59 protein-coding genes (2 of these 59 running past the window's edge) are annotated in these 57,671 nt (G+C 35.8%); 28 read left to right on the top strand and 31 right to left on the bottom strand.

Annotated elements, in window-relative coordinates:
- Positions 1–1,346, bottom strand: partial view of an aconitate hydratase gene (locus GHD00_RS03045; RefSeq protein ID WP_163536635.1) — the 5' portion only. 598 nt of this gene lie to the left of the window's left edge; 1,346 of the gene's 1,944 nt are visible here — the first part of the coding sequence; the start codon lies at positions 1,344–1,346; its stop codon lies beyond the left edge, outside the window.
- Between the two features lie 247 nt (positions 1,347–1,593).
- Positions 1,594–3,474 (bottom strand): molecular chaperone HtpG, encoded by a 1,881-nt coding sequence (gene htpG, locus GHD00_RS03050; RefSeq protein ID WP_163536636.1) that lies wholly within the window; start codon positions 3,472–3,474, stop codon positions 1,594–1,596.
- Positions 3,475–3,669: 195 nt separating this feature from the next.
- Between htpG and GHD00_RS03055 the strand changes: the two genes are divergently transcribed.
- Positions 3,670–5,223 carry an FMN-binding glutamate synthase family protein gene (locus GHD00_RS03055; protein ID WP_163536637.1) on the top strand — a complete coding sequence of 518 codons (1,554 nt, stop codon included), beginning with the start codon at positions 3,670–3,672 and terminating at the stop codon, positions 5,221–5,223.
- A 47-nt stretch (positions 5,224–5,270) separates the two neighbouring features.
- Here the strand turns inward: GHD00_RS03055 and GHD00_RS03060 are convergent, their stop codons facing one another.
- Entirely contained in the window at positions 5,271–5,978 is a 708-nt protein-coding gene (locus GHD00_RS03060; protein WP_163536638.1) for a TraR/DksA C4-type zinc finger protein, read from the bottom strand.
- A gap of 191 nt (positions 5,979–6,169) precedes the next feature.
- Between GHD00_RS03060 and GHD00_RS03065 the strand changes: the two genes are divergently transcribed.
- The gene (locus GHD00_RS03065; protein WP_240468580.1) at positions 6,170–6,928 is read left to right on the top strand and encodes a CPBP family intramembrane glutamic endopeptidase; all 759 of its coding nucleotides are present in this window, start codon (positions 6,170–6,172) and stop codon (positions 6,926–6,928) included.
- A gap of 511 nt (positions 6,929–7,439) precedes the next feature.
- Here the strand turns inward: GHD00_RS03065 and leuD are convergent.
- The 7 genes from leuD to ilvB all read right to left on the bottom strand — a co-directional run bounded on the left by leuD (position 7,440) and on the right by ilvB (position 15,495).
- Entirely contained in the window at positions 7,440–8,024 is a 585-nt protein-coding gene (gene leuD / locus GHD00_RS03070; RefSeq protein ID WP_163536639.1) for a 3-isopropylmalate dehydratase small subunit, read from the bottom strand.
- 26 nt (positions 8,025–8,050) lie between these two features.
- Complete coding sequence (gene leuC, locus GHD00_RS03075; protein WP_163536640.1) at positions 8,051–9,469, bottom strand: 3-isopropylmalate dehydratase large subunit; 1,419 nt, start codon at positions 9,467–9,469, stop codon at positions 8,051–8,053.
- A gap of 77 nt (positions 9,470–9,546) precedes the next feature.
- On the bottom strand, positions 9,547–10,617 hold the full coding sequence (gene leuB, locus GHD00_RS03080; RefSeq protein ID WP_163536641.1) for a 3-isopropylmalate dehydrogenase: 1,071 nt from the start codon (positions 10,615–10,617) through the stop codon (positions 9,547–9,549).
- A gap of 32 nt (positions 10,618–10,649) precedes the next feature.
- Positions 10,650–12,173: a 2-isopropylmalate synthase gene (locus GHD00_RS03085; RefSeq protein ID WP_163536642.1), complete on the bottom strand. Its 1,524-nt coding sequence runs from the start codon at positions 12,171–12,173 to the stop codon at positions 10,650–10,652.
- Positions 12,160–13,191, bottom strand: coding sequence for a ketol-acid reductoisomerase (gene ilvC, locus GHD00_RS03090; RefSeq protein WP_163536643.1), 1,032 nt, complete (start codon positions 13,189–13,191; stop codon positions 12,160–12,162). Before ilvC ends, GHD00_RS03085 begins: the two co-directional genes overlap by 14 nt.
- A gap of 52 nt (positions 13,192–13,243) precedes the next feature.
- The gene (ilvN, locus tag GHD00_RS03095) at positions 13,244–13,765 is read right to left on the bottom strand and encodes an acetolactate synthase small subunit (protein WP_163536644.1); all 522 of its coding nucleotides are present in this window, start codon (positions 13,763–13,765) and stop codon (positions 13,244–13,246) included.
- Entirely contained in the window at positions 13,762–15,495 is a 1,734-nt protein-coding gene (gene ilvB / locus GHD00_RS03100; RefSeq protein WP_163536645.1) for a biosynthetic-type acetolactate synthase large subunit, read from the bottom strand. Before ilvB ends, ilvN begins: the two co-directional genes overlap by 4 nt.
- A 798-nt stretch (positions 15,496–16,293) precedes the next feature.
- On the opposite strand from ilvB, the gene GHD00_RS03105 reads away from it, so the two are divergent.
- Both GHD00_RS03105 and GHD00_RS03110 read left to right on the top strand, forming a co-directional pair.
- Entirely contained in the window at positions 16,294–16,764 is a 471-nt protein-coding gene (locus GHD00_RS03105) for a DUF6884 domain-containing protein (RefSeq protein ID WP_163536646.1), read from the top strand.
- Positions 16,765–16,781: 17 nt separating this feature from the next.
- Entirely contained in the window at positions 16,782–17,762 is a 981-nt protein-coding gene (locus GHD00_RS03110; RefSeq protein ID WP_163536918.1) for a zinc-binding dehydrogenase, read from the top strand.
- A gap of 136 nt (positions 17,763–17,898) precedes the next feature.
- Here the strand turns inward: GHD00_RS03110 and spoVAE are convergent, their stop codons facing one another.
- The 4 genes from spoVAE to GHD00_RS03130 are packed head-to-tail and all read right to left on the bottom strand — an operon-like array spanning position 17,899 to position 20,215.
- The gene (gene spoVAE / locus GHD00_RS03115; RefSeq protein ID WP_163536647.1) at positions 17,899–18,249 is read right to left on the bottom strand and encodes a stage V sporulation protein AE; all 351 of its coding nucleotides are present in this window, start codon (positions 18,247–18,249) and stop codon (positions 17,899–17,901) included.
- 35 nt (positions 18,250–18,284) lie between these two features.
- Positions 18,285–19,289: a stage V sporulation protein AD gene (gene spoVAD / locus GHD00_RS03120; RefSeq protein WP_163536648.1), complete on the bottom strand. Its 1,005-nt coding sequence runs from the start codon at positions 19,287–19,289 to the stop codon at positions 18,285–18,287.
- Positions 19,289–19,744: a stage V sporulation protein AC gene (spoVAC, locus tag GHD00_RS03125; protein ID WP_163536649.1), complete on the bottom strand. Its 456-nt coding sequence runs from the start codon at positions 19,742–19,744 to the stop codon at positions 19,289–19,291. Before spoVAC ends, spoVAD begins: the two co-directional genes overlap by 1 nt.
- 15 nt (positions 19,745–19,759) lie before the next feature.
- Positions 19,760–20,215, bottom strand: coding sequence for a YhcN/YlaJ family sporulation lipoprotein (locus GHD00_RS03130; protein WP_163536650.1), 456 nt, complete (start codon positions 20,213–20,215; stop codon positions 19,760–19,762).
- 241 nt (positions 20,216–20,456) lie between these two features.
- Between GHD00_RS03130 and GHD00_RS03135 the strand changes: the two genes are divergently transcribed.
- Positions 20,457–20,903: a hypothetical protein gene (locus GHD00_RS03135; RefSeq protein WP_163536651.1), complete on the top strand. Its 447-nt coding sequence runs from the start codon at positions 20,457–20,459 to the stop codon at positions 20,901–20,903.
- Between the two features lie 2 nt (positions 20,904–20,905).
- On the opposite strand, the gene GHD00_RS03140 is transcribed toward GHD00_RS03135, so the two are convergent.
- Genes GHD00_RS03140 through GHD00_RS03150 form a run of 3 tightly spaced genes read right to left on the bottom strand, consistent with a single transcriptional unit; the run spans position 20,906 to position 24,016 of the window.
- Positions 20,906–21,583, bottom strand: a complete 678-nt coding sequence (locus GHD00_RS03140; protein ID WP_163536652.1) for a hypothetical protein — start codon at positions 21,581–21,583, stop codon at positions 20,906–20,908.
- Positions 21,584–21,599: 16 nt separating this feature from the next.
- Entirely contained in the window at positions 21,600–22,730 is a 1,131-nt protein-coding gene (locus GHD00_RS03145; RefSeq protein ID WP_163536653.1) for a S1C family serine protease, read from the bottom strand.
- A gap of 14 nt (positions 22,731–22,744) precedes the next feature.
- The gene (locus GHD00_RS03150) at positions 22,745–24,016 is read right to left on the bottom strand and encodes a zinc-ribbon domain-containing protein (RefSeq protein ID WP_481810373.1); all 1,272 of its coding nucleotides are present in this window, start codon (positions 24,014–24,016) and stop codon (positions 22,745–22,747) included.
- Positions 24,017–24,429: 413 nt separating this feature from the next.
- Here GHD00_RS03150 and GHD00_RS03155 point away from each other — a divergent pair, with 413 nt between their 5' ends.
- Positions 24,430–24,615 carry an aspartyl-phosphate phosphatase Spo0E family protein gene (locus tag GHD00_RS03155; RefSeq protein WP_163536655.1) on the top strand — a complete coding sequence of 62 codons (186 nt, stop codon included), beginning with the start codon at positions 24,430–24,432 and terminating at the stop codon, positions 24,613–24,615.
- A gap of 280 nt (positions 24,616–24,895) precedes the next feature.
- Here GHD00_RS03155 and GHD00_RS03160 read toward each other — a convergent pair whose 3' ends face one another.
- On the bottom strand, positions 24,896–26,047 hold the full coding sequence (locus tag GHD00_RS03160; protein WP_163536656.1) for an aminotransferase A: 1,152 nt from the start codon (positions 26,045–26,047) through the stop codon (positions 24,896–24,898).
- A gap of 120 nt (positions 26,048–26,167) precedes the next feature.
- On the opposite strand from GHD00_RS03160, the gene GHD00_RS03165 reads away from it, so the two are divergent.
- Complete coding sequence (locus tag GHD00_RS03165; RefSeq protein WP_163536657.1) at positions 26,168–26,497, top strand: hypothetical protein; 330 nt, start codon at positions 26,168–26,170, stop codon at positions 26,495–26,497.
- A 44-nt stretch (positions 26,498–26,541) separates the two neighbouring features.
- Here GHD00_RS03165 and GHD00_RS03170 read toward each other — a convergent pair whose 3' ends face one another.
- Both GHD00_RS03170 and GHD00_RS03175 read right to left on the bottom strand, forming a co-directional pair.
- Positions 26,542–27,108, bottom strand: a complete 567-nt coding sequence (locus GHD00_RS03170) for an SCO family protein (protein ID WP_163536658.1) — start codon at positions 27,106–27,108, stop codon at positions 26,542–26,544.
- Between the two features lie 9 nt (positions 27,109–27,117).
- On the bottom strand, positions 27,118–27,975 hold the full coding sequence (locus GHD00_RS03175) for a metallophosphoesterase (protein ID WP_163536659.1): 858 nt from the start codon (positions 27,973–27,975) through the stop codon (positions 27,118–27,120).
- A gap of 162 nt (positions 27,976–28,137) precedes the next feature.
- Between GHD00_RS03175 and cbpB the strand changes: the two genes are divergently transcribed.
- From cbpB to GHD00_RS03205, 6 genes are all read left to right on the top strand, one after another.
- Positions 28,138–28,575, top strand: coding sequence for a cyclic-di-AMP-binding protein CbpB (gene cbpB, locus GHD00_RS03180; protein WP_163536660.1), 438 nt, complete (start codon positions 28,138–28,140; stop codon positions 28,573–28,575).
- Positions 28,576–28,650: 75 nt separating this feature from the next.
- Positions 28,651–29,370, top strand: a complete 720-nt coding sequence (gene dapD, locus GHD00_RS03185) for a 2,3,4,5-tetrahydropyridine-2,6-dicarboxylate N-acetyltransferase (RefSeq protein ID WP_163536661.1) — start codon at positions 28,651–28,653, stop codon at positions 29,368–29,370.
- A gap of 256 nt (positions 29,371–29,626) precedes the next feature.
- Positions 29,627–30,745, top strand: a complete 1,119-nt coding sequence (locus tag GHD00_RS03190) for an N-acetyldiaminopimelate deacetylase (protein ID WP_163536662.1) — start codon at positions 29,627–29,629, stop codon at positions 30,743–30,745.
- Between the two features lie 185 nt (positions 30,746–30,930).
- On the top strand, positions 30,931–32,682 hold the full coding sequence (locus tag GHD00_RS03195) for an ABC transporter ATP-binding protein (RefSeq protein WP_163536663.1): 1,752 nt from the start codon (positions 30,931–30,933) through the stop codon (positions 32,680–32,682).
- A gap of 15 nt (positions 32,683–32,697) precedes the next feature.
- Positions 32,698–34,536 (top strand): ABC transporter ATP-binding protein, encoded by a 1,839-nt coding sequence (locus tag GHD00_RS03200; protein WP_163536664.1) that lies wholly within the window; start codon positions 32,698–32,700, stop codon positions 34,534–34,536.
- Positions 34,537–34,638: 102 nt separating this feature from the next.
- Complete coding sequence (locus tag GHD00_RS03205) at positions 34,639–35,310, top strand: potassium channel family protein (RefSeq protein ID WP_163536665.1); 672 nt, start codon at positions 34,639–34,641, stop codon at positions 35,308–35,310.
- Positions 35,311–35,350: 40 nt separating this feature from the next.
- Here the strand turns inward: GHD00_RS03205 and rnjA are convergent, their stop codons facing one another.
- From rnjA to def, 3 genes are all read right to left on the bottom strand, one after another.
- Positions 35,351–37,018, bottom strand: coding sequence for a ribonuclease J1 (gene rnjA / locus GHD00_RS03210; RefSeq protein ID WP_163536666.1), 1,668 nt, complete (start codon positions 37,016–37,018; stop codon positions 35,351–35,353).
- Positions 37,019–37,020: 2 nt separating this feature from the next.
- Positions 37,021–37,230, bottom strand: a complete 210-nt coding sequence (locus GHD00_RS03215) for a DNA-dependent RNA polymerase subunit epsilon (RefSeq protein WP_163536667.1) — start codon at positions 37,228–37,230, stop codon at positions 37,021–37,023.
- A gap of 602 nt (positions 37,231–37,832) precedes the next feature.
- Complete coding sequence (gene def / locus GHD00_RS03220) at positions 37,833–38,387, bottom strand: peptide deformylase (RefSeq protein WP_163536668.1); 555 nt, start codon at positions 38,385–38,387, stop codon at positions 37,833–37,835.
- A 255-nt stretch (positions 38,388–38,642) separates the two neighbouring features.
- Here def and GHD00_RS03225 point away from each other — a divergent pair, with 255 nt between their 5' ends.
- The 7 genes from GHD00_RS03225 (at position 38,643) to GHD00_RS03255 (ending at position 45,824) form a co-directional block, all read left to right on the top strand.
- Positions 38,643–39,287, top strand: a complete 645-nt coding sequence (locus GHD00_RS03225; protein ID WP_163536669.1) for a YkyA family protein — start codon at positions 38,643–38,645, stop codon at positions 39,285–39,287.
- 393 nt (positions 39,288–39,680) lie between these two features.
- Positions 39,681–40,763, top strand: coding sequence for a pyruvate dehydrogenase (acetyl-transferring) E1 component subunit alpha (pdhA, locus tag GHD00_RS03230; protein WP_163536670.1), 1,083 nt, complete (start codon positions 39,681–39,683; stop codon positions 40,761–40,763).
- A 3-nt stretch (positions 40,764–40,766) separates the two neighbouring features.
- Positions 40,767–41,744 (top strand): alpha-ketoacid dehydrogenase subunit beta, encoded by a 978-nt coding sequence (locus GHD00_RS03235; protein ID WP_163536671.1) that lies wholly within the window; start codon positions 40,767–40,769, stop codon positions 41,742–41,744.
- 30 nt (positions 41,745–41,774) lie between these two features.
- Positions 41,775–43,073 (top strand): dihydrolipoamide acetyltransferase family protein, encoded by a 1,299-nt coding sequence (locus GHD00_RS03240; protein WP_163536672.1) that lies wholly within the window; start codon positions 41,775–41,777, stop codon positions 43,071–43,073.
- A 3-nt stretch (positions 43,074–43,076) separates the two neighbouring features.
- Positions 43,077–44,486, top strand: coding sequence for a dihydrolipoyl dehydrogenase (gene lpdA / locus GHD00_RS03245; RefSeq protein WP_163536673.1), 1,410 nt, complete (start codon positions 43,077–43,079; stop codon positions 44,484–44,486).
- A gap of 75 nt (positions 44,487–44,561) precedes the next feature.
- Positions 44,562–45,476, top strand: a complete 915-nt coding sequence (locus GHD00_RS03250) for a polysaccharide deacetylase family protein (RefSeq protein ID WP_346427601.1) — start codon at positions 44,562–44,564, stop codon at positions 45,474–45,476.
- A 78-nt stretch (positions 45,477–45,554) separates the two neighbouring features.
- Positions 45,555–45,824, top strand: a complete 270-nt coding sequence (locus GHD00_RS03255) for a UPF0223 family protein (RefSeq protein ID WP_163536674.1) — start codon at positions 45,555–45,557, stop codon at positions 45,822–45,824.
- 37 nt (positions 45,825–45,861) lie between these two features.
- On the opposite strand, the gene GHD00_RS03260 is transcribed toward GHD00_RS03255, so the two are convergent.
- The 3 genes from GHD00_RS03260 to GHD00_RS03270 all read right to left on the bottom strand — a co-directional run bounded on the left by GHD00_RS03260 (position 45,862) and on the right by GHD00_RS03270 (position 48,073).
- Positions 45,862–46,704, bottom strand: a complete 843-nt coding sequence (locus GHD00_RS03260) for a hypothetical protein (RefSeq protein WP_163536675.1) — start codon at positions 46,702–46,704, stop codon at positions 45,862–45,864.
- Complete coding sequence (locus GHD00_RS03265) at positions 46,697–47,209, bottom strand: RNA polymerase sigma factor (RefSeq protein WP_163536676.1); 513 nt, start codon at positions 47,207–47,209, stop codon at positions 46,697–46,699. The genes GHD00_RS03260 and GHD00_RS03265 overlap by 8 nt, the downstream gene beginning before the upstream one ends.
- 246 nt (positions 47,210–47,455) lie before the next feature.
- Positions 47,456–48,073, bottom strand: a complete 618-nt coding sequence (locus GHD00_RS03270) for a YktB family protein (protein WP_163536677.1) — start codon at positions 48,071–48,073, stop codon at positions 47,456–47,458.
- A 145-nt stretch (positions 48,074–48,218) separates the two neighbouring features.
- Between GHD00_RS03270 and GHD00_RS03275 the strand changes: the two genes are divergently transcribed.
- The gene (locus tag GHD00_RS03275) at positions 48,219–49,025 is read left to right on the top strand and encodes an inositol monophosphatase family protein (RefSeq protein ID WP_163536678.1); all 807 of its coding nucleotides are present in this window, start codon (positions 48,219–48,221) and stop codon (positions 49,023–49,025) included.
- A 50-nt stretch (positions 49,026–49,075) separates the two neighbouring features.
- Here the strand turns inward: GHD00_RS03275 and GHD00_RS03280 are convergent, their stop codons facing one another.
- The gene (locus GHD00_RS03280; RefSeq protein WP_163536679.1) at positions 49,076–49,246 is read right to left on the bottom strand and encodes a DUF5325 family protein; all 171 of its coding nucleotides are present in this window, start codon (positions 49,244–49,246) and stop codon (positions 49,076–49,078) included.
- Between the two features lie 131 nt (positions 49,247–49,377).
- Here GHD00_RS03280 and GHD00_RS03285 point away from each other — a divergent pair, with 131 nt between their 5' ends.
- Positions 49,378–49,758 (top strand): YlaH-like family protein, encoded by a 381-nt coding sequence (locus GHD00_RS03285; protein WP_163536680.1) that lies wholly within the window; start codon positions 49,378–49,380, stop codon positions 49,756–49,758.
- Positions 49,759–49,792: 34 nt separating this feature from the next.
- Here the strand turns inward: GHD00_RS03285 and GHD00_RS03290 are convergent, their stop codons facing one another.
- Entirely contained in the window at positions 49,793–49,996 is a 204-nt protein-coding gene (locus tag GHD00_RS03290; RefSeq protein WP_163536681.1) for a YlaI family protein, read from the bottom strand.
- A gap of 161 nt (positions 49,997–50,157) precedes the next feature.
- Here GHD00_RS03290 and GHD00_RS03295 point away from each other — a divergent pair, with 161 nt between their 5' ends.
- Positions 50,158–50,412, top strand: coding sequence for a hypothetical protein (locus tag GHD00_RS03295; RefSeq protein WP_163536682.1), 255 nt, complete (start codon positions 50,158–50,160; stop codon positions 50,410–50,412).
- 35 nt (positions 50,413–50,447) lie between these two features.
- Here GHD00_RS03295 and GHD00_RS03300 read toward each other — a convergent pair whose 3' ends face one another.
- Both GHD00_RS03300 and GHD00_RS03305 read right to left on the bottom strand, forming a co-directional pair.
- Positions 50,448–51,047 carry a YhcN/YlaJ family sporulation lipoprotein gene (locus GHD00_RS03300; protein WP_163536683.1) on the bottom strand — a complete coding sequence of 200 codons (600 nt, stop codon included), beginning with the start codon at positions 51,045–51,047 and terminating at the stop codon, positions 50,448–50,450.
- Positions 51,048–51,235: 188 nt separating this feature from the next.
- Positions 51,236–51,697 carry a hypothetical protein gene (locus GHD00_RS03305; RefSeq protein ID WP_163536684.1) on the bottom strand — a complete coding sequence of 154 codons (462 nt, stop codon included), beginning with the start codon at positions 51,695–51,697 and terminating at the stop codon, positions 51,236–51,238.
- A 175-nt stretch (positions 51,698–51,872) separates the two neighbouring features.
- On the opposite strand from GHD00_RS03305, the gene GHD00_RS03310 reads away from it, so the two are divergent.
- Together GHD00_RS03310 and GHD00_RS03315 are read left to right on the top strand one after the other, a co-directional pair.
- Positions 51,873–52,154, top strand: a complete 282-nt coding sequence (locus GHD00_RS03310; protein WP_163536685.1) for an Fpa/YlaN family protein — start codon at positions 51,873–51,875, stop codon at positions 52,152–52,154.
- A gap of 100 nt (positions 52,155–52,254) precedes the next feature.
- Positions 52,255–53,436 carry an FtsW/RodA/SpoVE family cell cycle protein gene (locus GHD00_RS03315; RefSeq protein ID WP_163536686.1) on the top strand — a complete coding sequence of 394 codons (1,182 nt, stop codon included), beginning with the start codon at positions 52,255–52,257 and terminating at the stop codon, positions 53,434–53,436.
- Between the two features lie 168 nt (positions 53,437–53,604).
- On the opposite strand, the gene GHD00_RS03320 is transcribed toward GHD00_RS03315, so the two are convergent.
- On the bottom strand, positions 53,605–54,492 hold the full coding sequence (locus tag GHD00_RS03320; RefSeq protein ID WP_163536687.1) for a COX15/CtaA family protein: 888 nt from the start codon (positions 54,490–54,492) through the stop codon (positions 53,605–53,607).
- Between the two features lie 364 nt (positions 54,493–54,856).
- Between GHD00_RS03320 and cyoE the strand changes: the two genes are divergently transcribed.
- The 3 genes from cyoE to ctaD all read left to right on the top strand — a co-directional run.
- Positions 54,857–55,792 carry a heme o synthase gene (gene cyoE / locus GHD00_RS03325; protein WP_163536688.1) on the top strand — a complete coding sequence of 312 codons (936 nt, stop codon included), beginning with the start codon at positions 54,857–54,859 and terminating at the stop codon, positions 55,790–55,792.
- A 107-nt stretch (positions 55,793–55,899) separates the two neighbouring features.
- Positions 55,900–56,955 carry a cytochrome c oxidase subunit II gene (coxB, locus tag GHD00_RS03330; protein WP_163536689.1) on the top strand — a complete coding sequence of 352 codons (1,056 nt, stop codon included), beginning with the start codon at positions 55,900–55,902 and terminating at the stop codon, positions 56,953–56,955.
- Positions 56,956–56,994: 39 nt separating this feature from the next.
- Positions 56,995–57,671, top strand: partial view of a cytochrome c oxidase subunit I gene (gene ctaD, locus GHD00_RS03335; RefSeq protein ID WP_163536690.1) — the 5' end (the start) only. Its footprint extends 1,180 nt past the window's final position; 677 of the gene's 1,857 nt are visible here — the first part of the coding sequence; its start codon is at positions 56,995–56,997; its stop codon lies off the right edge, out of view.

Consider the following 57,671-nt stretch of genomic DNA (forward strand, 5'->3'; position numbering starts at 1 on the left):
TTTTCTAATGTTAACTCCTTGGCTGATTTTTCAGGAGGTGCTTCTAGCATCCCGTTATCACTAAAGTTTGTTGGCTCTTTCATTTTCGGATATCTAATATCTAATGTTCTAGGGTCTGTGATAACTCCATGTAGAGCTGAAGCAGCTGCTGTTTCGGGACTACATAAGAAAACACTATCTTCCTTCGTCCCGGACCTCCCTGGGAAGTTACGGGGTGTAGTACGCAAACTGTTTTTACCTGTGGCAGGTGCTTGACCCATTCCAATACAACCATTACAGCCTGCTTGATGCATTCTAGCACCAGATGATAGAAGATTAGCGATATGACCATTTTCCACTAACTGCTCTAGCAGCTGTCTAGAAGTTGGATTAATATCAAACGAAGTACCTGGTGCTACTTGTTTCCCTTTCACTATTTCACTGGCAATAGCAAAATCTCGGTATCCCGGGTTAGCTGAAGATCCGATATAAGATTGGTAAATAGGATCACCTGCTAGTTCTTTCACTGGAACAACGTTATCTGGACTGGAAGGCTTAGCAATGAGCGGTTCTATCTCAGAAAGATCCAATTCTTCATGAAGATCATAATCAGCCCCTCTGTCCGCTTTTAAGTCCATCCAATCATTTGCTCTTCCTTGTTGTTTTAGAAACGATTTAATCACTCTATCTGATGGAAATACAGTAGCAGTTGCTCCTAATTCTGCCCCCATATTGGCAATGACATGACGATCCATAGCTGATAAAGAATCGAGTCCAGGTCCATAATATTCAATAATCTTGCCAACTCCACCTTTCACACTATGTCGTCTCAGCATTTCAAGAATAACGTCTTTTGCACTAACCCAATCGGGTATTTTACCAGTAAGCTTTACTCCCATTACCTGTGGCATTTTAATATAATAGGGTTCACCAGCAATTGCCATGGCGACATCAATACCGCCAGCCCCCATGGCTAACATGCCCATACACCCATTTGCACATGTGTGACTATCTGATCCTAGTAGTGTTTGACCAGGTTTAGCTAATCGCTGCATGTGGACAGGGTGACTAACACCATTACCTGGTCTGCTGTAATAGATGCCGAACTTCTGTGCAGCACTTCTTAAAAATAAATGGTCATCTGCATTGCGGAAATCCTCTTGAATTAAGTTATGATCCACATATTGAGCGGAAGCTTCTGTTTTTGCTTTGTCTAACTCCATTGCTTCTAGTTCGAGCATTACCATTGTACCTGTTGCATCCTGTGTCAGTGTCTGATCGATCTTTAATCCAATTTCTTCACCTGGAGTCATTTCTCCTGATACTAAATGTTTTTCGATCAGTTTTTGTGAAACATTTTTTTTCATTTACACGGTACCCTCCTATATTTTCAACAAGTGAAGTACGACTATTAGACAACGTATAGCATATGCTTTTTTATTAATATTACACATTTTTGGGTTATTCAAACTAAAAAAGGGTTAAATTCAAATGTTGAATTAAGGTAAAAGAAGAACTTGTTTCATACTTATGTAACATGCCAATAAATATTATAAAGGCAAATAAAAAACAGCTCTTCATAAATGAAGAACTGTTCTTTTATCATATATTATTTTATACCATTACTTTACACATATCGTTGGTAAGGGCGACAGGGTCTTCTACAGGGAGCCCTTCGATTAGTAAAGCTTGGTTATATAGAATGTTGGTATATAGCGTTACTTTTTCTTTATCATTTCCATGAGCTTCTACTAAAGCTTTAAAGATATCATGCTTATTGTTGATTTCCAATACTTTATTCGCCTCAATGTTTTGATTATCAGGCATTTGTTTTAATATTTTTTCCATTTCAATGGAAACATCTCCCTCAGCCGATAGGCAAACAGGGTGTGATTTTAAACGTGTGGAAAGCTTCACGTCTTTCACTTTGTTACCTAGTATTTCTTTCATTTCCGCTAGTAAATCTTTATGTTCTTCTTTTTGCTTTTCTGCTTCTTGTTTAGTTTCTTCATCTTCTAAATCAAGATCTCCACTAGAAACAGATTTAAATTCTTTGCCATCATAGTTCATCAACATTTTAATCGCAAATTCGTCAACTTCATCAGTGAAGTATAAGATTTCATACCCTTTATCCTTTACAAGTTCAGTCTGAGGCAGTTTCTCAATACGATCATGTGACTCTCCAGTTGCGTAATAGATGTGTTCTTGATCTTCTGGCATACGATCTACGTATTCTTTCAAGCTTACTAACTTTTCCTCACTGGAAGAATAGAACAGAAGTAAGTCTTTTAATTTATCTTTATTTGCTCCAAAGTCACTGTAAACACCGTATTTAATTTGACGACCAAATGCATCATAAAATTTCTCATATTTTTCACGATCATTTTTAAGTAAGCTTTGTAAATGGTTTTTGACTTTTTTCTCGATATTTTTCGCAATAAGCTTTACTTGACGATCTTGTTGTAATATTTCTCGTGAAATATTAAGAGATAAATCTTCTGAATCCACGATACCGCGAATAAAGCTAAAGTGATCTGGTAATAGATCTGCACATTTCTCCATGATTAAGACACCATTCGAGTATAGCTCTAACCCTTTTTCAAAATCTTGAGAGTAGTAATTAAACGGTAATTGTTCTGGTATATAAAGAATGGATTGAAAGCGTACCATACCATCTACACTAATATGCAAGTGGCTCAATGGTTGATCAAATCCAAAATGCTTTTCTTGATAAAAAGATTGATAATCTTCATCTGTAAGCTCTTGTTTATTTTTGCGCCAAATAGGCACCATGCTGTTAATCGTTTTTTCTTCTGTAACTTCCTCTAATGTATCGTCATCATCACTTTTTGGACGTTGTTCTGTTACATCCATTTTAATTGGATAACGTATAAAGTCAGAGTATTTCTTAATGATGGATTGAAGTTTATGCTCTTCTAAAAATTCATCGTAGTTTTCTTCTTCTGCATTTTCTTTTAATTGAATGACAATTTCTGTACCTACATCTTGTTTATTGAAAGATTCAATGGTATAACCTTCTTCCCCATCTGATTCCCATTTAAATCCTTCATCATTATATAAAGATCGTGTGTAGACTGTTACTTTATCTGCAACCATAAAAGAAGAATAAAAACCAACACCAAATTGACCAATAATCTCTTGTCCATCTTTCATTTCCACTTCATTTTTAAAGTCTAATGATCCACTTTTCGCAATCGTTCCAAGATTCTTTTCTAATTCTTCTTGAGTCATCCCAATTCCAGTATCTTTTACAGTTAAGGTACGCTGGTCCTTGTCTGCTTCAATTCGAATATAGTAATCATCTTGGTTGAAAGAAATATTGTCATCAGTGAGAGCTTTGTAATAAATTTTATCAATGGCATCACTAGCATTTGAAATTAATTCACGTAAGAATATTTCTTTTTGAGAATAGATAGAATGAACCATCATTTCTAATAAACGCTTTGATTCCGCTTGAAATTGCTTCTTCTCCATTGTCTTTTTCCTCCTTGAAAGTATGGTATGTATATTAGCACTCCCTTTGTATGAGTGCTAACATACAATAATTATCATAATCAATATAGCCTGTCAAGTAATAGGAATACTCTCTAATGGGAATCAAACGAATGACGAGCGTTTCCTCATCATACATATAATCAAGTAGACAAAAAAGAGGGGGGAGGCGCCATAATGAAGCTATATATATTGTTAAGTACTGGTTCTATCCTCATTGGCTGTTTTTTATTGGTCATTTTGGCATTAATGTTCGTCTATGTGATGGATCGTTCACAGAAACAACACCCTGTTTTAAGGAATTATCCGATTATTGGTCATTTTCGTTATTTATTAGAAAAAATAGGACCAGAATTAAGACAATACTTCTTTGATAGTGATAATGAAGGTAAACCATTTTCTAGACGTGATTTTCAATACATTGTTCGTAAAGCAAAATATAAAAAGGATGTCATTGGATTCGGTTCTCAAAGGGACTTTGAAGCACCTGGATTTTACATAAGAAATTCGATGTTTCCAACATTATTTGAAGACTTACGCATAGACCGAGAAACGAAAGTGCCAACCAATCGGTATGTATTAATTAAAGACCCTGTACTAACCGGACGAAAAGAAAGATTAAAACAAGAAATATCTTACGCTTATTTATTACCAGAAGAAGATGCCATTGTTATAGGGGAAAAAACGAAGCAGCCTTTTGTGGTAAGGGGACAAATCGGAATGTCAGGAATGAGTTATGGGTCATTGGGTGACCGAGCCATTACAGCATTATCAGAGGGATTAGGTATTGCAAAAGGAAGTTGGATGAATACTGGTGAAGGGGGATTATCTGATTACCATTTAAAAGGAAATGTCGATATCATTATGCAAATTTCGCCTGGTTTATTTGGTGTAAGAGATAAGGATGGAAACTTTGACTGGGATGAATTATTAAGAAAAAGCAAAATTCCTCAAGTAAAAGCATTTGAAATAAAGCTAGGGCAAGGTGCTAAAACTCGAGGAGGACATATGAACGCCGAAAAAGTCACGGAAGAAATTGCACGTATTAGGCAAGTACCTGCTTATGAAGCGATAGATAGTCCAAATCGTTTTTTAGATATCGAAGATTACTCATCATTATTACATTTTATAAAAAAAATAAGAAAGCACACTGGCTTACCAGTTGGAATAAAAATTGTTTTAGGTAGTCCATTCGAAGCCGATGAAATCGCCAAAAACATCCGTGAACTTGATATTTCCCCAGACTTTATAACCATTGACGGTGGGGAAGGAGGGACCGGAGCAACTTATCAAGAACTTGCCGATATGGTGGGATTGCCAATTCGTTCATCATTACCATTATTAGATGATGCTTTAAAAAGATATGAAGTAAGGGATAAATTGAAAATTATAGCGTCTGGAAAGTTATATTCACCTGATCGAGTTGCTATTGCGTTAGCATTGGGAGCGGACCTAGTTAATATTGCCCGTGGATTTATGATAACGGTCGGTTGTATTCAAACATTAAGATGTGCTTCGAATACTTGTCCGGTGGGAGTTGCTACTACAGACCCTGATTTACAAAAAGCACTTGTAGTAGAGGAAAAGAAATGGAGGACTGCGAATTACTTAATCACTATGAGAATGGGGCTTTACCGAGTTGCCTCTGCAGCGGGTTTAGAATCTCCGCTTCAGTTTGAACGAAAACATGTTGTGTATAAAGATGACAAAGGAAAAATTCAAGCATTATAGTGTGAATCGGGCCTTCCATTACAAAGAAGGAAGGCCCGAAGGTTAGATTATTTATCTGTGTAAAGAATGGAGCCAATGTCATTCTCATCTAAATAATCTTCATAATCTTCATGCTTTTCATTTACACCAATAAATTTTCCATTTTCATCTGCTAATAAAAATTCCTCTATATCTTCTGACGCTCCAACTAATTCATCTGAATTAAAAAACATGTCCTCATAATCTTTTTCTGTATCATAAAAATCGGAAGGGCCATCTGACGAACCATATTTTTCTACTCGCTGCCAAGAGTCTTCACCGTCGAAAATGATGGATTCTTCCTCATCGATCTCTGACTCCATTTCATTGACACTTGAATGGATGACGTCCTCTTCAACAGGACGTGTTGTATCGATTTTATGTTCAGCATGTTCGATACACCTTTGAGTTGTAGGCATGGCTAACATTCGTTCAGCTGGTATTTCAACGCCACAAGCTTCACATTTTCCGTAATGACCGTTTTCCATGGCTTCTAAAGCTTGATTGATATCTTTAAGTTCCTGCTCTTCGTGTTCATTTAATGCTATATCCTTTTCACGCTCAAATAATTCAGAGCCTGTGTCTGCTGGGTGGTTATCATAATTAGAAAGCTCTGAGACTGATTCGTGGATTTGTTCTGCTTCTAATCCAAAATGATCCTTTAAATGTTCTGTTATTTCTTGTTTTCGTTCCATTAGAGTTCTTTCACATTGATGCATTTGTTGTTGATTTAACATAAAATCACCTCCTATATGTCAGTCGATCATATAGCAGTATTAGTTTAACCATTATTGAAAACGACACTAGAGTAATGATTGGAAGGGGAGACAGAATTATGGTTAATTAAGAAAATCTTATACAAAAAATGAAACTTTTTCATCGATCGAATCGTATGAAAAGAAAAGGAAAAATTATGAGGTGAATGTAATTGGACACTAATCATCGAATACTTGAATCAACAGAGGAGAATGTGAACAAAATAAAAGAAAACAAACTTCCCATTGGTTGGGGAGGAGTCATTTTATTTTTTATCACATTTTTCGGGTTGGTTTTTGTAACAGGGACATTATTAGGAATTGTTAGTATTGTATTAGATGGGGGAGTAGAGGGTTTTTATAATGACTTGTTCATGCAAAGTCATTATTTATTATTATTAGATGCTTCCGCTTTTTTTATTGCTATTTTACTTTTTAAAAAGGTTCGTGCATTTTTGAAAAATGCGTTTTCTTTGGCACCATTAAGAAAAGGAAAGACGTATGTATTGATATTGGTTGCTTTTGTTTTTACTTATGTTATCCAATTTTTTATCATGCATGTATTTCAATGGGAGGACGGAACAAGCCAAGTAGATACTTTTGGATTAGAGGGATTGTCTGATCACTGGCTGTCACTTACAATTTTTTATATAGCTTTTACCTTTTTGACGCCTATTAAAGAAGAAGTGATTTACCGTGGGATTATTCATCGATTTTTAGGGATTAAATGGAACTTTTGGATCGGATTGTGTATTTCTTCTTTGATTTTTGGAAGTTTACATACTGGACATGTGTTATCGGCCACTATTATGGGTGCTGTCTTTGTTGTATTGTATCGACTAACAAACTCTTTAGTCGTTCCAATTTTACTCCATATTTTATGGAATATTTATGCGATCACTGGATTGCTTTATTATATTGATATACTTTAGCCTTATTTCGAACCTATTAAAGTTTTTACTGCATAGTTGAACCAAACTGCGACATAAGTCTTGAAAAAGCTCTGAAGACCGCTCCAGAAATATACTTCGCTTTCCGGGGGCACGGCTTCAGCTTCCTCGGCAGCAAGCTGCCTGCGGGATCTTCAGCTCGCGCTGTTCCCCCAGGAGTCTACGTATATTTCTTCCGCTTGTTGGTAGTAAGAATATGTTTTTTTCCCACTTAGAACGAGCACTGATCCAAGCTGCGGAAAAATACGAGACTCCTGTGGGTAAGGAACAGTCTGAAGACCCCGCAGGAAGCGAGTAGTTTTCCGCAGCGACGATTAAGCACTCATCTTTAAAGGAGTGGGAGGTAAATATTTATTAGTTAATGCGCAGTTTATGGATATTGTGTTGCTATAAGGTTTATGTGAATAAAAATAATCAAAAAGAAAAAGCTGTCTTCAAGATCAGTTGCTGAGATTGCAAACTGGACTCTTGAGACAGCCTCATTCCAATATTATTATTTACGTGCTTCTTCAAACTGAGATATTTTGTCAGCATGTGTTAGTGTGACAGCAATTTCGTCCCAGCCATTTAATAGCATTTCACGTTTATAATCGTCTATTTCAAAAGATGTTTCAAATCCTTGGTTATCATATACCTTTTTCTCTTCAAGATCTACGGTTAAATAATAGCTTTCTGTTTCTGCATTTTGAATAAGAGTCTGTACTTCTTCTTCCGTTAGTTGAACTGGTAAAATACCGTTTTTAGTACAGTTGTTATAAAAGATATCAGCATAACTTGGAGCAATAACAACACGGAATCCGTAATCTTGGATGGCCCAAGGAGCATGTTCACGAGAAGAGCCACAACCAAAGTTTTCACCAGCTACAAGGATCGATGTGCCTTTGTATTTTGGTTGATTTAAAGAAAAGTCTTCGCGTAATTCTCCTTTAGAATCAAATCGCCAGTTGTAAAATACAAATTGACCAAAGCCTTGGCGAGAAATACGTTTTAAAAATTGTTTTGGAATAATTTGATCTGTATCAATATTGGCACGATTTAGTGGATATACTAAACCTTGATGTTTTCTAATTGGTTCCATCGCTATGTTACCCCCTTTAATCTAAATTAGCTTGGTGTTGGAACACCTAAATGACGAACATCAACAAAGTGACCTTTAATAGCAGCAGCAGCAGCCATTTCTGGACTTACTAAATGTGTACGAGCCCCAGTCCCTTGACGGCCTTCGAAGTTACGATTTGAAGTAGAAGCACAACGTTCGCCTTCAGGCACGACATCATCATTCATAGCTAAGCACATACTACAACCAGCCTCACGCCATTCAAAGCCAGCGTCCTTAAATATCTGATCAATGCCTTCTTCCTCAGCCTGTGCTTTTACACTGAATGAACCAGGTACAACAATGGCTTTAACATTAGGATTTACTTTATTGCCTTTTACTATAGAAGCAGCTTTTCTTAAGTCAGATAAACGAGAGTTGGTACAAGATCCGATAAAGACATGTTCTATATTTACAGATGAGATTGGTTCGCCGCCATCTAGTCCCATATATTCTAAAGCACGACCTATTTCATCATGTTCAATAGCATTTTCACTTTCCTCAGGAATAGGGACATTGGCACTAACAGGGATACACATACCAGGATTTGTTCCCCATGTTACTTGCGGTTCGATTTCGTCTGCATTAATTTCTACTACTTCATCATATACAGCACCTTCGTCTGTTGCTAGTGCTTTCCATTCTTCCGCAGCTTTATCAAATGCTTCACCTTGTGGTACATGGCGTTTTCCTCTTAAAAACTCAATCGTTGTATCATCAGGGCTAATTAAACCAGCTCGAGCTCCTGCTTCAATAGACATGTTACAAACTGTCATACGTCCTTCCATGGATAGGTCACGAACAGCTTCACCAGTATATTCGATGACATACCCGGTGCCAAATTTCACCCCGAATTTACCAATTATCGCTAAAATTAAGTCTTTTGCTGTAACGCCTGTTCCTAATTTTCCGTTTACCTTCACATTTAATGTTTTTGGTTTTGCTTGCCAAATGGTTTGTGTAGCCAAAACATGTTCTACTTCACTTGTTCCAATACCAAATGCTAAAGCTCCGAATGCACCATGTGTAGAAGTATGACTATCACCACAAACAATTGTTTTACCAGGTTGTGTTAACCCTAATTCTGGTCCAATAACATGGACAATCCCTTGGTCAGGATGATGGATATCAGCTAAAGGCACACCAAATTCATCACAATTTGTTTTTAATGTTTCCATTTGTGTTTTCGACACTTCATCTTTAATTACATTTCGATGAATGGTTGGAACATTATGATCCATTGTTGCGTAAGTTAATTCAGGACGACGAACTTTACGATTGTTCATTCTCAACCCTTCAAAAGCTTGAGGAGATGTAACCTCATGGATTAAATGCAAATCAATATATAGTAAGTCTGGCTTATTAGCTTCTTCATGAACAACATGCTTTTCCCAGATTTTCTCAATAATCGTCTTTGGTTTTCTCATTTTTTCACTCCTTACTTTAGAAAAACATCGGCGTATCACTATATCTATAATAGGTTACGCCGAGTCCTCTAGTCTCTTTATGATTCAATGGCCTTTACAATAAGTTCTGTCATTTCCTTTGTGTTAACTAAAGTACCATTTTCATTTTGTAAATCTGCTGTATGATATCCTTGGTTTAACACGTCTTCTACCGCTTTGTCGATTGCCGATGCCTCTTCATTTTTATCAAAAGAATATCGCAGCATCATCGCAGCAGAAAGAATCATTGCAATTGGATTGGCAATGCCTTTTCCAGCAATATCAGGTGCAGAACCATGTGCTGGTTCATATAAGCCAATGCCATTTTCTGCTAAACTAGCAGAAGGCAACATGCCTAATGAGCCTGTTAGAACAGATGCTTCATCACTTAGTATATCACCAAACATGTTTTCTGTCACAATCACATCAAATTGAGTTGGGTTTGTGATTAATTTCATTGCCGCAGCATCCACTAAAACGTGTTCGACTGTGACGTCAGGATATTCATTTTTCTTTTCCTCAACAATCTCTCGCCATAGTTTACTAGACTCTAATACATTAGCCTTGTCAACAGAAGTTAAATGCTTATGACGTAGTTGAGCACTTTGAAAAGCTTTGTCAACAATACGTTCCATTTCTTTTTTGGTGTATGCTAATGTATCTACAACGGCATTTCCGTTATCTCGACGTTCACTCGGCTGCCCAAAATATAACCCGCCTGTTAACTCACGAACGATGAGAAGGTCACTGCCGTTTATAATGTCTTCTTTTAATGGAGAAGCTGCTAAAAGCTTTTTGAATCCTTTTACAGGTCGTAAATTGGCGTATAAGTCAAGCGCTTTGCGAATACCCAATAACCCTCGTTCAGGTCTTAAATCAGAAGGGTTGTTATCCCATTTTGGACCACCAACAGCGCCTAATAATACAGCATCTGATTTTTTACAGGCATCGATTGTTTCAACGGGGAGGGGAGAGTTATGCTTATCGATCGCAATTCCTCCGATATCATAGGATGAAAACTCGAATTCTAAATCAAATTTTTTACTAATTGCTTCAAGTACATCCTTAGCTGCATAGATTACTTCTGCTCCGATTCCATCACCTGGAAGCAGTACGATTTTATTGCTCACTTCATTGACCTCCTAGACAAAAGATACGAAAGTTAGACTGCTTTTTTTTGATAGATAGCACGGTTAACTCCATTCAAATAAGCTTGCACCGCTGCTTCTAGTACATCTTGAGCAGATCCACGTCCGCTTACTGTTTCACCGTCAACCGTTAAACTGACATGAACCTCAGCCAATGCATCACGTCCTTGACCGATTGAATTTAGTTGAAAATCAGTAAGATGTGTTTCTTCTTTAATGAGTTCATCAAGCGTATTATAAAGCGCCTCAACACTACCTTGGCCCGTTTTTGTGTCTTTTACTTTTTCATCATCTGGTGTTGTTAAAGTCACAGTAGCGCTCGGCTTTTCAGAAGATCCGTATTGTACTTTAAAATCTTCCAGCATATAACGTTTCACATTGGAAGTATCTGTTTGAATATCTGTTAAGATAGCAAATAAATCATCATCTGTTACTTCTTTTTTTCGATCGGTAAGTAATTTAAATGCTTTAAAAGCTTCTTTTAGTTTGTCTTCTGATAATTGGTAACCTAGCTGTTTAATTTTATCTGTAAATGCATGTCGGCCAGAGTGTTTACCCAACACTAAGTTATTAGAATGAACACCAACAAGTTCCGGTGTAATAATCTCATAAGTTTCGGCATTCTTTAAAACCCCATCTTGATGTATGCCAGATTCATGAGCAAAAGCATTTCGACCAACAACTGCTTTGTTACCAGGTATAGTCATTCCAGTGAATTTACTTACCATATCACTAGTACGCTTAATTTCATTTAATACAAGGTTAGTATGATAAGGATAATAATCATTGCGAATTTTTAAAGCTACAGCTAATTCTTCCAGTGAAGCATTACCGGCCCGTTCTCCAATGCCGTTAATGGTTCCTTCTACTTGTGTTGCCCCATTTTCTACTGCTGCCAAAGAATTAGCTAATGCCATACCTAAGTCATCATGGCAGTGACAAGAAAGATCGGCTTTGTCGATGTTTGGAACGTTTTCTTTCATATAGCGAAACATTGCACCATATTCTCGAGGCATAGTATAGCCAACTGTATCTGGTAAATTAATTACAGTTGCTCCTGCATCGATGACTTTTTCCACAATTTTAGCTAAAAAGTCTAAATCAGTTCTTGATGCATCTTCAGCAGACCATTCGACATGATCAAAGAATTGCTTGCCGTATTTAACCATTTCTACTGCTGTTTCAATAACTTCCTCCGGTGTCTTCTGCAATTTGTATTCCATGTGAATAGGGGAGGTTGCAATAAAAACATGCAGTCTAGGATCTTGAGCATTTTTAAGTGCTTTCCAGCAAGCGTCAATATCAGACTTTACGGCACGAGCTAAGCCGGTTACAGAAACGTTCTTCACTGTTTCAGCGATTTTTTTTACGGCGTCAAAATCACCTTGGGAGGAAGCAGGAAATCCTGCTTCCATCACATCTATCCCAAAGCGTTCTAATTGTTTCGCCAATTCCAACTTTTCTAGTTGGTTAAGGTTCACACCAGGAGATTGTTCGCCATCTCTTAGTGTTGTATCAAAAATCTTAATTTGAGTCATTAGAGACCACTTCCTTCTTATTAATCGCCTTTTGCTTAACAAATGGCATTAATTCACGTAGCTCTCTACCTACCTTTTCGATTTGATGTTTGTTTTCCGCATTTTTAATGGCATGATAACGTGGACGGTTTGCTTGGTTTTCTAGAATCCATCCTTGTGCAAATTTACCTGTTTGAATGTCAGTTAATACTTCTTTCATGCGTGCTTTTGTATTTTCGTCAACAATGCGAGGTCCTGACATAAAATCGCCCCATTCAGCTGTATCAGAGATGGAATGACGCATGTTTTCAAGTCCACCTTCATATAATAAATCAACAATTAATTTCAATTCGTGAAGACATTCGAAATAAGCAACTTCTGGCTGATAACCAGCTTCTACTAATGTTTCAAAACCAGCTTTTACTAGTGCAGAAGTTCCACCGCATAGCACTGCTTGCTCACCAAATAGGTCTGTTTCTGTTTCTTCCTGGAAAGTTGTTTCAAGAATTCCAGCACGACCAGCACCAATTCCTTTTGCATAAGCAAGCGCAACATCTACGGCATTACCTGTTGCATCTTGGAAAATACCATAAAGTGCAGGTACACCAGCACCTTCTTCGAATGTTCTGCGTACAAGGTGGCCAGGACCTTTAGGAGCTACTAAGAATACATCTACATCTGCTGGTGGTACGATTTGGTTAAAGTGAATGTTGAAACCATGAGCAAATACTAATGCGTTACCAGCCTCTAAATTTGGTTCAATTGCTTCTTTATAGATAGATGGTTGATACTCATCTGGAAGAAGAATCATGATTACGTCAGCTTCTTTAGATGCATCTGCTACTGTTTTTACTTCTACTCCATCTTCTACCGCTTTATCCCAAGATTTCCCTTGGCGAAGACCTACTACTACGTCAAAACCACTTTCTTTTAAGTTAAGGGCATGGGCATGGCCTTGAGATCCATATCCAATTATAGCGATTTTTTTAGATTGTAATACCTCTTCATTAATATTGTGGTTATAAAGTACTTTTGTCATAAATAACTACATCCTCTCTCAAATTTTTTCTAATATATTTTAAATAATATTATTAGTTAAGTAAGGAATGGAAACTACTATCATAACTTGAAGGTTGTTGCCCCCGAACGAAAGCAGTTAAACCAGTTCTTGCTAATTCTTTTATTCCATATGGCTTTAGTAATTCAATAAGTGCTTCAATTTTATCTGGCTTACCTGTAACTTGAATAGATAAGCTATCTTTACTTACATCTACAATAGAGGCACGGAAGGGTTCAATAATACCTTGAACCTCTCCGCGTAATTGGCTATTGCTAACAATTTTAATGAGAGCTAACTCTCTAGCAACAATGGCCTTATCTGTAATATCAGAAACTTTAATCACGTCAATTTGTTTATTTAATTGTTTTGTCATTTGTTCTAGTTTTTGAAAATCTTCTACTTCAACAACAAAAGTCATCTTAGATACTTCTTCAGACTCTGTTCTTCCGACAGAAATACTTTCAATGTTAAACTGTCGGCGCTGAAGTAAACTTGTTACGCGATTTAATACACCACTTCGATTCCTAACAGTTGCGGTTATGATTCGTTTCATGGTTTCACCCCAATCATCTCGTTTATACCCTTTCCTGGAGCAATCATTGGAAATACATTTTCTTGCTGAATAACACGTGCATCTACCACTACAGGTCCATCATAATCAAAGATCTCTGGTAATGCGTTTAGAAATTCTTTTTGTGTTTTTACCTGCAACCCTCTAACATTGTAAGACTCTGCTAACTTGACAAAGTCTGGCTGAATATTAAAGATGGATTGCGAGTAACGTTCAGAGTAAAATGCTTCTTGCCATTGTCTAACCATTCCTAATGCTTGATTATTTACAATGATTACTTTCACAGGAAGTCCTTTTTCTTGTAAGATGGACAGTTCTTGTAAAGTCATTTGGAAACCGCCATCTCCAACAACTGCAACGACGGTGTCATCTGGTTTAGCTAGCTGAGCACCAATGGCAGAAGGGAAGCCAAAGCCCATTGTTCCTAAACCACCAGAAGATACCCATCGACCTGGTTTCGTAAACTGATAGTATTGAGCTGCCCACATTTGGTGCTGCCCAACATCTGTCGTAACAATAGCATCTCCGTTAGTTTTCTCATAAATTTGCTTAATTACCCATTGGCCTACCATGTCTGTTTCTGGGTTGTTATACCATAATGGGTAATTTTCGTAATTTTCATGAATCGTTACAAGCCATTCATCATGATCAGGTTGTTCTATCGATTGATCTAAAAGCTTTGTTAAAGCTGCTTTAGCATCCCCAACAATAGGGATTTGTGTTGGTACATTTTTACCAATTTCAGCTGGGTCTATATCAATGTGAGCGATGGTTGCATTAGGAGCAAATGAGTTTAAATTTCCAGTCAAACGGTCATCAAAACGAGCTCCAATGTTAATAAGTAAGTCACATTCATACAGTGCTGTATTTGCCGCATAGGTACCATGCATACCTGCCATTCCTAAGAATAATGGGTGGTTACCAGGAAAAGCGCCCAATCCAAGTAAAGTGGAGGTAACAGGTAGTGAATATTTTTCAGCAAAGGATTTAATTTCTTCTGATGCATTTGCAAAGATAACCCCTGCACCTGTTAAAATAATTGGCTTTTTTGCTTTGCCGATCGCTTCTGATAGCTTTTTAATTTGTAACGGGTTAGGCTTCGTTGTAGGTTGATAACCTGGTAAATCTGTATCGACATTTGCTTTGAAACTCTCTTCTACAACCTGTGCTGAAATATCTTTCGGGATATCAATTAATACAGGTCCAGGTCTACCCGTTGTCGCAATATGAAAAGCTTCTTTCACAATTCGTGGTAAATCTTTTAGATCACGTACTTGATAATTGTGTTTTGTAATTGGAGTTGTAATCCCCATTACATCAACTTCTTGAAAAGCATCGGACCCAATCACACCGCGAGCTACTTGACCAGTCACTACAATTAGTGGAAGGGAATCAATCATTGCATCTGCTATCCCTGTTACAAGATTCGTTGCACCAGGACCTGAAGTTGCGATTACAACACCAGGTTTTCCAGAAACACGAGCATATCCTTCTGCTGCATGGATCGACCCTTGTTCATGTCGAGCAAGGATTTGATCAAAAGATTCCTGTGCCTTGTATAGTGCATCAAAAATTGGTAAAGCAGCACCGCCTGGATAGCCAAATAAAGTTTCTACACCTTCATTAATCAACGATTCGACTAGTAAGTCAGCTCCAGTTTTGGGTTCTTTTTCAGTGATTGCTTCTTGTGCCTGCTTCTTTGTTCGTTCCACTCTAATCCCTCCTAAATTAGAAAATTTTGTCTATCATAACAATACAATAATCGTTGATCATGATGTATCTATAAAAAAGAATGAATTTTACATCTAATATTTTACTTCGTTAATCGAGCACATCATGACTAAATAGACGAAAAGAAAATGAATGATTTAGAATAACCTTAAATATATAGAAAAAAGGCCTATTCTATCTTGTTTTTTGCTAGCATTAAACTGCAATAAACAAGGGAGAAAAGGCCTTTCTTTTCACGGTACCACCCTGATTTACAATATTTTCACAAATATTGCCTCATGAAGCTAGTTATCACATCAGCTTCATTTTGATAACAGGTGTAAGACACCTGGTTAAGCTTACTAGGAAAACGTTCAGCTTAACACTCGGGGATGAGTAATCGGAAAAGGGTGTATTACCAAGCTTCCACCATCCTTGGCTCTCTAAAAATACAGAATCCTAATCCTTTGTTCCCGTCAACATTTTCATATATAACTTTTTTCACTATAGTTTATACTATACGAAAGTTTTTATTCTGTCCATAGGCGACAATGAATTTATTTTATTTATCAGAAATATCTGATTGACGACAATATTACAACCAAATTGCCTTTAGGTCAACCTTTTTTTAATAATTTTCTGACATTAATATGAGGTAAAAAAACGGTAAGCGATTACAATGTTGATAACATCATATCTGAAATATGACAAAATTTTTGTAAATTTTTATGGTAACAAGATGATGGTGCATAATTCCTTTTTTTATATAATAATAGGAAGATGAGAAAGGATGTGAAAAAATGAGTCAAGTGTGCATCATTCCATGTGGAAAGAAAAAGATTTGGGATATGGATCCCAGTGAGGGACCTGTAAAGGCAGAACATGCATATATTGGTATTTTCCATAAACTATGTCAACAATATGCAAAAAGTTTTTTTGAACATTGGCTTATTATTTCAGCGAAACATGGTTTACTTTTACCATCTGACATGGTGCCAAAAAATTATAACCTTAGTTTTCACCACAAAAGTGCGGATATCATTACAGCCAAAAGACTAGTGAGCCAAATCATTTCAAAGGAAATTCCAAGTCATGATATTGTTGTATTAACAGGTAAGAAATACAAACCAATTATTTATCAAGCATTTCCACAAGCAAACAGGATACAATTTCCTTTATTAGGTACAAAAGGAATAGGGGAAATGCAAAAATTGTTAAAGAATAGCATCAATCATCATTATCCATTACATCAAAGGAGTTTAAAAGAATGAAAAAGGAGTTTAAAAGAATGAAAGCTTATGGAGTACAAAACGGTAATTTAAAACAAATGGTATTGAATGAACCTGAAGTTGGAAAGGGTCAAGTGAAAATCAAGATGAAGTCATTTGGTTTAAATCATCGAGATTTACATATTCCGGATCGTTATGGAGTAAAAGAAAATCCACTTATTATAGGGTCCGATGGTGCAGGAATTGTTGAAGATATTTGGGATGGAGAGAGTCGATTCCAAATAGGGGAAGAGGTGGTGATTAACCCTAGTTTAAATTGGTATGAAAATAGTGATGCGCCTCCTGAAAATTTTGAAATTGTAGGCATGCCTAGTCATGGGACTTTTGCAGAGAAGTTTGTGATTTCAGAAGATTTCGTAGAAAAAAAACCGGATCATCTCAATTGGGAAGAAGCAGGTGTTTTTGCTTTAGCCGGACTTACAGGCTTTCGAGCACTTATTACAAAAGGACAAATACAAGAAAAGGAAACTCTGTTTATTCCTGGAGTAGGAAGCGGGGTTCATACACATATTATTTTATTTGCTAAAGCGAAAGGTGCAAGGGTTATAACTACTACGAGAGACTCGGGAAAAATGCAGTTTGCAAAGGAATTAGGAGCAGATGTTGTCCTAAATACTTTTGAAGACTGGGAGGAAGCATTAAGAAATGAAAAAATAGACCTTGTCATTGAAAGTGTTGGAGGTGCTACTTTTAACCGCTCTTTAGATGTGTTGAAAAAGGGAGGAAGAATGGTGACATTTGGCTCCTCTACAAATGACGAGATCACCTTTAATTTACGAAAATTCTTTTATGGGCAGTATAAAATGTTTGGTACAACGATGGGAAGCAGAGAAGAGTTTCGTTATCTGTTATCATTTATGGAACAACATCACATAAAGCCTGTGTTAGATAAGGTCTTTTTATTTAACGAATTAGATCAAGCATTTGAAAGATTAGATAAACAGCATCAGTTTGGGAAAATAGCTATCCGCTATGAATAATTATGTGAAGGAGTACGGGAAGGATTTCAGAAACCAATTTTTTTGATGAACAGCTGTCCAGCAACTGGAAATAAGAGCTCCTTGAAGGGTAGAAGTATTCCAGTTGCGTGTACAGTGAACGGGCTTTGGGGCATTTTTAACCTTTTGGTTTAAAGAATATGGCACCGATCATGCCAAATATAATAGCTGCAGATATACCAGAACTTGTCACCTCGAACATTCCTGTTATTACTCCGATCAGACCATGCTTCTCAGCTTCTTCTAATGCACCATGAACAAGCGAATTCCCGAAGCTCGTAATGGGAACTGTAGCGCCGGCACCAGCAAAGTCGATTAAGGGCTCGTATAAGCCAAAACCATCTAAGACAGCTCCTGATACCACTAGTACACTTAAAGTATGACCTGGCGTGAGCTTGGCAATGTCAAAAAGTAATTGACCAATAACGCATATTAGACCACCGACAATAAAGGACCATAAAAAAACCATTTTATCACTCCCATCCATCTATTATTTTAGTGCATTTATCCATTCTCAATCGACACAGCATGAGCGATACATGGTATGGTTTGATTTTGTTGAACGGTAAGAGGAGATAGTAAGGCACCAGTTGCAACGACTAGAATACGATTGCACTGTTTATTAATTAGTTTGTTTAAAAAATGACCATAAGTAACAATAGAAGAACAAGCTGGTCCGCTAGCACCAGCAAAAATCGGCTGTTCTGGTTTATATATGGTTAAACCACAGTCTACAAATTGCTGTTCAGAGATCCCGATGCCACCTTTGTGAAACATTTCTAAACAAATTTCTCTTCCTATCTTTGCTAAATCACCAGTTATAATATAGTCATAATAACTTTCGTCAATGTTTCGGTCTTGTAAATGTTGAGTGATGGTATCATAAGCGGCAGGAGCCATTGCCCCACCCATGTTAAATGGATCTTTCAACCCTTTGTCTATCACTTTTCCAATGGTTGCGGAAGTAACTTTGGGGCCGCTTCCTTGAGTAGAAACTAAAGCCACACCTGCACCTGTCACTGTCCATTGTGAAGTATCTGGTTTTTGACTGCCATATTCTGTTGGGTATCGGAATTGTCTCTCTACTGCAGCATTATGACTAGCGGCTCCTGTTAAAACGTATTGTACATTTTGCTGGCTTGCGAGAAGACTTGCTAATGCTAAAGCTTCCATGGACGTAGCACATGCACTGAATATTCCTAGATATGGAATGGATAACTGTCTTGCTGCAAAGTTTGAAGGAGTAAGTTGATTAATTAAATCACCATGTAAGAAAAAGTTCACATCATTGGTTTGTATATTGGCTTTCTTTATTGCAATCTGGCTAGCTTTTTCAATTAAATGCTGATGTGCTAGCTCAAATGATTTCTCTTCAATCCATTGATCAGAATAAAATAAATCAAAGTCTTCTGTTATATTTCCTTGAGCTTCAAACGGGCCTCCAACCGTCCCTGTTGAAACAATAGAAGGGGGGGTTTGAAATGTAATTGTTTGGTTTCCGGAAAGCATTAAACACCACTCCAATACGAGAATAACGTTTTTATTAGCGCAATAATAAAAGCAGAGAATACACCAAACAGGATGACAGATCCTGCTAATTTAAACATATTACCTCCAACTCCTTGTACAAACCCCTCTGTTCGATGCTCGATTGCTGCAGATATAACTGCATTACCAAAACCAGTTACTGGAACAGCTGTCCCTGCACCAGCGAATTGACCGATTCGATCATAAACACCAAAACCAGTTAAAAGCATCGTAATGAAAATAAGTGTTGCAACGGTTGGATTGCCCACTGTTTGTTCGGTAAAATCAAAAAAGTACATGTAAATAGTGGAAATTACTTGTCCGATTAGACAAATGAATCCACCTATAACAAACGCTTTGAGGCAATTTTTTAAAATAGGACGTTTCGGTTCTTGTTGTTGTTCCATTTTTTTATAAGAGTTATTTGAATCACTCATCCAACTTACCTCCGATTAAGTTTGTTCTTTCATTAATGTTTTAAATTCTTCTATTTTCTTTTTGAGTTTATTTTTATTGGTTTCATTCTTGCGTTCAAGTTTCGAGAGCTCCATATAAAACTTTTGATCTGATGTGACACTCACGTCTTTTAGGCTTAATTTCTTCTTGAGTTTATCTTCTAATGCTTTTTCAATTTTTTGCTCTGTAAATTGCTTAAAAGTATTGGCTTGGATTGCTACAAAAACTTGATTATCAATAGCAATCCCCTTATAGGAACTAATCGTATCCGTTTCTTGATCTAAAACAGTCTTTGCTTTTTTAGGAAGGGAATAATCATTGCTTGGATTATTTATCGGATCTGCAGTGCTTAGTGGATTCTCTTGGTTATTTTGACTGCCCTCGTTTATTTCATTACACCCAATCATCAGAACAGAAAGTGAAAAGATAAGTAAATATACACGTAGCCGCATGGGCAAACTCCCTTTCCATTTGTTTTTTAGCTATAGTTAAAGTGAAATTTTATGTTATGCAATACATATCTTGCAGAATTTACAAAAAAGTATACATGTTAAATTTTAATCAAAAAATGAAACTTATTGGCATAAAAATTCGTCATATAAACATGGAAGCAAATGCTCAAGGAAAGGTTTAAAATGTTATCGTAATAGGAATATAAAAATTAGAGGATGATAAAGAAAGGAGGAGGTGTGGATGTGGAGAAAAATTCTAATTACGCTTGTTTTGATTTTAGGGGTAACCTGGTTGTTTGGGTTCTTTATTAAAGAATCGATGACGACGTCTTTAGTAGAAACAGTTAAAATAAAAGAACAGTATGAGGATTTTATTGTACACGTTCGTATTGAGGAGACAACCGAAGGCTTTCAAGTGTTACGTTCTTTAGAATACATAGGAGAGGAAGAAGTCGAAATCAAGCATAGGACTCCATTAACACAGGTGACTTTTACCAAAGACAATGGCACGTTTACTGGTAGTCATGTACAAAATACATTAAAACCAGGCTATTCCTATCATCCACAACAACCATTACACATGTCTCCATTAAACAAAGGAAGACATACTGTTTATATACATTCACAATTTATGGTTGATGGGAAAGAGGTAAATATAAAAGGACAAGGTACCATTGTATTTGAGTAAAATCAGCTTTCTCTATCCTTTTCATCTTTGATTAAAGAAAACTCAAGTTGTTGTCGATTGTTATCTGCTATTATTTGCACTTCTGCTTGAATCGTATCGTTATCTATCCAAGACAAGCTTTTCACCCTTTTGTGTTGAGTCAATTTGACAGATGGCTGTAATGGTATCGTTTTCCATTCAGGGAGATAAAAGGAAACCATATAATCTGTATCTAATTGCTCCATAACAAAAATCAAGCTGTTTTTGTCAGGGGCAACGGTTATGTCTTTGATGTAAACAAAATCGTCTAACAAAAAAGAGCGGTTTGGATTTCCTCGATCCAATAATAAGTAGGAACAAGTTTCTGATTGGCAACTGAATGATAAGAGATATAAATGATTCAATGGCAATTTTTTCAGTTCCATTTGTTCTATTACCTGTTTGCGATTGGCATCATCAAAAGTACTCAAATAAGATTTTAATATAGAAATATTTTCAGTATTTAAGGATATCACTTCATCTTCTAGTAAAAACTTTAACTCAAAGTTTTCATTTTCTATGGGCTTTTCCGTTAGTTCCTCTTTCTCTATTAAATCTTCAATGGGCTCTTCTGGCTCCTCTTTTACAACCAAGGGCTCTTCTTCTTGTTTTGAACAAGCAAAGAGTATTAAGAATAAACATATTATAATAGAATTCTTCATTACACTTTCTCCTTTCTTACGAGTTTAATAACGTAAAATCTAATATTTTTACTTGGTCATTCTCATATCCAATGGTTAATTTATACACCCAATCATTATCTACTTCATGGTGGGATTGACTACGAGAAGTGGCCAGTAATGATACTTTTGCCGATATTTCTTGCTCTTTCTCATTTTGAAGGTTAACGTCTTGTATCGTTAATTCCACAATCTTAGTGAATGTATCACGAAACTCCGCATAACTTAACTCAGATTGTAAGGAACTTCCTAGTAATGTATAAGCATTAATATAATCTCTAATAGAAATACTTTCGAAAAAATATTCTGCTATGTAATCAGCATCTTCTTCCAAACTTTTTGTTTGTAAGTTTTGATCTGTGGGTGAGGCGTAAACTAACTGCTTGCCCTTACTTTTTTCAATCCACTGGTCTATTCGTTCACGGATATCATTAGTTAAAGGAATGCTAAAACCGATATCTGTGTCAGATATGCCAGCTGCATTTATTCCAACCACGTTTCCTTCTGTTCGAGAAATTAAAGGACCACCACTATTGCCATGAGTAATATTTGCGGAAATTTGATAAACATTCTCGTATTGATAATCATTTACAGAAAAAGAGCGATCTGTTCCAACTATAAGTCCTAAGGATACAGCATTTTGTATACCTAGAGGGCTGCCAACTGCAATGACTTCCTTGCCAATATCTATGTTCTCTTCCAAGCTGATTTCTAATGGTTCAACATCCCCGATATCTGGCACTCGAATTAATGCGATATCTGTATTATCTCCAATTCCAACAACTGCAGCCGGATATTGTCTAGCATTAGCAAATTTTACTGTTATATAATCTGCATCTTTAATCACATGAGCATTTGTGATAATGTCACCGTTATGATTATAAAGAAAGCCTGATCCGTTTTTGGTAGTAAATTCGTTAGTTGCTTCTATTTGAACCACCGCTTTTTGCGCATGATGAATAATAGATTGGAGATCAAGCTCAGCATAATTCCCAGTACTATCATCTACAAAATAATCTTCTACATGTAAATCAGTGGTATGCCAATTTCGTACTATGAAACTAATATAAAGAACAGTAATGATGGAAATCAGTACTGTTACTGTAATCGCCCATTTATTTGCTTTCATCTTGAATCCTCCAATTATTCATCTAAATACCAAGTGACCTCATCCACTTTTATGGTCAATCTGTCATAATCCTCTTCTATATCAAAATGTGTGAACTCAAAATCGCCAGATTCTTCAGGGTACAGTGTCTCAGGTATTGCATATACCTCATTTGATAGAATAGCTTCTTCTTCATCTGTTATTATAGTATAACTGATCAAGACAGAGTGAACAGGCACTGTTGCGACGCTTTTTAATTTTCCTGAAACAATAATTTGGTCATTGTTTTTCTCAATATTTGTGTCCTTTAATTCAATTGCATCACTTTGATTGACTTCTCTTTCTTTTTCAGCTGTTGACAATGCTTGTTCAATTCGTTTTTCCTGAGCTGTTTCAAAAGCAACTTTTTCTTTTTGTATAGTTGTTTTTAAGTTTTGTAAAGGTTCAGAGTCTTCTACATAGGAGAGTCCATCCTCCACCACTGTTTGAGCTGAGCTGAATTGATGGTCGTCTAACAGTTGTTTTGCTTCTTGGTATACATAACTAACTAATTTGTCCCGAATTTGATTAGAAATCTCGTTAGCTCGTTCATGTGAAATATCTTCAATTTCCCAAATTAAACCTTTCAATTCATCTGGTTTAGGGTTGTTGTTTAATTGATAGCTGATTTGTTGAATAGAAGTTTCATTTTTAAGTGCTGTTACTTGATCTTGAAGTTGCTCAATGAGTGGGCCATTATAATTTTGTATCTCATCCTCTACTTGATTAATCTTATCAAACGATTTCGTGAAAGCTTGTTCTTCATTGAATTTTTCTACTTCCCCAAGTGCTTCATTAATATGAAATGTTTTATCGAGAAATTCACTTGCTGTAGCAGCCTCTGGAAAATTGGTTTTGTGGCGAAGGGCCGCATTAATTAGTTGCTTAGCTTGCTCGTAATCACCAACCAATGCCATTTCTTTTGCTTCGTGATATAAAGATAGCGCTTCTTTGCTTTTTTGATTATAGTAATATTGGGTGGAGGATATAATGATAATACTAAACAATAAAGCTGCTAAAGGGAGTATCCACCATTTTTGCTTTTTTTTATTGGAGAATTGTCTTTCATGTATATCGACAGGCAATTTATGCCCGCAAGACACACAAAATACTTCATTTGATTCAACTCTATTTCCACATTGTGGGCAAAAAGACAATGAAAACACTCGCTTTCTATTTTTCAAATATGCTATGATTATTATAACACGAAAATTACTACATAAGATGTTGTTTATTATACAATATAAGGTATAATAAAGAAAAAGCATGTTCGAAATGAGAGGTGACTAGCATGAGTATAGTATTTGGTATCCTTTGCTTTATCGTGTTAATTGGATTAATTGGATTTAGTGTGTTTGACAGAGTGTAGGGAAAAAACTCAAAAGGAGTGTTAAACTCCTTTTGTTGCACTTTTAACATCTTAAGACCTCTTATTTCTTCTTGTAAGATCATCTAAATCTTCTCCTTGATTACACTCACTTGTCATTTCAATATGATACATAAAAATAAAAAATGTCGAATTGCAAAGGTTGTATTTATCAAATTATGCTATACTTTGTCTAGTTTTGCGCAACCCTTTACATCATGTTTTTTTTTTGGGATAATCAATAACGCTTACTGTAAAAAAGATGAAGTATATTATTTCATATTGATATTTGGAATTTGGGAGGTAACTCGGTATATGACATTAGATCCGACTAATTTAATGATCAAAATTGAACAATTAAGAAAAGAGATGACCGATGTTGCCTTAGAAAAAGGGATGACAAGTGAAGAATCTCTTCATATAAGCCAGGAGTTAGACGATTTATTAAATGTATATCAACAATATAAACAAGAAAAAGGCAATAATATGGAGTATAAATAAAAGAAGGGAAAGCTTTAAGTAGCATTCCCTTCTTTTTTTACTATAGGAAAGCATAATTTGTCAGCAAGCAATCTCGACGTAGTTGACAATTTTAGGAATATAGATAAGGACAATTACGTCTCTAACTTCGCCAAAGGCTCGTCAACCGACGAGTTTTCTTTATAAGATAAGAAAGCATAAAAATTTACGCTCCGCTGTCTAGCTCCAGCGCCTACCCCCTCGACTTAAGCATGTCGGGGGTGACCAAGGCGCTTGCGCTTTTCTTATCTTAATAGAAGTTTTATTTATTAAGATATTTCTCTATTCTATCTAGTCCTTTTGCGAGAGTGTCTATATCATATGCATAAGAAAGGCGTAAAAATCCTTCTCCATACTTGGAAAATGCACTGCCGGGAACGAGTGCCACTTTTGCTTCCTTCACCAAGTCTAAAGCTATGTCAAATGAGTCTTTTTGCAAGTGGCTGATATTGATAAAAAAGTAAAATCCGCCATCAGGTAGGTATGGATTTAAATTCATCTCCGAAAGCCTGCGGTATACAAAATCCCTCCGTTCCCTATAAGCTTCTTTCATCACAATAGAATCGTTCTCACCGTTTTTTATTGCCTCTAATGCTGCATACTGACTAATCGAACTAGCACATGAAACATTATACTGGTGGACTTTAATCATATGCCTTGTTAACCATTTAGGTGCCATTAAAAAGCCAATCCGAAATCCTGTCATCGAATGTGATTTGGAGACACCATTAATAATAATAATATGATCCTTAACCTGTTCAAATTGACCAGCTGAGATGTGCTTCTCTTTATACACTAACTCGCTATAAATTTCGTCCGCAATAAGAAAGATATTTTTATCTTTCACTAAATTAGTTATTTCATGGAGCTCACTCTCTGTTAGAGATACTCCAGTTGGGTTAGAAGGATAAGGCATTAGAATACATTTGGTTCGGTCTGTTATAGCTGATTTGATTAGTTCTTTTGTTAGCTTAAAATGATTATCTCTTGTATCAATAAAAACAGGTTTTCCTCCAGCCAATTTAATTAAAGGCTCATAACCTGGATAAACAGGGCCTGGTAAAATGACTTCATCCCCTTCATTAATAATCGTTCTTAATGCTACATCAATAGCTTGAGAGGCGCCAACCGTAACTAGGATTTCGTTTTCTGGATTGTAATGAACATGATATTTCTTGTACATAAAATCTGAGATGGCTCTGCGCAATTCTATAATCCCCGCGTTATGTGTGTAAGCAGTCTTATTTTCGTGTAGAGCTTTAGCAGCACAATCTTTAATATGATCAGGCGTAGGGAAATCAGGTTGTCCTATGGTTAAGGATAGAACATCCGACTCACCGGAAACTAGATTAAAAAATTTTCGTATCCCTGATATTTCTATTTGTTTGACTTGTTGGTTTATAAGATGTTCCAAAGTAAACCTCCTAATATTCATTATAAAAAACTATCAAATTGACCATAATGGTGTTAAAAGCATTTACATTAATAAAGCTAGGCATATTTTATCATAAATAGTATAGATAGGGGGAGAGAAATGATAGAGCGAGTATGGAAAGAAATAGTACGCATTAGCGATGTCATGTTGTTAACAATGCAAGGAGAAATTGTATATATGTTAACAGTCATGCTATTGTTAATTGGTTGTTATATGATGATTTACCCTATTATTCATCTGCTTATCATGCTGGAATGGAAAATGTTTTTAAGCTATTTATTGTCAGTAGGATTCGTATTTATCATCGCGTCACAAATTTCTGGATTAAGTATTTCATCATTTTTTGTTATGGCTATTGTATTATTCGCTATTTGTATTTGTTTAAGTAGAAGTATCACATTAATTAGGCGGTTTTTAAGAAGAACGTGAATGAATTGTAAAAAAAAAGGCGGGGAATATCCCCGCCAAAAAACTTAATTCATTGATTGAATATCTTCTACAATCTGGGTCATAGAATCCGCTTCTGTACCATTATAGCCTTTAATCGCATTACCATTAGGAGATACTAAATAAAAAGTGGTTGCATGGATAACTTGATCCGAATTTTTAGGGTTTTTTACAAGAGCTTTAAAGGATTTTTCTGCAAATGTTTTGATCTCTTCATCTGAATACCCTGTTAATAAATTCCAATTACCAAAAGTACCACCACGATCCGCAGCATATTGCTTTAAAATTTCTGGAGTGTCATTGCTCGGATCCACAGAAAAGGAAACCAGTTGAGCATCAATGTTGTTTTCGTCTAACATTCGTTGTAAACGAGCCATATTAGCAGTCATAGGAGGACAAACTGTTTCACAATTTGTAAATATGAAATCTGCTATCCAAAAATCTCCTTCCAGCTCTTCTAAAGTAAAGCTTTCACCCTCTTGGTTTATAAATTCAAAATCTTGTACTTCATAGGAAAAGTCTCCTTCGTAGTTCTCTCCACATGCTGCTAAAAAAATAAATAACAATAAGATAACAGTTATTTTACCTTGCATTTTTTCACCTCATTTATTCTTACTACTTAATTGATAAAGGGTAATCTCAGGTTTGCAAAAAAATCGGTATGGCAGCCTTGTGGTGCCAATCCCGCGGCTGACATACAGTTGTAAAGGTTTTTCGCCTATTTGATAGTGCCCTTCCACATATTTTTCAGCTAAATAAGGAGTATAGATATATCCTAGAAAAGGAATCTGTACTTGTCCACCGTGACTATGCCCGGATAACTGTACATCAACAGGGAAATTCTTTATTAAATCAGCATAATCCGGTTCGTGTGAAAGCAAAATGGTGAAAAGGTTTGTATCTCCGTTCTGAATCGCTTTTTCTACATCCGGATTACCTAGCATGACATCGTCAATGCCTGCTAACATTATTCTATCATTATTACTCTTTAGAAGTCTGTGACTATTTCGCAACAATTCAAATCCTGACTGATCAAAAGTTTCTTTTAAAATATCTGTTCCATATCCACCATGGTCATGGTTACCATAGATCCAGTATTTACCGGATTTGGCTTGGATATTACTTAATAGAGAACCAATCCGGGAGTCCCATTCATAAGATTGTGGGTTATCCACTAAATCTCCAGTAAATACAACAATATCTGCTTCAAGATTATTCATCGTTTTAACCAATTCTTTCATTTGTTCTACAGTATAATGAAAACCAATATGAGTATCACTAAACTGTAATATGGTAAACCCTTCAAACCCTTCGGGAATATTACTAGAGTTAATGGTAATTCGATGAATATCAAGCATAGATGGTTCCAATTCTTTTGCGTAATAATAAGTTCCGCCACTTAATCCAAGTAAAGTGACCATGCCACCAATTATTTTTTTTAGAAAAGTCCTACGGTTCATTGGCGATTCCCTCTCACTTACAAACTGTTTTTCCGCTATTATAGCATGAAGCATGAAAAGAATTGAGTAAAAAATGTGGAATCCAGCATAATTATCAAAAATATGTTAAAATAAGCAAGGTGAAAGTTAAAACTCCTTCACCATCTGAAAAGGAGAGTTTCAATGTCTAGTGTTATGAAAAAGACGCTTACAGATCTCAACGTAATGGAATTAATGATTCCAGCTGAAAAAGTAGCTCATGTTCAAGTAGGCAACCCAATTGAACATGCGTTATTAGTATTAGTGGAATCTGGATATTCATCAGTACCAGTCTTAGATATGCATTATAAATATCAAGGAACCATAGGGAAAACACAGATATTAAAAAGTGTGATGGGAATAGAGAGGATTGAAGTAGAGCAGCTTTCTGAAATAAAAGTAGAAGATGTTATGCACCAGGACCATCCAACATTAAAATTAGACACAGATTTCTTGACATGCCTAAAGGTTGTCATTAATCATGCTTTTGCCTGTGTGGTAGATGAAGATGGTTCCTTTGTCGGTATTTTAACAAGAAGAGCTATACTTAAAGAAGTGAATAAATCAATATATGCTTCATAAAGGATAATGCTTGTAAATCAGACCACATTTTTGGTACATTATTAAAAGCAATATTAAAATATGGAGGAACAAAAAATGAAAATGATGGATGCGAAAGAGATTATTTCTTTTATTTCTAATAGTAAAAAATCAACTCCAGTAAAAGTTTATGTTAAAGGAACTAATGTAAGCAAATGGGAGACTGGAGACGATGTTCAAGCGTTCTTAAACGAAGATAATGGAGTAATTTTTGGTGAATGGAAAGCAGTTAGTGCATTGCTTGATACATATAAAGACCAAGTAGAAGATTATGTGGTAGAAAATGACCGCAGAAATTCGGCTATTCCTTTACTTGATTTAAAAGATGTGAATGCTCGTATTGAACCAGGTGCTATTATCCGTGACCAAGTGGAGATCGGTGATGGAGCGGTAATCATGTTTGGTGCAATGATTAATATTGGTTCTGTTATAGGAGAAGGAACTATGATAGATATGAATGCATCATTAGGTGGCCGTGCAACAGTAGGTAAAAACTGTCATATTGGTGCCGGTGCAGTTCTTGCAGGGGTAATTGAGCCACCTTCTGCGCAACCAGTTATTATTGAAGATGGAGTAGTGATTGGTGCAAATGCTGTAGTACTGGAAGGAGTTCGAGTGGGAGAAGGCTCTGTAGTAGCGGCTGGTGCTGTAGTTACAAAAGATGTACCGCCAAACACAGTGGTTGCCGGCACTCCTGCTAAGGTATTAAAAGAAATTGATGATCAAACAAAATCTAAAACAGAGATTATGGAAGCATTGCGTAAATTAGATGATTAAGGTAAAGCAAGACAGGATATCAAATCCTGTCTTGTTTTTAGACTGTATGAATAGGGACTTGAGAGAGCCTCCATCAGTGTGGGGGCATCCCCACTGATGGTTAGCGAAACTTATTAGGGTGCAAGCGTCCGTTTATCTCCCACTTATACTTCTTTCTATATTCTAAATCTTGAAGTGGGGATCTTGCGGACGATTGTTCACCGTGATAAATTAAAATTTATGTCGACAGGAATGTTTGTTAAAAGAGAGGGTAACAATGGATAATCAACAGTTGATCAAGATTAGAAGAGAGCTTCATCAGATCCCGGAATTAGGCTTTCAAGAATATAAAACGCAAAAATATTTATTAAATATAATAGACAAAATGGATCAACGACATATTCATGTAACAACCTGGCATACAGGTATATTTGTTTTTGTGAAAGGGAAAAATCCTTCTAAAACGATTGGATACCGTACGGATATTGATGGATTGCCTATTGTGGAGGAGACTGATTTTTCTTTTTCATCATTACATGAAAAGCATATGCATGCTTGCGGACATGATTTACATATGACCATTGCACTTGGTGCATTAGATGAAATAAGTCGGCAGCCAATTGAAGATAATGTATTATTTATTTTTCAACCAGCTGAAGAAGGACCTGGAGGCGCAAGGCCAATTCTAGAATCTGAAGCATTTCAGCAATGGAACCTAGACTGCATTTTTGCGTTGCACATTGCTCCTGAATTACCAGTAGGCACCGTCTCATCAAGAACAGGAATATTATTTGCTAATACGAGTGAATTATTTTTAGATTTAAAAGGAAAGGGCGGCCATGCAGCTTATCCTCATTTAACAAAGGATATGATTGTTACAGCAAGTTCATTTGTTACTCAAATGCAGCAAATTATTTCTCGTAAATTGGACCCGCTAGATAGTGGAGTGATTACAATAGGGAAGATGACAGCAGGTTCTGTTCAAAACATTATAGCGGAAAAGGCTCGTTTAGAAGGTACAATTCGTACGCTTCAACCAGAGACTATGGAAATTATTAAAGGTGAATTAGAGCGTCTTATAGAAGGATTTCAATACAGTAACGATTGCCAAATTACGGTGGACTATGGAGCTAACTATTATCAAGTTCAAAATGATAAAAAGTATGTAGATCGTTTTAAAGAAATTGTAGAGGCAAATAACATTACATTTATCGAAGCAAATGCAGCCATGACAGGTGAAGATTTTGGTTATTTCTTAAAGGAAATTCCTGGATTCATGTTTTGGTTAGGTGTTGAATCTCCATATGGCTTGCATCACAGCAAACTAAAACCAAAGGAAGAAGCTATAGATGTTGGTGTGAAAGCTGTGACATCAATGATTAAGCATATGGATTAAATTTATAAACAAGTGAATAAAAAGAAAGTTAAATTAAAGTGCCCCTTTTTTAAGGGGTACTTTTTTCTATAAAATGTAAAAAATTATCAAAAAAAAATTTTTAGAAAATAAGTCGAAAAGCTGGAAATTTAATTCGGATACCGTTATATTTATACATACGTAAAAAAACAGGGGGTGCTATCAAGATGGAAACCTTTCAGAAATTGAAAAAATTTTATTGGCCTTTTAAAAAATACTTTTTTGCATCTGTCTTATTTGTTTTACTTGTAACCGCCATCACAGTAGTGTATCCAATCATTTTACAAATTACCATTGATGATGTCGTAACACCAGGCCAATATCAATTAATTCCATACTTGGCTGTAGGCTTTATATTGCTTATGGCTCTGAAAGGTGCTGCAAATTTCTTGCAGCAATACTTAGGTGATCTATTTGGAATAAAATCTGTTTACACTTTGAGGGATGAATTGTACCAAAAATTGCAAAGGCTTTCTTTTGCGTATTATGACAATGCAAGAACAGGCGATTTAATGTCCAGACTGACGATGGATGTGGAAGGATTTCGACACTTCTTGGCAGCTGGTTGCAAAGAACTTATTAAAGTCACATTACTTATTGTGATTAGTTTAAGTGTCATGTTTTATTATTCCGTACCATTAGCTTCTGTAACAATGGCGGCAATGCCGTTTTTAGCTGTGGTAGTCTATAAGTTTGACCGAACCGTTCATCCTGCTTTTCGTACAATCAGGAAGTCTTTAGGACGTCTAAATACGAGAATTCAGGAAAATGTTAGCGGTATGAACACGGTTAAGTCTCTTTCAAAAGAAGACTTTGAAATTGAGCGATTTACAAGCAATAATACCAATTATCGTGAAGTAAACATTCAAACCTCCAATATATGGGCTAGGTTTTTCCCATTAATGGAGTTCATTGGAAATGTATGTATGGTAGCTTTGCTCATTTATGGTGGCTATTTAGTCATTAATGATCAGCTTCAATTAGGTGAGCTTGTTGCTTTCTTTAGTCTTGTGACTTATATATTAGGACCATTAATGCACTTAGGGTTTATTGTCAACATGTTTTCACAAGCAAAAGCTTCTGGCGAAAGGTTGCTAGAAATTTTGGAAGCACATGAAGATGTTAAGGATGAGGATGATCCCATACAGCCAGATACAATGAAAGGGCATGTGACTTTCCATAATGTTACATTAAAATATGTAGATGAAGATGATGCTGCATTAAAGAATATATCGTTTGACGCACCGCCCGGAAAAGTAATCGGATTAATCGGCCCTACTGGTGCAGGTAAGACTAGTATTACACAATTGATTACACGTTTTTATGAGCCTGAAAAAGGAGAAGTATTGCTTGATGGTAAGCCAACTAGTTCATATCCACTAAAGTGGTTGAGGAAACATATCGGCTTTGTGCTTCAGGAGTCTTTCTTATTTTCTACTACGATAAAAGAAAATATTGCCTATGGAAATCCTGATGCTTCCATGGATCAAATCATCGACGCAGCTAAGAGAGCGCAAGCGCATGAATTTATTATGGAAATGCCTAAAGGATATGACACCATGCTAGGAGAAAGAGGAATGGGCTTATCAGGTGGTCAAAAACAACGTATCGCTATAGCAAGAGCTATTTTGATAGATCCGGCTATTTTAATATTAGATGATGCCACTTCTGCAGTGGACATGGAAACAGAATTTAAAATTCAAAAAGCATTAAAGGAAGTAATGGATGGAAGAACAACTTTTATTATTGCACACCGAATCTCTTCGCTAAAACATGCGGATGAAATTTTAGTATTAGAGGAAGGAGAAATTAAAGAAAGAGGTAAACATGAACAGTTAATCCATCAAAACGGATCCTATAAACGCATTTATGACATTCAATATCAGGACCGAGAAGCTGTTATGTCCTCAATACATTAAGAAGGGGGAGTTCAAATGGCTAAATCGATAACTGCTAAAAATATAAAAAAAGAAAGTCCGCACTTAACTAGGTTTTATTATCCATTGGACCGTGCGGTTGAAAAACCTTTTAACTGGAAACAAATGAGTCGATTACTGTATTATTTAAAACCTTATGTTGATAATTTATTGCCAGGTGCAATCATAGCTATGCTTATTTCGACAATTGTTCGTCTTATCGTTCCTATTATAATCGGGAAGATCGCCATAGATGTTGCGATAGCTGAAAAGGACGCTGGGATGCTTACGTATATTATAATTGGAATCTCTGTGCTTTACTTAGTCAGTTATATAGCCAATATGTTTCGTATTAAATGGATTAATATATTAGGTCAAAAAGTGATTTATGACTTAAGACGCACACTATTTTCACATGTTCAAAGGTTATCTCACAACTTCTTTGATAAGCGATCTGCTGGATCTATCTTAGTTCGTATATTAAATGATGTAAACTCATTACAAGAATTGTTTACCAATGGAATTATTAATTTGCTGATGGATATAGTTATGCTATCAGGAATTATTGTGATCTTATTTGCCTTAAATCCAAAATTAGCCTTAGCAGTATTAATTATACTGCCAATAATGTTCTTTATATCCACGAAGTTAAGAAGAAGAATTCGTCGTGCTTGGCAAGATGTACGAATACAAAAGTCCAGACTTAACTCTCATTTAAATGAAAGCATGCAAGGGATTCGGATCACACAATCATTTGCACAGGAAAAAGAGAATACGGAATTCTTTGATGGTGTGAATTCGGATAATTTTGAAAAAGAAAGAAGAGCAATGAAGAAGAGTGCTTATTTTGGGCCGTTTGTTGAAATGAGTAATGCCATTGGGACGGTTATCCTTATTTCATATGGTGCGCACCTTATCATAGCGGATGAGATTCAAATTGGTACATTTGTTTCCTTTGCTTTTTACCTTGGTATGTTCTGGGAACCAATTTCAAGATTAGGTCAAATTTATAATCAACTGTTAGTAGCTATGGCGTCTTCTGAAAGAATATTTGAGTTCTTAGATGAGCAGCCAAATGTTGAAGAAAAGAATAATGCGAAGACTTTTAACAACATGAAAGGGGAAATTGTGTTTGATAAGGTACAATTTTCCTATGATAATGACCGTGTTGCGTTACATGAAATTTCGTTGAAAATGGAACAAGGTCAAACTGTTGCTTTAGTTGGACATACAGGTTCGGGGAAATCGACTATAGCCAATCTTATCAGTCGATTTTATGACCCAACAAAAGGTGCAGTTAAAATCGATGGACATGATTTAAGAGACATGAAACTAGATAGTCTTCGTCAAAATATATCGGTCGTACTGCAAGATACCTTTATTTTCTCAGGAACCATTATGGAAAATATACGCTTTGGAAGACCTGAAGCAACAGATGAAGAAGTAATAGAGGCAGCAAAAGTAGTAGGAGCAGATGATTTTATCAATAGACTGTCAGATGGTTACCATACAGAAGTGGAAGAAAGAGGGAATATATTATCTGCTGGGGAAAGGCAATTATTATCATTTGCAAGAGCTTTATTAGCAGACCCTCGTATTCTTATACTTGATGAAGCGACAGCAAGTATTGATACCGAAACAGAAGTTAAAATTCAAAAAGCTTTACAAAAATTACTGGACGGTCGAACTGCGATCATGATTGCTCACCGATTGTCGACGATTAGAGAATCTGACAACATTATTGTGTTAGAACATGGACGAATTTTAGAACAGGGTAATCATGATGAGCTAATGGAGAAAAAGGGAGAGTACTATGAATTAGTAAAATCACAATTTGAGATGCTTGATGAGCTATAATATAAAAGCGGGGGAATACCCCGTTTTTTATTATTTGCAAGCATTCATATAAAAAGATATGTTAAAATAAGCATTATCTTAATATATTTTGGAGGAGTACGTATGAAACGAGAATTTGCAGTAATTGGCTTAGGAAGGTTTGGTGGAAGCATTTGTCGAGAACTTAGTGCTGATGGCATGGATGTTCTAGCCATAGACTTAGATGAAGAAAAAGTAAATGAATATAAAAACATTGCAGCACATGCAGTTATTGCTGATTCTACAGATGAGAAGGTTTTAAAGGAATTGGGCGTTCGAAACATTGATCATGTCATTGTTGCAATAGGTGATAATATTCAAGCAAGTATCTTAACGACTTTGATGCTAGTAGAACTTGGGATTAAAAAGATAACAGTGAAAGCACAAAATGATTATCATGAAAAAGTGTTAAATAAAATTGGTGCTGACGAGGTAGTCCATCCTGAACGTGATATGGGAAGAAGAATAGCGCATAGTATCATTTCCACTAACATTTTAGATCATTTAGAATTATCCGATGACCATAGTATTGTGGAGGTGAAAGCAGGTAAGAAAATGCAAGGGAAAACACTCATGGATTTAGATATCCGAGCCCAATATGGATGTAACATTGTAGCGATAAAAGAAGCAGATGAAAAAGGAATAAATGTTTCACCGATGGCGACTCAACAGATAGATCAAGACGATATATTAATTGTGATCGGCTCTGATAAAGATATCACAAGATTTGAAAAGCAATTAGTTGTAGAGGATTAATAAAAACCCCAAGTTATTACAATAACTTGGGGTTTTAATGTTAAACTTCCATAATGATTGGCAAAATCATCGGTCTACGTTTTGTTTTGTCATATAAAAATGGTGCGATAGTATCTGTAATTTCATTTTTGATTTCAGACCATTGCGTTGTTCGTCTTTCCATCACTTTATGCAAGTGTTTGGAAACTATTTTTTGTGCTTCATTAATAAGATCTTCAGATTCTCTCATATATACAAAACCTCTGGAGATAATATCTGGTCCTGAAGCGATGTGAAATTCCTTCATATTGATACTAACTACTACAATGACAAGTCCTTCTTCTGAAAGGATTCGTCTATCTCTTAAAACAATATTTCCGATATCTCCAATTCCACTGCCATCGACATAAACGGATCCAGAAGGGATTTTCCCAGCAATGGATGCACTATCTTTACCGAGTGCTAATACTTCGCCATTATCCATAATGAAACTATTTTTAGGGTGAATATCACAGCTCTCAGCTAATTTCACATGCTCAATCAACATTCGATACTCCCCATGAATAGGCATGAAGTATTTTGGTTGAATAAGGCGTAACATTAATTTTTGTTCTTGCTGTCCTCCGTGCCCTGATGTATGAATATCATTTAAAGCACCATGAATGACATCAGCTCCGGCACGGAATAGTTGATTGATAATACGGCTGACACTAATAGTATTCCCAGGGATTGGTGAAGAGGAGAATACAACTGTGTCACCAGGGATTATTTGAATTTGTCGGTGTGTTCCGTTAGCGATCCTAGACAAAGCCGCCATAGGTTCACCTTGAGAGCCTGTGCATAATATCGTTACTTCATTTGCTGGTAATTGATTGATTTGGTGAGCATCAATGAAAGTGTTTTTAGGGGCTTGAATATATCCTAAATCTTGTCCAATTTTAATGGCCCCTTCCATACTCCTTCCAAATACAGCAACTTTACGGTTATGCTTGACGGCTGCTTCTACAACTTGTTGAAGACGATGGATATTGGATGCAAATGTTGCAAATATAAGTCTTCCGTCAACTCTTGAAAAGATGTCATTAATACTATCTCCAACTACTCTTTCGGATAGGGTAAAATCAGGTACTTCACTATTCGTACTATCAGAAAGCAGGCACAAAACACCTTCTTTTCCAATTTCTGCCATTTTTGATAAGTTTGCAGGTTCACCAACTGGTGTAAAATCAAATTTAAAATCCCCTGTATGAACGACGTTGCCAGGCGGGGTTTTGACTACAATCCCATAGGAATCTGGGATACTGTGTGTTGTTCGAAAAAATGAAACAGCTGTTTTTCTAAATTTAATTAAATCATCTTCTTGAAAAGTGTGTAATTTTGCTTTTCTTAAAAGTCCGTGTTCATCCAACTTGTTACGAAGTAGTCCTATAGCTAATTTACCAGCATAGATAGGGACATTAATTTCTCTCAATAGGTAGGGGATGCCACCGATATGATCTTCATGACCATGGGTGATAAACAGCCCCTTGATCTTATCTTGGTTTTGAATCAGATAAGTATAATCGGGAATAACATAATCAATACCTAATAGCTCATCTTCTGGGAATTTAATTCCAGCATCAATTAAAATAATCTCATCTTGAAATTGTACCCCATAAGTGTTTTTCCCGATTTCATCCAATCCTCCCAAAGCAAAGATAGCTGTTTGATCATTTTTGACAAACTTCATAATTAAGCATTCTCCACTTTGAAAGAATCAGATTTTTGTTCATATTCTAAATGCGCCTCAGTTAATAATTGGATGAATTCAATATTTAATTGACGATCTTTTAAATATCTACGGACTTCACGTTCAGAATTTGCTTCCACATATAAACTATGTGTATTTTCTCGTACAGGTATTTCTGTAGGTATTTCCTGATAAAGTACTTTATATATCATTATATCTCTCCTTCGAATATTATTGCTGTTCATATCTCGATTTTATAACCTGCATTTAATGTTTTTATAAGCTTTGAATAGTAGTTGGTACACGCTTTTTTCTTAAAGCATCTCTCCATCGTCTTTTTAATTTTTCTTTCAAACGCTTTAACATGGTAACTTCCAACTCCTTTCTATAGTTATGTATATAGAAAAGAAAAGTAAGTACACAATGAACCGATCCAATCCCTATTACTATATAGTATATTACGATTAAATGAATTTTGAAACAAAAAAGGTAAAGATTCTTGATAATTTTTTATCTGAGCTCTCGTACATTCGTTTTCTGAACAGTTGGTTGACTAGGCGTTTGATACTTTTTCCACTAATAGTTTGAGCCAACTAAAATATACTTATTCATAGAAACGGGGTTATAAGGATGTAGATATTCATATAGATAAAATAGAGAAGAATAAAAGTGGAATGAAAAGTGTATTTCTTGATCTTGAAGGGACTATTTTAAATAAGGGATGTATGTGGTTGATGATTACGATAATAGCTCAATTGGATCTTATTTGTTATGTAAAATTAAAAAAGACAAGGGAACATCCCCTTGTCTTAGTTTATTGATCACATGCTTTTGCGTTTTCAGGCACTTGAAATGGATCTTGCTTATTGATATGGTCATAAAACATAACACCATTTAAATGGTCAATTTCATGTTGGAATACGATAGCGGCAAATCCTTTTAATTTTAATTTTACTTCATTTTCATTCAAATCCAGTGCTTTTACGGTGATTTTTTGGTATCGAGGCACATAGCCAGGTACTTCACGGTCTACTGAAAGGCATCCTTCTCCGCTAGATAAATAGGTCTTAGCAATGGAATGACTGACAATTTTTGGATTGAATAAGCCATAACTATATTCCACCTCATTAAAATCTTGAAAATGAACAGCAATCATCCGCTTAGATAACCCTATTTGAGGTGCTGCCAGTCCAACACCTGCTCTTAGCTGATATTTTTCTGCTATTTCTTCGTCTTGACTATTTTTTAAAAATGTCAGCATTTCTTGCAGTGTTTGTTTATCTTCATCAGATGGAGGGATAGGCACCTCTTTAGCAACTTGTTGTAAAATTGGGTTACCTTCCCTAATGATGTCTTTCATCGTAATCATAAGAACACCTCTCCATTAAATATTGATTATTATACCATAAACAAGAGATAGACAAAATATATTCAGTTTTAACAAATCCACATGACACTCTTTCACTATGGTAAAATTGGAGCCTTTCATCATAAATTCAAGTTTTCTAATAATCATATTTAGCTGTAAAAAAACATAGAATGTTTTAGCAATATATTATATGTACTATATGTTATAATACAACTCACAAATGTGATAGAGACATTTATAGGAGGAACGGAGATTATGATAAAAAAGTTATTATTAGGTTTGATACTTACAACAGTTATAGTTGGATGCAATGGAGAGTCCACAGCCGAAAAAATGTATGAACATTTAGAAGAAACGGTCGAAATGGAGCAGGGATTCTTTGAATTACAAGATCCATATATGGAACTAGAAGAAGAAGAACAAGAAATCTATAATGAAATAATTGAACTTACCGCAGAAGATATGGAAAAAATCGAGTCATTGGCTGCGAATGCCATAGAAAATATTGAAGAAAGAAAATCATTATTAGACGACGAAGAGCAAAGTATACAAGAAGCGGAAGCAGCGTTTGGAGAAGTAAAAAGTTTAGTGGAAGAGCTGGATGAGGAAGCAAAAAGCTTAGCAGAATCGATGATAGATACAATGGAAAATCGATACGAAACCTATTATGAGTTAAATGAAGCTACTCATAACTCTTTGAACGAAGACAAGCAACTGTATCAGATGTTTATGGATGAGGAACTAACGGAAGAAGAATTGCGAGAAAAAATAAATACCATAAATGAATCTTATGATCATGTAATGGAGTTGAATCAACAATTTAATGATTTAACCAATGAATATAATGATTTAAAAGAACAATTCTATAAACAGTCAGACTTAAATGTAGTTTATGAATAAACTCTCGATAACTATCGAGAGTTTTTTTTATTTTCTGAATAGATCAAACTGTATGATACAGATATATAAAGAAAATGAAACAGTTACTACAGTTGTGATATGATAACGCTTTAAATAAAAAATGAAAATGCTAGTTAAAAAAATCTTATTTAATTACTGCAAAGTGTTTGACCAACTTCTATCTATAAGCTAAACTATACATGGATAAAAATTGTACCAATAAAAAGTGTGTTATTTTATGTAACAGTTCGTTATTACAATACTTAGGTTATTTGTTTGTTATAAATGGGTATAGCAATAATAATGAGTTTGGTACAGATTTTTTAATCTTTTGGGAATGCTAATGTTGATAAATTTAAATTAATGGAATGAGAAAGGAAGAGGTGAGTCTTTTTGAAACGTACATTAGAAAATATTGAAAACCAGTTTGAAACGTTTCAAATCTTGGATGAAGAAGGTAAAGTTGTCAATGAAGACGCTATGCCTGAGCTTTCAGATGAAGAATTAAAAGAAATCATGTATCGAATGGTGTATACACGTATCCTTGATCAACGTTCAATTGCACTAAACCGACAAGGGAGATTAGGTTTTTATGCGCCAACAGCTGGTCAAGAAGCATCACAATTAGGTACACATTTTGCGTTGGAAAAAGAAGATTTTATTTTGCCAGGATATCGTGATGTACCACAATTGATCTGGCATGGTCTTCCATTATATCAAGCGTTCTTATTCTCTCGTGGTCATTACCATGGTAATCAGATGCCTGAAGGCGTTAATGCACTGAGCCCTCAAATTATTATTGGTGCACAGATTACACAAGCTGCAGGTGTAGCACTAGGTATGAAGAAACGAGGTAAAAAATCTGTAGCCATTACTTACACTGGTGATGGTGGTACATCTCAAGGTGATTTCTATGAAGGGATTAACTTTGCAGGTGCTTACCAAGCTCCAGCGATTTTTGTTGTACAAAACAACCAATTTGCTATATCCGTTCCTGTTGAAAAACAAACAGCTGCAGATACACTAGCGCAAAAAGCAGTTGCTGCCGGGATTGAAGGGATCCAAGTGGATGGTATGGACGTACTAGCAGTATATGCTGCAACGCAACAAGCTAGAGAGCGTGCTGTTAACGGTGATGGTCCGACTTTAATTGAAACATTAACGTATCGTTATGGACCACACACTATGGCAGGGGACGACCCAACTCGTTATCGTACAGAAGATATGGACAATGAGTGGGAGAAAAAAGACCCAATCGTTCGATTCCGTAAATTCCTAGAAGAAAAAGGGTTATGGTCTGAAGAAGAAGAGAATGAAGTAATCGATAAAGCAAAAGAAGAAATCAAAGCAGCGATTAAGAAAACAGATGAACAACCAAAGCAAAAAGTGACAGATTTAATCGGCAATATGTATGAAGAACTTCCAGCTCACTTGCAGGAACAAATGGAAGAATATAAAGCAAAGGAGTCGAAGTAAATCATGGCTCAAATGACGATGATTCAAGCAATTACTGATGGTTTACGCGTAGAACTTAAGAATGACGAAAATGTTTTAGTATATGGTGAAGATGTCGGTCAAAATGGCGGTGTTTTCCGTGCAACGGAAGGTTTGCAAAAAGAATTTGGAGAAGACCGTGTCTTTGACACACCTTTAGCTGAATCTGGCATTGCAGGTATCTCTATTGGTTTAGCAACACAAGGCTTCCGTCCTGTACCAGAGATTCAATTCTTTGGTTTCGTATATGAGGCGATGGATGCGATTAATGGACAAATGGCTCGCTTGCGTTATCGCTCTGGCAACACACAAACTGCACCAATTACGATTCGTTCTCCTTTTGGTGGTGGTGTACATACACCAGAATTACACGCTGACTCATTAGAAGGTTTAATTGCTCAACAGCCAGGTATGAAAGTTGTTATTCCATCTGGTCCATATGATGCGAAAGGGTTACTTATTTCATCTATTCGAGATAATGACCCAGTAGTATTCTTAGAGCATATGAAATTGTATCGTTCGTTCCGTGAAGAGGTACCAGAAGATGATTATACATTAGATTTAGGGAAAGCTGATATTAAGCGCGAAGGTTCTGATGTTACATTAATCGCTTATGGTGCAATGGTTCATTCTGCACTAAAAGCTGCAGAAGAACTTGAAAAAGACGGTATTCAAGCAGAAGTAATTGATCTTCGCACAGTAATGCCGATTGATTTTGACACTATTATTCAATCAGTTGAAAAAACAAATCGTGTCGTAATGGTACAGGAAGCACAAAGACAAGCAGGTATTGCTTCTTATGTTGTATCACAAATTCAAGAGCGAGCAATTTTACACTTAGAAGCTCCTATCTTAACGGTTGCAGCTCCAGATACAGTATATGCTTTTACACAAGCAGAAGAAGTTTGGCTGCCAAACTATAACGACATTATAGATAAAGCAAATAAAGTCATTAATTTCTAAAAATACAATCAGAGACGGGAGGTCATTTGAATGGCTTTTGAATTTAAATTACCTGATATTGGTGAAGGTATCCATGAAGGTGAAATTGTAAAATGGTTTGCTAAACCAGGTGAAGAAATCAAAGAAGATGATGTACTTTGTGAAGTTCAAAATGACAAAGCAGTCGTTGAAATTCCTTCTCCAGTAGATGGAACGGTTAAGGAAATTCATTTTGACGAAGGTTCTATTGCAACGGTTGGTGAAACAATTATATCGATCGATGCAGAAGGATACGAAGGTGAAGATGATTCAGACGACCAACCTGCAACAGAGGAAAAAGAGGAAGCAAAAGAAGCAGAAGAAAAACCAGCAACAGAAGATACATCTAGCAGTAAAAAGGACGAGCCTGCTGCAAAAGACCCTAACAACCGAGTAATTGCGATGCCTTCTGTTAGAAAATATGCACGTGATAACAATGTGAATATTGCAGAAGTACAAGGTACAGGAAAAAATAATCGTGTATTAAGAGAAGATGTAGATGCCTTCATAAATGGCGATCAGAAAGCAGAAGCACCTGCAGCTAATGCAGCAGATCAGACCGATGCAACTGGCCAAGAAGCACCAGCTGCTCAAAAGCCAGAAGGCGAATTCCCAGAAACTCGTGAGAAGATGAGCGGTATCCGTAAAGCAATTGCTGGTGCAATGGTGAATTCTAAGCATAAAGCACCGCACGTTACACTTCACGATGAAGTAGATGTAACAGAACTAGTTGCTCATCGTAAGAAGTTTAAGCCAATTGCAGCAGAACAAGAAATTAAGTTGACATATTTGCCATATGTAGTGAAATCACTTGTATCTGCATTAAGTAAATATCCAATTTTAAATGCTTCCATTGATGATGATACAGATGAAATCATTCAAAAGCATTATTACAACATTGGAATTGCTGCAGATACTGAAAAAGGCCTATTAGTTCCAGTAGTGAAAAATGCAGATTCTAAATCCATTTTTGCTATTTCACAAGAAATTAATGAACTTGCAGTAAAAGCAAGAGAAGGTAAATTAGCTCCAGATGAAATGAAAGGTGCATCTTGCACTATTTCTAACATTGGATCTGCAGGTGGACAATGGTTTACACCAGTTATTAACTACCCAGAAGCAGCTATCTTAGGTATTGGTCGTATTGCAGAAAAACCAGTTGTAAAAGATGGAGAGATTGTTGTAGCGCCGGTATTAGCATTGTCACTAAGCTTTGATCACAGAATTGTGGATGGTGCAACAGCACAGTTAGCGTTAAATCAAATCAAACGCTTATTAGAAGACCCACAATTAATTATGATGGAGGGGTAAATAATGGTAGTTGGAGATTTTCCTATTGAACTTGATACGCTTGTAGTAGGTGCTGGGCCAGGTGGTTATGTTGCTGCTATTCGAGCTGCACAAACTGGTCAAAAAGTTACGGTTGTAGAAAAAGGTACAGTCGGCGGTGTGTGTCTTAACGTAGGTTGTATTCCATCAAAAGCTCTTATTCAAGCAGGTCATCGTGTAGAACATGCTCATGGGGAAGATGAGATGGGAATAAAAACAGAGAATGTTTCCGTTGATTTTTCTAAAGTACAAGAATGGAAAGGCTCTGTTGTTAAAAAACTTACTGGCGGTGTTGAAGGACTTCTTAAAGGTAATAAAGTAGACATTGTTCAAGGTGAAGTATTCTTCGTGGATAAAAATACAGCAAAAGTAATGGATGAAAAAAATTCTCAAACTTATACTTTTAACAATTGCATTATTGCTACTGGTTCTTCACCAATCGAATTGCCAACATTTAAATATTCCGATAGAGTCCTTGACTCTACTGGCGCACTAAATCTAGATGAAATCCCTGGCAAAATGGTTGTTATCGGTGGTGGGTATATCGGAACTGAGTTAGGTTCTGCATATGCGAACTTTGGAACGGAAGTAACCATTCTAGAAGGTATGGATGATATTCTAGGCGGCTTCGAAAAACAAATGAAGCAACTAGTGAAGAAGAAGTTGAAGAAAAAAGGTGCTAAAATTGTAACAAAAGCAATGGCACAAGGTGTTGAGGAAACAAAAGACGGCGTGAAAGTAACATATGAAGCTAACGGAAAAGAAGAAACAATCGAAGCTGATTATGTGCTTGTAACAGTTGGACGTAAGCCTAATACAGAAGAGTTAGGCATAGAGCAAGTAGGCATCGAAATGGACGACAAGGGTCTAATTAAAATTGACAAACAATGCCGTACGAATATAGATAACATTTATGCAATTGGTGATATTGTAGAAGGACCTCCACTTGCCCATAAAGCTTCTTATGAAGGAAAAATAGCAGCGGAAGCTATTGCAGGTGAAAATGCTGAGATCGATTATCATGCAATTCCTGCAGTTGTATTCTCTGATCCAGAATTAGCTTCTGTTGGATATACAGAAGAAGAAGCGAAAGAAGCAGGTTATGATGTAACAGCATCTAAATTCCCATTTGCGGCAAATGGTCGTGCTCTTTCGTTAAATGACAGCGATGGTTTCATCAATTTAATTACAAGAAAAGAGGACGGTCTACTTATTGGTGGTCAAATTGCAGGTCCAAATGCGAGTGATATGATTGCGGAAATTGGTTTAGCAATTGAAGCAGGTATGACTGCAGAAGACTTAGCGTTAACCATCCATGCCCATCCAACTCTTGGTGAGATTACGATGGAAGCGGCAGAAGTTGCTATGGGTACACCGATTCATATCGTAAAATAAAGTCATGTTAAGTTAGGAGTCTGCATAAATTATGCAGACTCTTTTTTTACCAAGGAACGAGGGGGGCATATAAAGGTGAAAAAATGTTCAATGACTTTAATGGGGATTTTTGTCATTCTTTTATTAGCAGCATGTAATGACAATGAAGAGCCTGATGAGTTGTCGGATCCGTCCAATACGGAACAAGAAGAAGTAAATAATGAGGAAATCACAAATTCAGATGATCACACTGAGGAAGAAATGGATGATGGTGAAGAGGAAGAAGAACAGGCAGATGAGATTGTACAAGAAGAAGAACCTGATCCAGAGCCTGAACCAGAGACGGCTCAACCACTTTATGAGTTAAGTGAATCATGGAATCTCGTTCCATTAAATGATCAGGTAAATGAACAAGTTGTATTACTTACAATTGACGATGGACCTGATGAACATACATTAGAGATGGCAAAAACATTAAAAGAATTAGAAGCGCCGGCAATCTTTTTTGTGAATGGTCATTTTCTTCAAACCGATGAGCAAAAAAATATATTAAAAGAAATTCATGATATGGGTTTTGCCATTGGGAACCACACATATAACCATCAGAGATTATCTGAAGTAGATGAAGATACCCAAAAACAAGAAATCCTTGAACTTAGTGAATTAATTGAAGACATTATTGGAGAAACACCAAAATTCTTTAGGGCTCCTAACGGTGTTAATACCGATTACGCAAAACAGTTTGTAAAAGATCAAGGGATGCTGCTAATGAACTGGACATATGGTTATGATTATTTTGAACCGTATATGGATGCTGAAAAATTAACAGAAGCGATGGTGACAGGTGAGGCTCCAGAAGTGGATGTCAATTATTCTCTCTTAAAACCTGGTGCAAATTTATTAATGCACGACCGAAAGTGGACCTCCGCTGCATTAGAGGATATAGTTAAAGGCCTACGAGAAAAAGGATATAAAATGGCAGACCCGAACACAATTAAACTACCTGAATAAGAGCCTCACGTGATTGCTACAAGGATAGGTTAGATGATAAAATATGAGCAGAAAAGGCTTGAAACGAGGTGGAGGAAAGTGAATTACAGTTATCCAATTGATGAGAGTTGGTCAACGGACGAAATTATTGATGTCGTCAATTATTTTTCTATTATTGAAAAAGCCTATGAAAAAGGAGTGCCAAAACAAGATTTAATTGCAGCCTACAATCGTTATAAAGAAATTGTACCATCCAAAAGTGAGGAAAAACAGTTGGATCGGAAATTCCAAAAACATTCTGGTTATGTGCCATTCCGGGTGATAAAAAAAGCGAAAGATTTAAATATGAATGATATGGTTAAAATGTAAAAAACACCCTGCCTATTCCATAGGCAGGGTGTTAATTTTACATAGAATGTCGATCACCAATTAAGCCAATGAGTTTCCAATCACCTGATTGATTTTGTTCAAAGACTAAAAATAAGCTCTTCCAATCAAATTCAGCATCGGACCCCGTATTATGATATTCCACAGTGTGTGCGTCAGGGAAATATTCAAGAATATTGTTTTTCATTGTTGCTCGGTTTTCGGTTTGGTCATAATTAATTTCATCAGCATCAAGGAAATCAGCTGGAAATACATATTCCTCATGGTACTCAGCTGGCGTTAATTCTATATCGAACCCACTGCCATCTTCACTCCCCCATACATATTGGGAGTTATCTTCCATCATAGCAGCAACCTCATTTGCGTCAAATATTAAATCATTCTCATTTACATGCACATAAGGTGAAAACAATACCCCTTTTTCTTGATGTACATGTTCAGCCATTTGCTTATAATCTTGATTCGCCAATAGCTCTATAATGTAATCAGCTTGATCTAAAATAACAGATTTTGTGTCTTGTGCGCTTTCTTTAGATGGCTGTTCTTCTATATCTGAAGAATGAAAGGATTTACTGTTTATCGAGCCATCTATTGCTTCATCAAATGTAGTGTGGTTTTCAGCTTGCTCATCCCCATCATTGCTTGGCAGAATGACTAAAGCGGCAAATAATAAAGCAGCAAATGTTGTCATCACGATAATAGCATATCGTCTCATTATTATTCTTTTTTCTTGTTTTTTATCGAGAAGATCCGCTTCTTTCATTAATTGAGCATGTATTTTTTGAGCTTTATCTCTATTCATTTGTTGATTAGGAAAGGATTGAAGCTCTTTCTCTATCCTTTTATTTTTTTGATTATCCATCAAATAATCCTCCTTGTAATTTCCCCAAGGCTTTTAACGCTCTTGAATAAGTAGTCCTCACTTTTTGATTAGACCAACCAAGTGTAAGAGCTGTTTCAGCAACTGAAAGCTCTTGGATGGCTCGTAAAATAATCACATCTCGATAATTTCGCTTCAATCTATGGATAGCATGATATAACTCTTGTTTAGATTCATCCCCTTTGACAATTTGTTCAGGTGTTTGTTCGTGCCCTAGATCATAAGTATTTTGCCATGGAACGGCAAAATGAAAAGGGCGACGTTTTTCTTTTCTGATTTGATCAATCGCTACAGAACGAGCGATGCTAAATAACCATGTTTTAACACTGGATCTTCCATTAAATCTGGATGCGCCTTTCATCGCCTTAATAAATACTTCTTGTACTAAGTCTTCTGTATCTAATCTACCAGTATAGTAGACTAAAAACTGATATACATCTTGATGATATTGGTAAAACCATTCGGAAACAAGTTCTTTATTTGACATGTCAATTAGCCTCCGGTATGAAATCTCATTAATTAGACGTATAGATGTAAGACATGTTACACCATTTGATATAAAGAAAACTCGTCGATTGACGAGCCTTTGGCGAAGTCAGAGACGTAGTTGCCCTTATCTATATTCCTAAAATTTCCAACTACATCGAAATTGCTTCCTCTAACAATTTATCCTTTCCTATACGGAAAAAAGAAACACAAGAATGGTATTTCCGATTCTTGTGTCTCACAATGTTTATCCCATTGAGGAACGATATAGTGGTGATAATGTATGGAAGGTTTCCTTAATTTCTTGAATAAGTGAATCACCATCTTGGACTATTGGGTCATCTGCGTTAAGCTTCTTTCCAATTAGAAATTCACCTTTTTTTACATTCTGAAATCTTTCTAATGCCTTCGTAAGATCTATATCTTTTATTTGCTTTGCTTCATTTTTTGTATGGTCTAATGAAATATAAAAATCATTAGGAACTCTATCTTCTATATCTTTTTGGTCTTGTAAAAATTGTTTAGCAATATCACTCTTATGAGGGAGCTCATATATAAATGCTAACCATATGAAAAAGTTGTCATGCCAAAGTCCAATTTGAAAATGTGGATGCTTTTTATAACCGCGTTTATTATGCGCAAATGCAGCCCATGTGTCATCTGGAGGGTTAACGGTTCTTCTTGCATGCTTTGCGACATGTAGATACATATCCTGTTTAGTGAAAGCTTGTAAGTCTTCTATGATTTCTTCACTAATAGCCCGAAATTTCGGTTGAATACGCTCTTTGATCGCATTCATTCGTTCATCAAGACCATCAATATAAAATGTTTCAAAATCTTTTTCTTCAAATCCTGTAAAAGTCATGGTTTCGTTCACCTTTCTTGCTTAAATGTTTTAATTATTATTTTAAATTAATTATTTGTTTAAAGCAAAGAAGAAGTATGATTTTTAAATTGTTTAAATTTTTGCTAAAATAGGTATTATTCAAGTATAGACTGGAGGAAGTATGATGGATGATGCCATTCGAAAAAAACTCTTTCAAAATGCGAAAGTTTGGGTTTATGAAGCTGGTGATAAAATAAGAGAACAAATTCACCAACAATTTAAGGTCGATACAAAATCAAATGCAAATGACTTAGTTACAGAAGTAGATCAATCGACAGAACAATACTTTCAAAAACAAATTAAATCGCATTATCCGAATCATCAACTTTTAGGGGAGGAAGGATACGGCGATAATGTGCAGTCATTGGACGGAACAGTATGGATTGTTGATCCAATTGATGGCACGATGAATTTTGTCCATCAAAAAAGAAACTTTGCCATATCTGTAGGTATATATCATGATGGTGTTGGTGAAATTGGAATTATATATAATGTGATGGAGGATGTGCTTTACACTGCTGTAAAAGGGGAAGGTGCATTTCGTAATGACAAAAAATTAGATCTATTAAGTAATGAAGTCCAATTAGAAACAAGTATTATTGCTTTAAATAGTTCCTTAGCATGTGAAAATAAAAGAGTAAATGAACGGAAAATACAGCAATTAATTAAAGATAGCAGAGGAACACGCTCATACGGTTCAGCAGCATTAGAGTTTGCATTCATAGCGGAAGGAATTCTAGACGGATATATAACAATGAAATTAGCACCATGGGACTTTGCAGCAGGATATATTTTATTAAATGAAGTAGGTGGTATTACGGTACAAGCTAATCGTGAACCGGTAAATTTATTAGAAGGTAATACCATAGTAGCTAGTAATAAGCAAATATCTGAACGATTGTTAACAGATTATATTGAATTAAAGGAGTAACTTCATAGAGCAACCTATACTCACAAGTTGCGTGAGTATAGGTTGCTTTATTAGGATTCTTTTCTTTTTTGGGCAATACCATATCCCATAATAAAAAATCCTAACAGAATGGCTAAAAGGATAAACCAAATATTTCGAAAAGCAATTGCTACACCAGCTCCAGAGAATGATAAAATAACCAAGATTGCTAGTAGTAACTTGGTCAACTGAATGTTCTTCACAATTTCACCTCAATTTATGTATGTCTAAAACTTTTTTATCTTTTTCACTAGCATATCATATTCTAATTTAGTATGATAGAAATTGTTTGAATCATAGATTTAAAGTTCAAGAAAGCGTGTGTGAGGTAATAATGGAAAATGATATGATGATAGAAGTACCAGATAATTTATGGCCTGTTGCAGATTTTTTCATGAAAGATCTAGGTGGGGAAGTGAATATCTCCAATGAGAGTGAACTGGCTCTTTTAATCAAAGGTTTTTTCTACTTATACATAACAGTAGTAGTGCTTGCCATTTTAGCATATAAATTTGGGTTTGCTAAAAAGTTATCTCCGTTGAAATCATTTATTATCTACGTTTTATTAATCATCGGAACATTCTTTTTAACACTTATATTTGGACTTAACCTGCCACTAGCTGAAAGTCTATTTATAATAGCTATTGTAATGGGAGTGTACAGGCTTAGATTACATCATGAACGGAAACAACAATTTAATTCAGAGGAATCATGAGAAAAGGCTGAAACATTTTGTTTCAGCCTTTTTTCTATATATATAGATCTCCTACTTCTTTTTGTTTAAATAATCGAAAATTACCAGTTTGATGACGTTTTAGTGTATTTTGAGCAATTCGTTCATCGCAAGTAGGGCACATATATGTGTGAATTAATCGATTACGAAGTTTTTTAGCTTGTGGGCAATCATTATCAATACGATTTATCTTATCACAAATGACACATTTGACGCGCATGTTTTCACCTCATTTTTATTTAATAGATCTATACCTGCTCTTCATATATCTTTATTGTAACATATACTTATTTAAGATAAACACCTATAGTAAACGATGTTTTAAATATACCAATAAGGGTAAATGTATAGTAAATAATCACTATAAGGGGTGTTATGGAAATGCGTAAGAAAGGCATGATTAGTATTATTGGAGCTGCAGGGGCAGCAGCCACTACGTATATGCTTGTTGATAAAGGAAAAAGAGAAAAATTAAAATCAAAGTTTTCGCAAATGAAATCTATGTCAAAAAATAATGATAGCAATTTACCATTAGAAGAGGCAGGAAATCCTTCTAAAGCGAGTTTGGAAAATGCGGATATGGTAGCAGAAGGATCGCAATACGGTGTTCAATATTACAACAAAGTAAAGCAATAAAAGAAGCTGAGCATAAGCTTCTTTTATTGCTATTATTAATTGGATTTGGATTGTTGATGATTAGATTGCTCATCTGTAATTTTGTCCAAGTTCTCTTGCTCGTCTTCGTTTAGTATTTGTCTATTTTGGTCTTCATCTCTAACTTTTCGGTCGTTAATTGGCAATTCTGGCATTAATCTTCCTGTAATATTAGCTAATTCTTCTGTAAATGCTTCTACTGGATGACCTTGTTGAATTTTATCACCTATCCCTTGTAGCCTTTTATGCATATCTGCATCCGCGACTATCACGGCATTTGCTCCGTAAGGATCGTGATGAACGGCTTCTAGAACACTGTATTTTATGGACCCGACATGAGTCTGATCTAGATCATCGTCCACATCTATACTAATAATTACCGCTCTATTCGTAATCAACGCAGAAGCATCATTTACATTAGGTACACTGCCGGCTAAATTAGCAAGACGTTGTGCTTTTTCTTGATTATTAAGGTCTTCTTGCTGACCAGGATCTGAATTTCTTAATTGTATCGTATCCAGTGGTTGGTTATTCTCCTGAGTGCGTTCTGTATCCGTATTCTCTTGACAGGCGGTTAATAAAGTAAAAGCAACAGTGAAAACCAAAAGCTTTTTCATATAAAATACCCTCCTTTTCTTCGTATATTTTCTGTTTGAATTAATAAAATATACAAAGAGTTAAGAGGGTAATTTATATTTTTTATTTTATCACGGTGAACAATCGTCCGTAAAACCCCACTTCAAAAGTTTAAGTAAAGCAAAGAAATTTAAGTGGGGGATAACGGCGCTAACACCCTGATTGAGTTTCACTTTATATGTATTTTTTTTATACCTTTAATCGGATTGTCTTGGTTAGAACCATCTCCAAAATAGAAATGAACAGGACCTTGTTCTTTAATTTGCTTTCCATTAATAGAAAATAATAGTAATGAATCCATTAATTGTTTGATTGAGATGTTTTCCTGACCTTGATCTGTTTCTAGGATAACTTCAGTTGCATCATTATCGATCTCAGCATTTAGCAGAAAATCATGAATAGGCATCGCGTAAGAATTTGACAATAATTCTTTTTTATTATATTTACGAATGCTTTTATTAACAGGAGGTTTAATTCTATTCCCAGTAAGCTCTACTTCATCTAGTTCAATATCTTCAGTTGCAGGTTGGCTAAATGCATTGTCAAACAAAATTTTTCTGTCATCAAAAATCCAAACACTTGGGTCAAGTGTAATCGGGTATTTGACATTACCTTTGATTTGTACTATCAACATAATCACCTCAGTTTTTCTCTTTATCTATTAGGATAGCAGACAATGAAAAATTATGCATTAAAGTTAAAAAGATAGAATAGATTTTATAGTAGTGTAACAGGATTATCTTGCATTTTTGCGACATTCACGATAATATAATAAATAGAAGTTAGTTTAAACGGAGGGGATTTTTTTGATACCTGAAGTGGCTGTAAGTAAAGAGGAGCAAGCCTATGCCCTTCTTAAGGCTGATGCTGACAAAATTTTGCAATTAATAAAAGTTCAAATAGATAACTTAACAATGCCACAATGTCCTTTATATGAAGAAGTACTAGATACACAAATGTTTGGTTTGTCTAGAGAAATCGATTTTGCTGTGCGATTAAATCTAGTACGTGAAGAGGATGGAAAGAAATTGTTAGACAATTTAGAAAGAGAATTAAATAAATTGCATGAAGCTTCACAAAAACGTTAGATAATTAGGCTATATAAAACTTTGTCATGATTGGCAAGGTTTTTATATTTTTAGGAAGTCCGATAGTATTTTTAAATAATAAAATAAAAGAGGTACTGTCATGAAACATAGAAATAAAACGTTCGATTTTACCTTGATGTTGCCACCGTTGTTGCTGTCTGGATTTGGGATTGTGATGGTATATAGTGCAAGTATGGTCACCTCCATGTTAGAAGGAGATCCAGCGACTGATTTAATGGTTAAACAATTAATTTGGTTTTTAGTTGGATTAGTCGCATTTTTATTTACTAGTTTTTTTAATTATAAATTTTACCCAAAACTTACCAAATGGATCGTCTTATTACTATTTACTGGTTTACTTGCTGTTGAGTTTTTTGGTATAACATTGAACAATTCGAGGTCTTGGATATTAATTGGGCCATTTTCTGTACAACCTTCAGAATTTGTGAAAATTGGCCTGATTATTTACTTGGCTTCTGTATATACGAAAAAGCAAGCATACATTGGGGATTTCTTTAAGGGTGTACTGCCACCGTTAGTAGTAACAGGTGTATTACTTGGATTAATCATTTTACAGCCGGATATTGGAACTGCAGCGATTATTTTTTCAATAGCCTGTACGGTTATATTAAGTTCTGGAATAAAAGTGAGACATATTTCCTTTCTGGCATTAATTGGCATTACGGTTCTAATTGCTTTAAGCATACATATGGTTACTGATGAAAAGTTTTCACGTTTTTCAGGGGCATATCATCCTTTTGAAGATCCAGAGGATGGTGGTTATCAACTTATTCAATCCTATATTGCGATTGGCACCGGAGGTCTATCGGGATTGGGATTAGGACAAGGAATTCAAAAGTTAGGGTATTTAACACAAGCTGAAAGTGATTTTATCATGGCTGTTATTTCGGAAGAGCTTGGTATTTTTGGTGTGTTATTTGTCCTGGTAAATTTGCTGTTAATTATATTAAGAGGATTGTTTATTGCGAAAAAGTGTCAAAATCAATTTGGTACATTATTAGCAATCGGGATATCCTCTATGGTTGGAATTCAAGCCATGATTAATCTAGGAGCTATAAGCGGCCTGTTGCCAATTACTGGTGTACCTTTACCATTTGTAAGCTATGGGGGGACATCTTTGGTAGTTATGTTATTGTCGACAGGTATATTAAATAATATAGCACGGCATGTGAATTATCATCGCTTCCAATATGAAGGAGAAGCCGAAACAGAGGATCATGCAGAGCAAAATACTTTCACGAAACAGAGGTCATTTTCATAAGCGATAAAAAGCATGGCTGTCAAAGACAGCCATGCTTTTTTCCATACCAGCATTAATATCGTGTTACAGATGAAGGGGATTCGACGTAGCTACCACGATGAGGAAGATAGATAATTGTAATTAGGCTATCGCGCTGCGCCCATAGGCTTGGCGTTAGCCTAGTGTTCTTTATGATTTGCTGCGGTATGAAAGGAGTAAGAAATAACAAAGTAAACCGAAATAAAGAGAAATGAACAAGGCATGTAATAAAGCGATCCCTAAATTGCCAACCGTAATTATAACGAATGCTCCCATCATTACTTGTAAAGTGATCAAAATAGTTGCGATGCTCCACCCTTTGTACATGACTTGACTATGCTTGTAATCTCTTTTAATTAAAAAGAAAAGAATCCATGTCCAAATAAAAGCAAATCCTGCTAAAAATCTGTGTCCCATTTGTACCCATTGCCCTAAGTGATAATCAAACAAAAGAGGTTGGTTGTTTACACAAAACGGCCAGCTTGGACAAGCAAGACTAGAATCAATGTGTCGTACAAGAGCACCTGAATAAACCACTATCATGATATATATCGTTAAGAAAATAAATTGTTTTCGGTAAGGCCTGCTTATATGTAATAAGGATGCATCAAACTTTTGATCAACTTCAAAGATAAGCAATGTTAATAATAGGACGGCGGCAAAGGATATAAGTGAAATACCAAAATGTAAAGCTAGAACAAAGTCGGATTGGGGCCATAATACAGCAGCTGCTCCAATTAAGCCTTGCAATACAAGGAAGAAGATCGATACAAAAGCAAGAAATTTGGTTTCTCTTATATGACCAATGTGCTTCCAAGAGAAAATAGATAATAAAAGCACTAGAAATCCTGCAATAGAAGAAACAATTCGATGACTAAGTTCAATAAACATTTCCATGGACCATTCACCATAGCAAAACGGCCAATTTGCGCCACAGCCCATCCCTGATTCAGTTTTTGTAACGAGTGCTCCGCCTACTAAAACAAAAACCATTGCTACTGTAGACAGAACAGATAAATATTTTAAAAATTTCACCATTTTGACACCTCATAGCGTATATCATGTATAACCAACACTATAAATGCTCCAAATATACTAACATGAATCAAATTTAATGTCATTAAAAAGAGAAAACTCTTGCATAATATTGTTTTAATATGCTAGAAATAAATAGGGTATAATATGCTATACAACATGTTTTAAAAAATCTTACCCATTATAACAGATATTCATGAACTAGTGTGTAAAAAATGATCACATTCTGATTTGTTCACAAAAATGTCATTTTTTTAAATGTTTCGTCAAGTTAAATAGCGAACCAAGTCAATACATGATACAATATCAATGATTCATAAGTTAATTGTCATGATTGGGTAAGGAAAGAAAGGAGGTAACAGCAGCCATGGACAAAATGCAATGGACTTCGAATGAACCAATTGTTCCAGCGGGTTCGAAGAATTATCTATATCAGTGGTCTGATTTAAAAGCATTATTGAAAATAGGAATTATTAATTCCAATACAATGACTGCATTTGCTGGATTCTGGTTAGCACTTTATTATACTGGTGCCTCCTTAGCTGAGTTTTGGCATATTTTACTAGTAACCGTGATAGGAACTGCGTTTGTTATAGCTGGTGGGTGTATTTTAAATAACTATTATGACAGAGATATTGACCATGTAATGGATAGAACACAGTCAAGACCTACTGTCACAGGTTCTATATCTTTACAGCACGTCATGGTAATGGGAATAGCTTTTTCTGTCGTAGGTATACTGATATTGTCCTTAGCTTCTATTCAAACTGCCATTTTTGGTATGATAGGCTGGTTTAGTTATGTCGTGTTATATACGATGTGGTCTAAAAGAAAGTATACGATAAATACAGCTATTGGCAGCCTATCTGGAGCGGTGCCTCCATTGATAGGTTGGTCGAGCGTTGATTCGAATTTACATCCTGCTGCTTGGATATTATTTCTCATCATATTTATATGGCAAACACCGCACTTTTTAGCTATTGCAATGAAGAAAGTGGATGAATATAGAGCAGCGAATATACCAATGTTACCAGTTGTACATGGTTTTAATATTACCAAAAGGCAAATGGTGATCTATGTAACATGTTTACTCCCAACACCATTCTTCCTATATGAATTAGGTAATATTTTCTTAGTAATAGCGACGATTCTTAATGTAGGATGGCTCATTATATCTATTAAAGGTTTGATAACCAACGAAGATCATAAGTGGGCAAACCACATGTTTATATATTCGTTAATATATTTAACAGTGATTTTCTTTTTAATGATTGTTGTGACATTGCCGACATTATTGTTTTAACTATCCATGAATATTTTAATCATTAGTTTAGTCAGTAGAACTTGGCCTTTATGTCAAGTTTTTCTAAATAATATAATAAAGTTATTTATAGAAAGAGAGGTATAACAATGAAAGATTGGATGGGAAAAATCCGAACTCTGTCACTATTTATTTTAATGACCATCGTCCTTTCCGCTTGTGGTAGAGAAAACCTTACTGCACTAGTGCCGAAAGGTTATGGGGCAGAGGAATCATTTCGAATCATTATTATTTCTATTTTAGTGATGATTTTTGTTTTTATTGTGGTTATGGCGATTTACGTATATGTGCTTATCCGTTATCGTCAGAAAAAGGGACAGGAAAACATGATCCCGAAGCAAACAGAAGGAAATCATACACTAGAAGTTATTTGGACAGTAATTCCAATTCTATTATTAATTATTATTGCTGTTCCAACAGTTGCTACTACGTATGATTTAGCCGATGAATCAGAAAAAGAAGACAGTATCAACGTGAGTGTAACAGGTATGCAATTCTGGTGGCACTTTGAATACGAGGATGAAGGAATTCAAACAAGTCAAGATTTGTACATACCAACAGGAGAGAAAGTATATGTCAATATGCTTTCAAGTGACGTTTTACACTCTTTCTGGGTACCTTCTTTATCAGGGAAAATGGATGTCAATCCGGAAAATGAAAACTCTATGTACATAGAAGCTTATGAAGAAGGTGTGTACTGGGGTAAATGTGCAGAGTTTTGTGGTGATTCTCACTCACTTATGGATTTTAAAATTGTAGCAGTGAGTCCAGAAGAATACGAGGAATGGGTTTCTGATATGCAAAACTTAGATGGAGAAACAACCCCTGATACAACCACAGCACAGGAAGGACAAGAACTATTCGAAAATAGTTGTCTTGGCTGTCATGCAGTTGGTAATACTCCGTCTGTTGGTCCAAATTTATCAAACTTTGGCGATCGCACTATGATTGCTGGTGTACTGGAATATAATAAAGAAGAGTTAGTAGAGTGGATCTTAGATCCAGCATCTAAAAAACCTGGAAATGGAATGTTAGGTGCAGATTATTTACAAGATGACACTATTGGTGAAGATGAAGCTGATAAAATTGCAGAATATCTGATGCAGTTAAAACCTTCAGATATTACACCTGATAGTGCACAATAAACAGATCCAATACGAAAAATAAAGGGAGGTTAACTCAACGTGAGTACAATAGCAGCAAATAAACGAGGCTTTGGCTCCGCTTTGTGGGATTACATAACAACGGTTGACCACAAAAAAATTGCTATTTTGTATTTGGTTGCAGGTGGTTTCTTTTTCCTATTAGGTGGATTGGAAGCACTCGCAATTAGATGGCAATTAATTCAGCCAATGAACGATTTTGTAAGTGCAGGATTTTATAACGAGTTAATTACAATGCACGGGACAACCATGATATTTTTGGCAGCGATGCCGTTAATTTTTGCTTTCATGAATGCGGTCGTTCCTTTGCAAATAGGTGCGCGGGATGTCGCGTTTCCATTCTTAAACTCATTAGGTTTTTGGTTATTCTTCTTCGGTGGAATTATGCTGAATGTTGGTTGGTTTACAGGAGGTGCAGCAGATGCAGGGTGGACTGCTTATGCACCATTATCAACAACATCTGCTGGAGAAGGGGTAGACTACTATGTACTAGGGCTGCAAATTTCTGGTGCAGGTACATTAATTGCCGGTATTAATTTTCTGGTTACAATTGTTAATATGAGAGCGCCGGGTATGACCTATATGCGGATGCCTCTATTTACTTGGACAACATTTGTAGTTAGTGCACTTATTCTTTTTGCTTTCCCAGCACTAACGGTTGGTTTGTTTTTAATGATGTTTGACCGTTTGTTTGGTGC

It is taken from the genome of Gracilibacillus sp. YIM 98692 (assembly GCF_010993965.1).
Lineage (GTDB): Bacteria > Bacillota > Bacilli > Bacillales > Amphibacillaceae > Gracilibacillus.

Bases quoted from the DNA above. Each gene is read 5' to 3' on its own strand.
- GHD00_RS03235 (WP_163536671.1), top strand. From the start codon at position 40,767: ATGGCTCAAATGACGATGATTCAAGCAATTACTGATGGTTTACGCGTA.
- ilvC (WP_163536643.1), bottom strand. From the start codon at position 13,191: ATGACAAAAGTACTTTATAACCACAATATTAATGAAGAGGTATTACAA.
- rnjA (WP_163536666.1), bottom strand. From the start codon at position 37,018: ATGAAGTTTGTCAAAAATGATCAAACAGCTATCTTTGCTTTGGGAGGA.
- coxB (WP_163536689.1), top strand. From the start codon at position 55,900: ATGAAAGATTGGATGGGAAAAATCCGAACTCTGTCACTATTTATTTTA.
- leuC (WP_163536640.1), bottom strand. From the start codon at position 9,469: ATGAGAAAACCAAAGACGATTATTGAGAAAATCTGGGAAAAGCATGTT.
- GHD00_RS03300 (WP_163536683.1), bottom strand. From the start codon at position 51,047: ATGAAAAAGCTTTTGGTTTTCACTGTTGCTTTTACTTTATTAACCGCC.
- GHD00_RS03135 (WP_163536651.1), top strand. From the start codon at position 20,457: ATGTGGAGAAAAATTCTAATTACGCTTGTTTTGATTTTAGGGGTAACC.
- GHD00_RS03110 (WP_163536918.1), top strand. From the start codon at position 16,782: ATGAAAGCTTATGGAGTACAAAACGGTAATTTAAAACAAATGGTATTG.
- GHD00_RS03290 (WP_163536681.1), bottom strand. From the start codon at position 49,996: ATGCGCGTCAAATGTGTCATTTGTGATAAGATAAATCGTATTGATAAT.
- GHD00_RS03140 (WP_163536652.1), bottom strand. From the start codon at position 21,583: ATGAAGAATTCTATTATAATATGTTTATTCTTAATACTCTTTGCTTGT.
- GHD00_RS03085 (WP_163536642.1), bottom strand. From the start codon at position 12,173: ATGACTCAAATTAAGATTTTTGATACAACACTAAGAGATGGCGAACAA.
- def (WP_163536668.1), bottom strand. From the start codon at position 38,387: ATGATTACGATGAAAGACATCATTAGGGAAGGTAACCCAATTTTACAA.
- GHD00_RS03200 (WP_163536664.1), top strand. From the start codon at position 32,698: ATGGCTAAATCGATAACTGCTAAAAATATAAAAAAAGAAAGTCCGCAC.
- GHD00_RS03055 (WP_163536637.1), top strand. From the start codon at position 3,670: ATGAAGCTATATATATTGTTAAGTACTGGTTCTATCCTCATTGGCTGT.
- GHD00_RS03165 (WP_163536657.1), top strand. From the start codon at position 26,168: ATGATAGAGCGAGTATGGAAAGAAATAGTACGCATTAGCGATGTCATG.
- GHD00_RS03190 (WP_163536662.1), top strand. From the start codon at position 29,627: ATGGATAATCAACAGTTGATCAAGATTAGAAGAGAGCTTCATCAGATC.
- GHD00_RS03295 (WP_163536682.1), top strand. From the start codon at position 50,158: ATGCGTAAGAAAGGCATGATTAGTATTATTGGAGCTGCAGGGGCAGCA.
- GHD00_RS03225 (WP_163536669.1), top strand. From the start codon at position 38,643: ATGATAAAAAAGTTATTATTAGGTTTGATACTTACAACAGTTATAGTT.
- GHD00_RS03215 (WP_163536667.1), bottom strand. From the start codon at position 37,230: ATGATATATAAAGTACTTTATCAGGAAATACCTACAGAAATACCTGTA.
- GHD00_RS03155 (WP_163536655.1), top strand. From the start codon at position 24,430: ATGACATTAGATCCGACTAATTTAATGATCAAAATTGAACAATTAAGA.
- GHD00_RS03240 (WP_163536672.1), top strand. From the start codon at position 41,775: ATGGCTTTTGAATTTAAATTACCTGATATTGGTGAAGGTATCCATGAA.
- GHD00_RS03060 (WP_163536638.1), bottom strand. From the start codon at position 5,978: ATGTTAAATCAACAACAAATGCATCAATGTGAAAGAACTCTAATGGAA.
- GHD00_RS03175 (WP_163536659.1), bottom strand. From the start codon at position 27,975: ATGAACCGTAGGACTTTTCTAAAAAAAATAATTGGTGGCATGGTCACT.
- cbpB (WP_163536660.1), top strand. From the start codon at position 28,138: ATGTCTAGTGTTATGAAAAAGACGCTTACAGATCTCAACGTAATGGAA.
- GHD00_RS03195 (WP_163536663.1), top strand. From the start codon at position 30,931: ATGGAAACCTTTCAGAAATTGAAAAAATTTTATTGGCCTTTTAAAAAA.
- spoVAC (WP_163536649.1), bottom strand. From the start codon at position 19,744: ATGAGTGATTCAAATAACTCTTATAAAAAAATGGAACAACAACAAGAA.
- ilvN (WP_163536644.1), bottom strand. From the start codon at position 13,765: ATGAAACGAATCATAACCGCAACTGTTAGGAATCGAAGTGGTGTATTA.
- htpG (WP_163536636.1), bottom strand. From the start codon at position 3,474: ATGGAGAAGAAGCAATTTCAAGCGGAATCAAAGCGTTTATTAGAAATG.
- GHD00_RS03105 (WP_163536646.1), top strand. From the start codon at position 16,294: ATGAGTCAAGTGTGCATCATTCCATGTGGAAAGAAAAAGATTTGGGAT.
- GHD00_RS03150 (WP_481810373.1), bottom strand. From the start codon at position 24,016: ATGCTTTTTCTTTATTATACCTTATATTGTATAATAAACAACATCTTA.
- GHD00_RS03315 (WP_163536686.1), top strand. From the start codon at position 52,255: ATGAAACATAGAAATAAAACGTTCGATTTTACCTTGATGTTGCCACCG.
- GHD00_RS03270 (WP_163536677.1), bottom strand. From the start codon at position 48,073: ATGACTTTTACAGGATTTGAAGAAAAAGATTTTGAAACATTTTATATT.
- spoVAE (WP_163536647.1), bottom strand. From the start codon at position 18,249: ATGGTTTTTTTATGGTCCTTTATTGTCGGTGGTCTAATATGCGTTATT.
- GHD00_RS03170 (WP_163536658.1), bottom strand. From the start codon at position 27,108: ATGCAAGGTAAAATAACTGTTATCTTATTGTTATTTATTTTTTTAGCA.
- leuD (WP_163536639.1), bottom strand. From the start codon at position 8,024: ATGGAACCAATTAGAAAACATCAAGGTTTAGTATATCCACTAAATCGT.
- GHD00_RS03265 (WP_163536676.1), bottom strand. From the start codon at position 47,209: ATGTCAAATAAAGAACTTGTTTCCGAATGGTTTTACCAATATCATCAA.
- GHD00_RS03130 (WP_163536650.1), bottom strand. From the start codon at position 20,215: ATGCGGCTACGTGTATATTTACTTATCTTTTCACTTTCTGTTCTGATG.
- lpdA (WP_163536673.1), top strand. From the start codon at position 43,077: ATGGTAGTTGGAGATTTTCCTATTGAACTTGATACGCTTGTAGTAGGT.
- GHD00_RS03275 (WP_163536678.1), top strand. From the start codon at position 48,219: ATGGATGATGCCATTCGAAAAAAACTCTTTCAAAATGCGAAAGTTTGG.
- GHD00_RS03145 (WP_163536653.1), bottom strand. From the start codon at position 22,730: ATGAAAGCAAATAAATGGGCGATTACAGTAACAGTACTGATTTCCATC.
- cyoE (WP_163536688.1), top strand. From the start codon at position 54,857: ATGGACAAAATGCAATGGACTTCGAATGAACCAATTGTTCCAGCGGGT.
- GHD00_RS03285 (WP_163536680.1), top strand. From the start codon at position 49,378: ATGGAAAATGATATGATGATAGAAGTACCAGATAATTTATGGCCTGTT.
- dapD (WP_163536661.1), top strand. From the start codon at position 28,651: ATGAAAATGATGGATGCGAAAGAGATTATTTCTTTTATTTCTAATAGT.
- GHD00_RS03320 (WP_163536687.1), bottom strand. From the start codon at position 54,492: ATGGTGAAATTTTTAAAATATTTATCTGTTCTGTCTACAGTAGCAATG.
- spoVAD (WP_163536648.1), bottom strand. From the start codon at position 19,289: ATGCTTTCCGGAAACCAAACAATTACATTTCAAACCCCCCCTTCTATT.
- GHD00_RS03205 (WP_163536665.1), top strand. From the start codon at position 34,639: ATGAAACGAGAATTTGCAGTAATTGGCTTAGGAAGGTTTGGTGGAAGC.
- GHD00_RS03260 (WP_163536675.1), bottom strand. From the start codon at position 46,704: ATGGATAATCAAAAAAATAAAAGGATAGAGAAAGAGCTTCAATCCTTT.